A 57,671-nucleotide genomic window follows, 5' to 3' on the forward strand; every position below is an offset into this window, starting at 1 on the left:
AAAACCATGCTGCTGAATGGCATTACTGCCATTGTAGTTAATGGCGACCGGTAAAAAGTGATACTGGATATTCGGCCAGGCAAACTCATCGGAAGTGCGGATAAAGCCACCGGCTTCAAACTGGTTACTGGCACCCACACCCTGACCTAAAAACAGCCATTCTGCGCCAATTTTTGGCTGGTTATACCATTTTAAGGCTGGATATAAGCTGACCGGTTTTTTGCACTGATACTGTAAATACATTTCCAGATGATCTTGCAGGTTTTCGCCCACGCCCGGTAAATCATGAACCACCGGAATCTCCAGGCTTTTTAGATGCTGGGCATTACCGACACCGGAACGCTGCAGAATTTGCGGGGAAGCAATGGCACCTCCACAGAGCAACACTTCTTTTTCAGCAAAGACTTGGAGTGGCTGCGCGGTACTTTGTCCCTGAAAATATTCGACGCCTATAGCCTGCTTGCCATTAAATAGAATTTTATGGGTCATGGCATGGGTGCGAATGGTTAAATTCGGGCGCTGTCTGGCCATATCCAGATAACCACGCGCCGTGCTGGAACGGCGTCCCTGTGGGGTTACGGTACGGTCCATCGGGCCAAATCCTTCCTGCTGATAGCCATTTAAATCATCGGTACGTGGATAGCCAGCCTGTACCGCAGCATCGACCATGGCATGAAACAGCTCGTTATTTCCGGCTTTCGGGGTGGCGACCTGTACCGGACCACTGTCGCCATGATAGTCATTGCCGCCAATATCACGGGTTTCGGCCTTTTTATAATAAGGCAGGCAGTCGGCATAGCTCCAATGTTCCAGTCCTTTCAAACTGGCCCATTGTTCCAGATCCATCGCATTGCCGCGGATATAACACATGCCGTTAATCAGGGAGGATCCGCCCAAGCCTTTACCGCGACCACATTCCATGCGGCGATTATTCATATACGGTTCCGGATCGGTCAGATAGGCCCAGTTATAACGCCGGCCCTGTAAGGGATAAGCCAGCGCGGCAGGCATCTGGGTACGAAAATCCAGCCGGTAGTCCGGCCCACCTGCTTCCAGGAGCAACACCGTCGTTTCTGGATCTTCGGTTAATCGAGCCGCCAGCACATTCCCGGCAGAACCTGCGCCAATAATAATATAGTCATAATTCATGCAGCATGATCCTCCCTTAAGCTGAAAATACAGATTGGAAAGGACTCAGTTCCACCTGAACCGATTTGGTCTGGGTATAGTGCTGTAAGGTCACCAGACCATTTTCACGGCCAACGCCTGACTGTTTATAGCCACCAACCGGCATTTCTGCTGGAGATTCACCCCAGGTATTCAGCCAGCAAATCCCAGCTTCAATCTGATGAATAATGCGATGGGCACGGCTTAAATCCGGACTGACCACACCAGCAGCCAGACCATAGGTGGTGGCATTGGCTCTGCGGATTACTTCATCTTCACTGTCATAGCTTAAGATGCTCATAACCGGGCCAAAAATTTCTTCCTGGACAATGCGCATTTCATCATGACAGTCGGTAAATACCGTGGGTTCAACAAAAGCCCCGTGCGCAAATTCAGCTGCCGCTGCGCGCTGTCCACCTGTTAACAGACGGGCGCCCTGTTGCTTGCCCAGCTCAATGTAATGCAATACTTTTTCCATATGGGCAAAGCTGGACAGTGGTCCGAAATTGGTGTTCGGGTCTAAAGGCTGCCCCATCCGCACATAAGGAATGCGCTGCAGAATCTTTTCTTCAAAAGCAGTTTTTAAAGCAGCAGGAATAAACACCCGGGTTCCATTGGTACACACCTGTCCAGAGCTGTAGAAATTGGCCATCATGGCGATATCGGCAGCCAGATCCAGATTGGCATCTTCACAGATAATTAACGGTGATTTTCCACCAAGTTCCATGGTGACTTCTTTTAAGCTGGACGCCGCCGCCTGTGCCATTACTTTTTTACCGGTACTCACACCGCCGGTAAAGGATACTTTGGCAATCTCCGGATGCTCAGTGAGGTAGCTACCCACATCGCCACCACCGGTCACCACATTAAAGACGCCGTCCGGTACTCCGGCTTCACTATAAATTTCGGCCAGTTTTAACGCGGTCAGTGGGGTAATTTCACTGGCTTTAAACACCATGGCGTTGCCTGCGGCCAAGGCCGGTGCAGATTTCCATAACGCAATCTGGATTGGATAATTCCAAGCGCCAATACCGGCCACCACACCCAGCGGTTCACGGCGGGTATAAATAAAAGAACTTTCTCTTAATGGAATTTGCTGGCCTTCGAGCGCTGGTAAAATGCTGGCATAATATTCCAGCACATCTGCCCCGGTCACAATATCGACGCTCCGGGTTTCACTTAAAGGCTTGCCACTGTCCAGGCTTTCAATTTCTGCCAGCTCATCATTGCGTGCCCGTAAAATGGCTACGGCCTGATTTAAAATGCGTGAACGCTGCATGGTGGTCATGGCTGCCCAGACTTTTTGTCCCTGTTTGGCAGACTGTACTGCCCGATCAACATCGGCCTGGTTACATGCCTGAATGGTGGCCAACACCTCAGCATTGGCCGGATTAATACTTTGGAATGTTTCAGAGGATGAAGCATCGACAAACTGACCGTGAATATAAGGTCGTTGTGTATTGAATTGCATCAATCGGTTCTCCTCGTAATTTAGTGAATATTGAGTTGCTGACGGATATAGTCGGCACAAATCTGAATAGGTAAATCGGCATCCAGTTCAGTGGTCATTAAGGAACCGCGTAACCAGAAACCGTCAATCAGTGCGGCCAGACCCTGCGCGGCGCGTTCAGCCTGCTCGCGGTCCAGCTGTTTGGCAAACTCATGCTTGATATTGGAATGCAGGCGATAATGGTTGACCTGCTGCAAACGGTGCAAGTCAGGTTGATGCATACTGTTGGCCCAGAATGCCAGCCAGGTTTTCATGGCGGCTTTATCGGTCTGTTCGGCCGAGAAATTGGCACGCACAATCGCAATCAGGCGCTGCTCCGGGGTGTTTTCTGCGGCGTTTAAACTGGCAGAAATGGCATCGCCCAGCTGTTGCAGCAAATAACGCATGGTCGCTTCAATCAGGCCATGCTTGCCCTGAAAATAATGACTGATGATGCCTGTAGACACACCTGCCCGCTGGGCAATCTGGCTGATAGATGCTTCAGCAAAACCCAGTTCATTAATGGCAGATAAGGTGGCATCAATTAGCTGTTGACGACGAATCGGTTGCATACCAACTTTAGGCATAAGATCGACCTGACTAATAAAAATCATGCACAAGGCAAGGTAACATATAAAAACGTTATTTTAATTGAACGTTCAATTAAAATAAATTATAGTCCCGTCTGCTTCCTGATGTACAGCTCAGTTTGTTTTTCATTTGCAAATGTTTGTAATGAGAGCCATGCCTATAGTCTGGTTATGCCAAAACACACTGCGCTGTAGATCCGAATTAAAAAAATATGGTCACAGATTTATGCAAAAGAAAACTGAACAGACGACCGATAGTCTGAACAAAGTTGTCTTTTTTCTTTCGGCAACACTCATCCTGCTGTTTTCGCTGGTTACGATTTTATTTAATGACCAGGCGAATCAGCTCATTACCCAAATCTTGAACTGGGTCAGCCGGACCTTTAGCTGGTATTACCTGCTGGCGGCCACCTTATATCTGGTCTTTGTACTGTTTATTGCCCTGTCGCGTTATGGCGATATCAAATTAGGTCCCAAACATTCCAAGCCGGAATTTAGCCTGCTGAGCTGGTCGGCAATGCTGTTCTCGGCCGGAATCGGGATTGACCTGATGTTCTTCTCGGTGGCCGAACCGCTGTCTCACTATATGAATCCGCCTGTCGGCGAAGGCCAGACTTTTGAGGCTGCGCGCCAGTCAATGGTCTGGACCCTGTTCCACTATGGATTAACTGGCTGGAGCATGTATGCCTTGGTTGGCGTGGCTTTGGGTTATTTTAGTTATCGTTATAACCTGCCGCTAACCATCCGCTCGGCGCTTTATCCGATTTTTGGCAAGCGTGTTAATGGCTGGATTGGACATAGTGTTGATACCGCGGCCGTTTTGGGCACTATTTTCGGTATTGCCACCACCTGCGGGATTGGTGTGGTTCAGCTCAACTACGGCCTGCATGTACTGTTTGATGTGCCAGAAAACCTGCTGATCCAGTCGGCGCTGATTGCCGTTGCAGTCATTATTACTGCAATTTCAGTGGCTTCTGGGGTAAATAAAGGCCTCCGGATTCTGTCTGAAGTCAATATTTATGTGTCAATTGGTCTGTTGCTGTTTATTCTGGTGATGGGCAATACCGAGTTTTTACTGGCAGCGTTAATCCAGAACTTTGGCGACTATATTAGCCAGTTCCCGCAACTGTCCTTAACCAGTTTTCCGTTTCAGCAACCGAAAGAATGGATGAACAGCTGGACCCTGTTTTTCTGGGCCTGGTGGATTGCCTGGTCGCCATTTGTCGGCCTGTTTCTGGCGCGAATTTCCCGTGGCCGGACCATCCGCGAATTTGTGGCCGGTACCTTAATTATTCCCCTGCTGTTTACCCTGACCTGGCTGTCGATTTTTGGAAATAGCGCCTTGCACAGCGTGATTTTTGATGGCAATACCCAGCTGGCCACCACCGTATTGGCCAATCCGGCACATGGTTTCTATGACCTGCTTGCCCAATATCCGTGGTTCCCATTTCTGGCCGGCGTCGCTACCATTACCGGTTTGCTGTTTTATGTGACTTCTGCCGATTCAGGCGCACTGGTACTGGGGAATTTCACCACCAAATTTAGCAATATTGAACATGATTCGCCGCGCTGGTTAAGTGTCTTCTGGGCACTGGCGATTGGTTTACTGACTTTGGCCATGCTGATGGCCAATGGCGTGACTGCACTGCAAAACACCACCATTATTATGGGGCTGCCTTTTAGCTTTGTGATTTTCTTTGTGATGGCGGGTCTGTACAAGTCATTAAGACTGGAAGATTTCCGTCAGGCCAGTACCAGCATGAATGCGGCACCCGTGGTCGGCAATGTCGACATCTTTAACTGGAAAAAACGCCTCAGCCGGGTAATGCTGCATGCCAATTTATCGCAAACCCAGCAAATGCTGGAAGAGGTCTGTAAACCGGCAATGCAGGCGGTGGCCACAGAATTCATCAACAAAGGCATTCAGGTCGATCTGGCGGAAAAAGCCCTGGATGATGAACCGGAACTGTCACATCTGGATTTAACCATTCAGCTGGATGAAGAAGAAAACTTCGTTTACCAGATCTGGCCAATCCGTTATGACACACCCAACTTCAGTTCACGCGGCAAACGCACCAAGAAATACTATTACCGTCTGGAAACCTATCTGTTTGAAGGCTCGCAAGGCAATGATCTGGTGGGTTATAGCAAGGAACAGGTCATTAACGACATTCTGGATAAATACGAGCGCCATTTGATGTTCTTGCACATCAACCGGATTAGTCCAGGCAAGCGCCCGCTCTTTCCAGACCCGGATCAATAAGGAATCTGTAGGATGTCTGAGTCGCTTCACGCCTTTGCACTGTTTTTCTCATTATTAAACCCGTTTTTAATGAGTATTTATATGCTCGGGATTATCCGTAATTCCGAGGCCCGAGTGTTTAATCGCGCCCTGATTCAGGGCAGTTTAATCAGCTTTGTGGTGTTTATTATTTTCGCCAAAACCGGTGAAGCCTTTTTTCATGATGTCCTGCATGTCCGTTTTGAATCTTTCCAGATTTTTGGCGGGATTATTTTTCTGGTGATTGGTTATCGCTATGTGTTTGAAGGCGCCGATACCATTGGGGTGATGCGCGGTGCGCCACATCATTTGGCCGGCACCATTGCCATGCCGTTTATGATTGGCCCGGGAACCATCAGCGCCGCGGTCATTACCGGAATTCAGCTAAGCCTGTGGCAACTGGTGCTGGTGATTTTTGTGACGCTATTTCTGACCTGTAGCCTGCTTATTTTAATGAAATATGCGCATGATCATTTGCAGCATAAACATTCCAATTATATTGATTTGTATGTCGATATTGTCGGGCGTCTGGCTGCCTTGCTGATTGGGACCATTGCCATTGATATGATTGTGACCGGTGTCAGCGGAATTATGCAGAGCTAAAATAACCTGAGTTCGATGAAATCCACTTAGCCTTTTAGCATATTTTGGAAAGTTGGCTTATTGGGGTTCAAACAATAAAGCAGATTTCCAGAATGGAACGATCATTTGGCAATAAAAATATTTGAAGAATCTAAAACCGGATTGATGAAATAAAATGACAATGGTCATTTCTTCAGACAAGCTTAAAGCTGACTTTTTCAACCTGGTTTTTTGGTGGTGTTTCAAAAAGTATGCTGAAAAAAACAGGTTGGCTTTTGATAAGATAGTGAGATGCAAATAACACTAAAAATCAAATGTCCAACCTGTCTAAGTGACAGTATAAAGAAAAATGGCCTCAAACTATATGGCAAGCAAAACTATCAATGTGAATAGCCACCAAAATTCTAGACACACATAATCATCTTTTGATGGGCCTTTTCATAATCTAATGGAGAACGCTGATCATTGGAACCATGCCTGCGTTTTGTATTGTAGAACATCTCAATATATTCAAAGATATCAGACCTAGCCTCAGTTCTTGATGCATATATTTTCTTTTTGATCCTCTCTCGTTTTAACAGTTGAAAAAAGCTCTCGGCAACAGCATTGTCATGGCATGAGCAGTGTACTGCGCAAGTCGACGACTCATACTACTTTCAAGATTATGATGCTTGAGAAATGTCTGCCATTCATGACTGGTGTATTGGCTGCCTTGGTCAGAATGGATTAGGACTTTGTTCTTTGGGTTTCTTCGCCACAAAGCCATCAATAACGCATCTAAAACCAGATCTGCCGTGATTCTGAATTTCATAGACCAGCCAACAACAAGACGTGAAAACAGGTCAATCACAACTACGAGATATAGCCACCCTTCATAAGTGCGGATATAAGGGTGAGATTCCTTTGGTCTACTCACCCCTATATTCAAACAAATTCAGGCTGGGTCTATACCGCCTTTATTATTGATGTGTTCTCACGAGCAATTGTTGGATGGAAAGTATCTACACGGATGAATACAGATATGGTACTCGATGCACTTGAGCAAGCATTGCACGATCGAGGCATGCCAAAGAATGTGATTCATCATTCCGATAGAGGTGTTCAATATCTTTCTATTCGCTATACCAATCGTTTAGAAGCTGCAAATTTACGAGCATCAGTCGGTACAACTGGTGATTCATACGATAATGCTCTGGCTGAAACGGTGAATGGCTTATACAAAACAGAGGTGATTGAATATTTAAAAGCAGATTGGCAAGGTTTAGCAGATGTACAACTTGCGACACTCAACTGGGTAGATTGGTTCAATAAAAAGCGTGTACACAGTGCACTGGGTTATGTATCGCCTTTTGAGTTTGAAGCAATGTACTATGATAAGATTAACCCGTTAGGTCAGGTGGCCTAACTTAAATAAAAAAGTCTCCGACAAACCCGGTACGGTTCAGATAGGCTTGTGCAACAAAGCCATACAGATGTAAAAGAAACAATACTATAACTTTACACTAGTTCTATCTGCGAACCTTTGATTTATACTAGCCGGATAACATCACCGGCTTTAAATCAGTTTAGCGACTTTATGAACTTAAAGAAAAATAAAAGACAGCTTGTCTGGGGTTTAAATCTGCTTGCATCGATGATGTATGGCAGCTTTGCTCATGCGCAGAGCATCAGCTTTCAGGACGCTGAACGTCAGTTGTTGCAAAATTCTTATAGCAGCCAAGCCTATCAAAGTCTGGAACAGGCTTCAAAACTTGAAGCTGAAGCAGTGAAAGGTATAGGTCTGCCACGAGTCGACCTGAATGTTCGTGCGTATGCCTTTCATAATGAACTCGATCTGCCTTTGGGTGCATTAAAAAATAATTTAGAGCAATCCTTAACGGATGGTGTAAATAATAGAATTGATGAACTGAACTTAGGGGGGCTGGCTGACCCGCTAAAAAATAGTCTAAGACAACCTATTCAAAATGGGGTGGGCTTAATTCCTGATAGTTCGCATGTCGTGCTGGATGATCAGGTGATTCGCCCGACGATTTCAGTCATGATGCCGCTTTATACCGGTGGGCTGACAAGCAGCGCTAAAGAAATCGCCAATATTCAGGTCGGTCGTAGTCAGCTCAGCAACAAACAGCAGCAAGACACGCAGCGTTTTGAACTGATTCAAAGTTATTTTAATGTACAGCTCCAAAAGCAACTGCATGCAGCTGCGCTGTTTAATCTGAATGCCATGCAGCAGCATTATCGCAATGCCTTAAAGATGGAACAGCAAGGTTTTATCAGTAAAGGGCACCGCATGCAGTTTGAAGTGGCACGCAATAATGCCGAGCGCAGCCAGCAAAATACACAGGCCAATTTGAATGCTGCCCTGTTCCAGCTGAATAATCTGCTTCAGGAAAGTAGCATCACCGAACTTTCGACGCCTTTATTTGTCAATAAAACCGAGCCACAGGCCTTAAATCATCTGCTGAAAACCTTTAGTCAGAACTCTGCGCTGATTCAAAAAATGCAGCTGGATACTCAATTAGCTCAAGCCAATGTCAAAGCCCAGCAAGCAGCTAAAAAACCGAATGTTTTTGCTTTTGGCGAATATAGTCTGGATCAAAATGAAAACTGGATTGTCGGAGTTGCCGCACGCTATAACCTGTTTTCCGGGATCGATAAAAACAAAAATATTCAGGCTGCCGAACTCAAACGCTCTGCCACAGAATTGCTCACTGCACGCACCCAGCAGGAAATTGAAAATCTGATTTATAAATCTTATAGCGAAGCACTCAGTGCACAGCAAAGTGATGCGCTTCTGGCACAAAACTTGAAAGCCGCACAGGAAAATTTACGCATCCAAGAATTGTCTTTTAAAGAAGATATGGGCACCGCCACACAGGTCATCGATGCACAAAACATGCTGAGCGGACTACGAGCTGAAACTGCCTTGAATGCCTACAAATATGTGATGTCACTGGCCACCCTATTACAAAGCCATGGTTCGATTGCAGAATTTCCGAACTACATCCAACATACCAACACTCACTATATTCGCTAATGGAGCCGAACATGAACGAAGATCAAAAACCCAATGATCCTGTGAATGAAGCGGCTTCATCCAGCGATACAGAAAAATCGCCTGCGCAACAGGTAGAAACAAAAACTGAAATAGAAAACAACGCGACGACTTCGACCGAGCAACAACAAGCTCCTGAAATCGCTAAAAAGAAAAAATATTTATTGCTCGCCCTGATTCCAGTTCTGCTGGCAGTCATCGCATTTGGATTATGGAAAAGCTACCAACCGGCTCCGCTTGAATTGCAGGGTCGTGTAGAAGCTGAAACAGTTCAGGTGGCGACCAAAGTGCCAAGCCGTATTGAAGAAATTTATGTAGAAGAAGGTCAGCGAGTCAAAAAAGGCGATGTGCTGGTGCGCTTAAACAGCCCGGAAATTCAGGCCAAAAAACAGCAAGCCGCAGCGGCTTTACAATCTGCGCTGGCCTTACAATCGACTGCTGAACGTGGCTCGCAAGAAGAAAATATCGCCAGCCTGTATGCCAACTGGCAATCGCTGAAAGCACAGCAAAATTTAGCCAAAGTTTCTTATGAGCGTGGTGCAAATTTATTTAAGGAAGGTGTGATTTCACGCCAGCGCCGTGATGAATTGTATGCAGCCAGTCAATCAGCGGCACAAATGACAGAAGCAGCGTATCAGCAATACGCACGTGCCAAACGTGGCAGCACCTCGCAGCAAAAGAGTTCTGCCGATGCACAAGTAGATATTGCCCAGGCTGCGCTGGATGAAGCCAATGCATTAGAGGCAGAAACCCAATTAGTAGCACCTGTTAACGGAACGGTGTCTAAAACCTATGGCAAAGTCTCGGAGCTGGTAGCCACCGCAGTCCCTGTGGTCAGCCTGATTGAAGATCAAATGTGGGTGAGCCTGAATATTCGTGAAGACCAATATGCCCCGTTTCAGAAAATGAGCAGTATTGAAGGTTATATTCCCGCCCTAGATAAAACCGCCACTTTTAAAATCAAGCAGATCAGTGCTGAAGGTGAATTTGCCACCATTAAGACCACACGCCAAACCGGCGGTTATGATGTGCGAAGTTTTAAGCTGCATCTTGTGCCCACACCAGCGATTCCTGAACTGAAAGTTGGGATGAGCGTGTTATTTAAACTGAAAGAGACCCGATAATGTGGACGGGTATATGGCGCGAACTGCGCTATCTGCTCCGCGAAAAATGGGATCTGTGTCTGGTCACGCTGGCACCTGCACTGGTGATTATTTTATTCAGCAGCATGTTTGCTCAAGGGAAACCGGATCATTTACCGATTGCGATTATTGATCAAGACCAGAGTGCGCTGAGTCAAAGCATTTATCAGCATGTGGCCCTGAATCATACTCTTAAAATTGCTACAGTGTCGGAGCAAACAGCTGAGATTGAGCGCCTGCTAAATCAAAATAAAATTTGGGGTTATATCCATATTCCAAGCGGTGCTGAGCAACGTCTGGTTCGTGCCCAGGATGCTGACATCAGTATTGCTTTTAACCAGAGTTATTTCAGTATCGGAAATACCATTTCCTCTGCCATGCTGGTCAGTACCCTGCAAGCACTCGCTGAATTTAGCGGAGAGCAATATCTGGGGAATCGACTACCCTCTCTCGAAGCACCGTCACCGCATATCAAAATATCACCGCTGTATAATCCGCAACTGAATTATGAACTCTATCTGGAACCCTATGTCATTCCGGCAATTCTGCATTTACTGCTGTGTTGTTGTGTGGCATTTTCCGTCGGTCAGGAACTGAAGCGACAGACCTTAACAAGCTGGATTAGCAACTCGTCCATCTGGATGGCATTACTGTCTAAGAACCTGGTCTATGTGGCTATTTTTAGTCTATGGACCTGGATCTGGATGTTCTGGCTGATTGAAATTCGCGGCTGGTTTGTTGCTGGCTCGCTCGCTCTGATTCTATCGGCACAATTTCTGCTATATAGCGCTTATGCATTTTTAAGCAGTGCAGTGGTTCTGGCGACCAAAGATTTAAGTAAATCTTTTGGCATCATTGCGGTCTATGGTGGTTCATCTTTGAGTTTTGCAGGTGTGACCCTCCCTTTAAATAATGCGCCCCTGTTCACCCAGTTTTGGTCCAATATTATTCCGTTTACGCCCTATGCCAAATTACAAACTGAACAATGGGTGATTGGTAGTCCATTGCATATTTCACTGCAAGCTGGATTAATGCTGCTGATCTATGCCCTAGTCTACGCTCTGCTGGCTTATCTGTTTCTTAAAAAAATAGCTAAAGGAGCAGTCCAATGAAATCCCTCTGGTTTTACTATCTGCAAGGCTTCAAGGATATTGTCAGTCACGGCGCGATCTTTACCACGCTGATTCTATCCGTCTTATTTTACAGCTTTTTTTATCCAACCGCTTATCAGGCACAGCAGGCTGAAGCCTTACCGATTATTATTGTCGATGAAGAACAAAGTAACTTAAGCACCCGTATTATTGGTCAGGTGGCACAAAGCCCCAATGTGGAAATTGAGGCGATTACCGGCAATTTTGCCGAAGCTAAACAATGGGTTGAATCTCAAAAAGCCGATGGCATTTTACTGCTACCGGACAATTTATCGCAAAGCTTAAGGCATGGTGAAACAGGCGGCATTGGCCTGTATTTAAGCACAGCCAACTTTTTAGTGACCAAACAAATTGGTCTGGGCTTAGCCACATCGGTTGAGCAAACTTTGGCAGACTATACTGAACGCTTTGGCGAGGTCTCGGACTTTTCACCTGCCCTTTCTGTGCATCAAATTCCTTTATTTAATCCGCTATCCGGCTATGGCAGTTATGTCTTTCCTGCGGTTGCACCTTTAATTATCCACCAAACTATTCTTCTGGGTTTGAGTATGCTGATTTTGGTATATCGGGAAAGAAAAATAGAATTAAACACAAATGCATTGATTGGGATGTGTTTAGCGGTCTTTACTATTGGCTGTCTGGGATGTTTCTATTTATTCGGTTTCAGCTTCTGGCTGTTTGATTATCCAAGTGGTGGCAACCTGTTCGGGATGCTACTGGCTGTTCCGGTTTTTATCTACACGATAATTGGCATGACCTGCCTATTCGCCAGTTTTCTAGATCTGCCGGAACGTGCGGGGCATGTCATTGTATTCACTTCTATTCCACTGTTCTTTTTATCTGGTGCGGCCTGGCCACATGCTGCCATGCCTCTCTGGATGCAAGTCGTTGGCGAAATCCTGCCTTCCACCCAAATTGTGCAGATGTTTATTCAACTCAATCAAATGGGTGTGCCTACAACACTGATCTTGCCTAAATTGCTCTATCTTGGAATGATCGGTAGCTTGTGCTTTTTTTTGGCTTATCGACGTTTAATTTCAAACTGTGGAACTTTCTAGCTTGTATATTATTGAACCTGTAAATAATTTTATGTAATTGCTTTTGATAAATTTAAAGGTGATTGCTTCACTGCTCACCGAATTCAATAATAAATCGGCTCATGGCTAAACGCCAGTCACGAATATAGGAATAGAATCTGGCTATCTATTTGCGTGATACTGGTCTGATTCTTTTTAGTAAGATGTGGCTCAAATGTACCGTCACGATCTCATGGTGTGGTGGTTCTTAATCTCCCCCATGACCGCTATATTAACCAAGGGGGTCAGTTTTACACTGCCGCTAACACGAATTACCCAAATATGTAAGGTAATTCCGGTGAATCAGAACGAAGCTTCTGGCACATTTACCCAATCCTGAAGACGTTATGAATAACTCTTCACTTTAATTTTGTAGGTAATCCCAGTTCCTTCGGGAGCTGGGATTAATACATATAAAGCAAAAGCTTAATCATCAAAATGAGGCTGTATTGAAACAATGATCACTGAGCCAAGTGACTCTGATTTTATAATCAGTCCAGCGTTTAAAAATCACTGATTTAATTTAAACACTAAACATCAACGCCAAAGACAGGGCCATACAACGCTGACCAGCTGCGCCAAAGGCTGCACCAACCAAGGCATTTAAGGTCTGTTCCTTATTGGCATCCGGCATCACCACCACATGGTTTTTGGCGCCCATCATTGACTGCACCCGTTTGCCATGCTGGCCTGCCAGGTTATAGACATGGGTACCGACCGCGGTTGAACCGACAAAGGAAATGGCCTTGATGTCAGAATGCGTACACAGCAGATCGACCACTTCTTTACCGCCATGCACCACATTCAGTACCCCGGCAGGAACACCGGCCTGCATCGCCAGCTCGACCAGCATCATGGTCGATAGCGGATCCTGCTCCGACGGCTTTAAAACAAAAGTATTGCCACAGACAATGACCATTGGGAACATCCACAATGGAATCATCGCCGGGAAATTAAATGGAGTAATTCCGGCACAGACACCTAAGGGTTGCTGCATGGTATAGGTATCGACCCCGCGCGCCACGCCTTCAATATATTCACCCATTTGCAGCGAACCGACCGAGCAGGCATGTTCTACCACTTCCAAGCCACGCTGAATATCACCTTCGGCATCTGCTAATGTTTTGCCCTGTTCAGCGGTCAGGACTTGTGCAATACTTTTTAAGTTTTGACGGATCAGCTCCTGCAGTTTCAGCATAATCCGCATACGGGCCTGAATAGGTGTTTCACGCCAGCTGGCAAAAGCCTGTTGGGCTGCGGCAATGGCGGTATTGACTTCTTCTGCAGTGGCAAATGGTACCTGACCCAGAACTTCCTGAGTGGCAGGATTGACAATATCCTGCCAATGGCTGGTGGTGGAGTCGATAAATTCACCATTAATCAGCAGTTTTGCCGTGGTGATGCCGGTATTCGAATGGGGATGATGAATCGCGTTCATGGTCGCTCCGTGCTGGTTTGTTATTGTCGTTTTATCTGCCTTTACTGGCTGTTTTTAACGTATTATTTTTTACGCTGTTTCAGCAGACTAACAAAGAACACTTTTGGCACCAATAGAGATTGGCGCACGACGGTTGTGCAAATTTGCACAGAGATTTAACAGGATGTTAAACATAAAATGAAAGTTGATTGGGATCACTTACGCTTTTTTCTGGTCTTGGCGCGGGCCAAAACCCTCACCAATGCTGCGCGCCTGATGGAAGTGGAACACAGCACCGTGGCACGGCGCATTCAGGCGCTGGAAAATACCTTGGGTACCCAGCTGTTTAAACGTGAAGCCAAAGGCTATGAACTGACCGCGGAAGGTCTGGCGCTGGTGCCCCGTGTCGAACAGATGGAACAGTCGTTTATCCAGATTGATAAACGCCATGACCCTTTACAGGGCCGGGTACGCATTGGTGCGCCGGAAGGTTTCGGGACGGCGTTTCTGGCCCGGCTGCTGGCGGAGTTTTCACAGCATTATCCCTCGCTGACTATTGACCTGATTCCGGTGCCCAAAACCATCAAACTTTCACATCGTGAAGCCGATATTGTCATTTCAATTGACCGGCCTAAATCTGGGCCTTACATCATTACCCGCCTCTCAAATTACTGTCTAAAACTGTACGGCAGTCAAAGCTATTTACAGCAAAATCCACCAATTCGGCAGCTAGAAGATCTGAAACAGCACCGATTTGTCGATTATATTGATGATCTGGTGTATAGCTCGGCGCTGTTTTCGCAGTAACAGTATTCTGGCCCAGCAGATTGCGGTCAGTACCGGCGCCGGACTGGCAATTTTGCCGCGATTTCTGGTGCATGATAAACCCGATCTGCAAGAAGTTCTGGGCGATCAGGTCAGTTTTACCCATACCTTCTGGATGTTGACCCTAGTTGATTTACAGCATGAGCCGAAAATCAAACTGGTCTGGGATTTCCTGCGCAAACAGGCCGATGTGCAGCAGGCCCTGTTAATGGGTACTTAAAATCCTTTGCAGTATCTGGAGATTGACACATGCCGATACAGCAACTGAACGTATCACAACACTTAGCGCCCATTACGCTTGCTAAATTAACAGCCGATGAACCGAATAATATGAACCATTCAGGAAAATGATATGAAGATTCTCATCGTGCTGACCTCTCATGACCGTCTGGGTGATACAGGCAAACAGACCGGTTTCTGGCTGGAAGAACTGGCCGCCCCTTATTATGCTTTTGTTGATGCTGGCGCCGAGGTGACCTTGGCCTCTCCTAAAGGTGGTCAACCGCCTCTTGATCCGAAAAGTAATGAACCCGATGCTCAGACCAAAGCCACTGAACGTTTTAAGGCAGATACCGCCGCCATGCAAGATCTGGCGCAGACACGCAAACTCAGTGAGGTGTCGATTGCCGATTTTGATGCCGTGTTTTATCCGGGCGGTCATGGACCCTTATGGGATTTGGCCGAAGACCCGGATTCTATCTCTTTAATTGAACAAACATTACAAGCCAATAAGCCAGTGGCGTTGGTCTGTCATGCGCCTGGAGTATTACGTCATGTCAAAGCACAGGATGGCCAACCATTGGTCAAAGGCAAGACTGTAACCGGTTTTAGTAATACAGAAGAAGATGCGGTTGGGCTGACCAATGTTGTGCCCTTTTTAGTTGAAGATATGCTGAAAGAACACGGCGGGCAATATTCAAAAGCCGAGGACTGGCAGGTGCATGTACAGCAAGATGGTTTGCTGATTACCGGACAGAATCCGGCCTCCTCAGAGGCGACCGCAGAAGCGTTATTGAAATTCTCGAAATAAGCATAGCCATCGTTTTTGTGCTTAATAGAAAACTCCTGAATGGATTATTCAGGAGTTTTGCTTTTAATGAAAGGAATTAACTGGCAGATGCAATATGCTGGGCCAGCATTTCCCGAAGTTTAAATTTCTGGATTTTCCCTGATGGGGTCATTGGAATTTCATCCCAGATTTCTAAACGCTCTGGAATATACTGAATTGCCAGATTGTGTGCTTTCAGGAACTCGACCAAATCCTTTAACTGCATGGTTTGCGTGCCTTCTTTGAGCTTCACGATGGCGCAGGCTTTCTCGCCCAGTCGCTCATCTGCATACGGAATTAACGCCACCGTTGCCACATCTGGATGTAAATAAATTAAAGATTCAACTTCGGCCACAGGAATATTTTCGCCACCGCGAATAATCACATCTTTTTTACGTCCAGCAATCCGGATATAACCTTGCTCGTCCAGATAGGCAATATCACCAGTATCGAACCAGTCATCTGCACTGGTTTCGTTTAAATGTGGGCGCTTCATATAGCCACCAAAATTGGAACAACTGCGAATCATCAGGGTGCCCGATTGATGTGGTGCTAATTCTTCACCATCATCGCCAACCACTTTCACTTCAACGCCAGGAAGTGGCAAGCCGTCGGTATTAAAGGAACGCTCATCCTCATCTTCAGGGCGGGTGGTGGTTACTGCGCCGCATTCGGTCATACCCCAAGCTGAAATGACTTTAACGCCTATATTCTGACGTGCTTTTTGTACCAAGGTGCTTGGAATCGGTGCGCCCGCACACAGGAATATTTTTAAACTGTCTAAAGTCTGATGGTTGTGTAAGACGGCTTCAGATAAATCATTTAAAAATGGGGTCGACGCCATGGTAAAAGTCACCTGATGCTGATGCATCAGCTCAATGGCGAGATTGACATCCCAGACATCCTGCAAGACGGCTTTGGCTTTTAATAAAACCGGCATGATCAGCCCATACATAAAACCGGTTTGATGTGCCATCGGTGATCCCATGAAAATCACATCATTCTGGTTTAAATGCAAACGCTTGGCATAAGGTACGATATTGGAAAATAAAGTGTTCGCAGTATGCATCACACCTTTGGGTTCACCTGTGGTACCTGAGGTAAACACCAGTTGTGCAATATCATCTGCTGTGATGGTGACATCATTCAGGGTATTCAGGATTTGTGGATCTTGATCCAGTCCATGGTTAAGCAATAAATTTTCAAAACTGTTCTCGCCTTCACCACCGACGACAATAATCTGTTCCAGGCTCTCAATATTTTTCTGTAATTGATCGGCCAGTTTTTCATGGTCAAACTTACGGAACACTTTCGGTACGATAAAGACCTTACTTTCCGTATGTTTCAGCATAAATGAAAGCTCACGCTCTCGGAAAATCGGCATCAGCGGATTCAGGATGGCACCAATCCGACGACACGCAATATACAATAAAGTGAACTCCCACCAGTTGGGGAGTTGGCAAGACACAATATCCTGTTTCTGTACACCTAACTGTTTTAATCCCAACGAAATTTTATTGGCTGTCTCCAGCATTTCCCGGTAAGTAAAACTTTGCTCTGACTGACTTTCAGTTTTATAGCTGACCAAGGCAATTTTATCTGGATCTTGCTGTACCGCTTCATTCAATGATTGAAGAATGGTCTTATTTAACCAATAACCTTGTTGCAACATTTTTTCCCGGCGTGGGGGTAAAAGAACCGCATCGAAATCCATTCTATAACTCCAATTTTATAATTATCTACCTGTTCTCTTGGTCAGACCGCACAATCGTCGTCAGCCCGAAAATTGCAGATACAAACTCTGCTATGCAGATGACTCAAACTTCTATTTGTGTCATCTGCAGGATTGATCACGCATCCACGTCATCGGTTTACATCAAGCTGGAACAGCTTTGCGTCCGGCTTTTTTACGCGCAATAATGGTTTTCATAATTTGCGCAGTGCCATCACCTATCTGGAAGCCCAGTACATCGCGCATACGCTGCTCCATCACTCCGCGGTCATAGCCTGCATGACCAAAGGTCAGTAAGCATTGATGAATCACATCATAGGCCAGTTTCGGTCCCCACCATTTACACATCCCGGCTTCAGAGGTATGCGGTAAATGGTTGTCTTTTAGCCATAACGTTTGCAGACACAATAATCGTGCAGCTTCGACCTGGGTTTCATATTCAGCCAGAGGATGCGAAATACCTTGAAATGCCGTGAGTGGCTGGCCAAAAGCTTCGCGCTGCGCTGCATATTCCCAGGCTTCATCCAGGCTCACCCGTGCTACAGCCAGTACCTGTAAACCAATTAAGGCACGGGAAAAGTCAAATCCTTGCATAACCTGGACAAACCCTTTGTTTTCATCTCCCAGGCGATGATTGACCGGAACCCGAACGTTATCAAAGAAAATGGAACCGCGACCAATGGCACGCTGGCCATGACAATCAAAACGTGTGGTGCTAATACCCGGCAAGTCCATCGGCACCAGCAATGCCGTTACGCCATGTGCACCATCTTCAACCGAACCGGTACGTCCAAACACCACCGATGCATCAGCCTGATCAGCTGCAGAAATCGAGGTTTTTTCACCATTAATGACATATTCATCTCCCTCACGTTCAATTTTTAAACGCAAGTTGGCGGCATCTGAACCCCCACGTGGCTCGGTGAGTGCAATTGAGAAAATGGCTTCACCTGCGGTCAGCTTTCTCAGCCACGGTTCCACCACCTCAGGTTGACCATGTTCCGCCAGAATCTGTCCATTTAAGGAAGCCAGCAAGTTAATATAGGAGAAACTTAAATCGGCCTTGGCCACCGCTTCATGAATAATACCCGCAGCCAGCCGGCCCATGCCCTGGCCGCCGTATTGTTCTGGAAGTTCTGGTGCAATAAAACCCATCTCGCCCATTTTTTTCACCAGGTCACGATCAAAGACACGACTTTGATCACGCGCTAAAAAACCGGGTGCAATATATTTTTGTGCAAATTTTTCAACCGTTTCTGCTAAAAATGCCAGTTCTTCCGTGATATAAGGATTTTGAGTCATACGTATTTTCCTTATTATTTATAAAATTTACGAAATTCAGGCTGGCGTTTTTCTTTAAGTGCATTAACGCCTTCGCGCGATTCTTCTGTGTCGTAATACAGTTTCAGGGCATACATGCCCATCCCGGCAATTCCGGCCTGATGTGCGGTATCCATATTGAAACTGCGTTTGGCAATGGCAATTGCTGTCGGACTACGCTGACAGATTTCTTCTGCCCATGCCTGTACTTCGGCATCCAGCTGATCAGCCGGTACGCACTTATTGGCCAGCCCGATTTCAACCGCTTCCTGACCGCTATAACGGCGGCACAAGTACCAGATTTCACGGGCTTTTTTCTCGCCGACGACACGCGCCAGATATGCTGTGCCATAGCCCGGATCGACAGAGCCCATTTTGGGACCGACCTGGCCAAAAATCGCTTTTTCAGAACAGATGGTCAGGTCACAAATGGTCGCCAGCACATTCCCGCCACCAATTGCATAACCTTGTACACGGGCAATCACCGGTTTGGGCACATCACGGATGGCGGTATGTAATTCTTCCATCGGTAGGCCAATGGTGCCGCGTCCATCATAATTACCATCATGTGCAGACTGGTCACCGCCAGTACAGAAAGCTTTTTCACCTGCTCCTGCCAGGACAATGGCACCCACATCCCGGTCATAGCCTGCCTTATTTAAAGCCTTGATTAGCTCATCACACGTGGTCCCGCGAAAGGCATTCATTTTTTCGGGGCGGTTAATGGTGATCCAGGCCACGCCGTTTTTCACTTCATATAAAATATCTTCAAAATTCATGGTTATACTTCCTGTATTAATCCTATCTGTACTCATCTGATTTTATTTTTGACCTTTAATGCGGGTTTCGACTTAGCCACTCATGGTTAAACCACCTGAAACACTCAGCACCTGTCCGGTAATAAAGCTGGCATCTTCACTTAAAAAGAAGGCAATTGCAGAGGCCAAATCTTCAGGTTGCCCCAAACGGCCCAGTGGAATTGAGCGGATAAAGGCTTCCCGTAATTTTTCCGGATTCGATGCACCTTCGGTCACGCCAGCCAAGAGTGCTGTATCGGTTGGACCCGGGCAAATCACATTAATCTTGATGTTATGACGCGAATGCTCACGTGCCAGCGTTTTCGAAAATGACAGCAGTCCACCTTTACAGGCCGCATAAACCGCTTCACCTGAAGAACCGACGCGCGCAGCATCTGATGCAATATTGACGATACTGCCCGTATTACGCTCAACCATGCCCTTCAGGACAGCAAAATGCATATTCAGCATACCAACCAGATTAATCTGGATCAGCTTGTCCCATTCCTGTGGATTGGTTTTAACAAAAGGCTTAAAAATATCCCAACCGGCATTATTGACTAGGCCATCTACCGGCCCCAGCTGGCTTTCGACCTGCTGTACAGCCTGCTCAACTGTATTGTGATTGGTAATATCACACTGTACTGCCAATGCCTGACCGTTCTGCTGGTTAATCTCCTGCGCCAACTGCTCTGCTGCGGTCATATTCATATCAAAGATTGCGACTTTAGCGCCCTCTTCTGCCAGCCGGCGACAGGTTGCTGAACCAATTCCACCTGCACCGCCTGTCACAATAACCACTTTATCCTTTAAGCCTTTCATTTATGTCTCCCTGCGCTGTTCTTATGCCAATTTGCCTGGCCGTTTTTTATTCAATACCCATGTTCTTTACAATAGGAGTAGAATAATTTTATGTCAATACATTTACATAAAATAAAATTTAAAATTAATTTAAATTAAATATATCAATTATTTATGATTTATTAAAAATAAATACATTGACATAAATTGGCTTTAATCTTAAGTTTTATGCGTAAAGCAAGCAGATGTGACAGAACCAAGAAAGAGGAAGGATCATCTATACAGTACTGAACGGAGGCGCAAAAATGTGGGCACGACCAGCAAAGGAAAATTGCTGATCCCCTCTGAATTACAGCCAGATAGAAAACAGAGTCTGATTTATACAAGATACCTTTTGGGTATAATGCAGCTTATTGAATGAATTTGATCAGGGTGGTCTTTTAGAATGACTGATGCTCTAACAAAAAAATATGATCAATCCTTATATTCCGCCCACAATAGACTTTTTTTTAGACTGTTTCAGGTGGGAAATACACTGGACCGCAAATGCTCCAACGAATTGGGGATTTCTCCGGTGCACTGGGCAGTTTTAGGGGCTTTGTCTCGCCCACGGGTTCTATCCGGAATGTCATTTTCCGATTTAACCGACTATCTGGGTGTGAGCCGTCAAAACCTGGATGCCGTATTAAAACGGCTGGAACGCGAAGGTCTGGTACAGCGCGTGATTAATGAGCAGGACCGCCGTGCAAAAAATGTTGCGCTGACCGATGCAGGTCTTAAAACCTGGGACAGCCTGCAAGATGACTTCTTTAATTTTTATGGCCAAGCCTTAAACACATTGGCCTTTGATGATGTGGTAACTCTGATTCACCTGTTAAATAAAGTGAATGATGGGCTAAAGAGCATTCAAATTGCCCAGAAGAATACCGCTTCGGACGTTTGATTAAACATTGAAGATAAGACTTCTGGAATCAAAAAAAATGAGCCTTGCAAGGCTCATTTTTTATTACTTGATCAGCTGATTTACAACTATAAGCCTTTTGCGGATCGTATTGACGATCTTTAATAAAGATTCCTGATACTGCACCACATAAGAAATAGGCGCCGCCCATAATCAGGAAGCCTAAACCAATTGATCCACCGCTCGCCGCTGCACCAATAATTGCAGGTGCAAACATGGCGCCAATACGCCCGGCATTATAGGCACCGCCAACCGCGGTACCACGAATGGAAGTTGCAAAACTTTCAGTCATATACGTCGCATTAATGGCATACGGAATACCGTACAGGAAACCAAAGAAAATGAGCAGATAGGCAATATTGTCCGGGCTATTAAACAGCACAATCACTGGCAGGAAGATCGCGGTCCCAATTGCACCAAAGGAAAATACCAAACGACCGCCTAAACGGTCTGCAGCAAAACCGGCCAGAACTTTACCGAAAATCATGGCGACATAGGTCCCAATCATATAGCCCGCCATTGATTTAAAATCCATATGTAACTCGGATTCTAAATAAGCTGGCATCCAGTTGTTTACTCCGTAATAGCCAAACTGTAAAAAGCCGGCAGTGAGAATCCATAAAATAAACATTCTACGGTTACGCGGGTCTGCAAAAATCTCTTTAACTGTACTCTTTTTCTCAGGCTGTTTGACTTGAGTTTCAGCAGGCCCATACAAGCGCTGTAATCTTGCACGTTGCCAAGATTCTGGTTCTGGCACCAGTTTCTGAATAAAAATCGCCAGCACCGATGGAATAATGGCAATAAAGAACAGCATACGCCAGCCATATTCCGGAATAATCCAGCCGGCCAGTACGGTTGCCACAATATAACCCATTGTCCAGCCGGCTTGCAGGGTTCCCAATACTGTGGTGCGATATTCGGTCGGTACATACTCTGCCATGAGTGTATTCGCTGCAATATACAGTGAACCAATACCAAAGGCAGACAAAAAGCGCAGAATGGCGAACTGTTCAAAATTTTGGGTAAAGCCCAGTGCGGCTGTTAAAATTGAAAAGATTAAGATTGAAATCACTACCGTCCGAACCCGACCCAACCGGTCGCAGGCCAGCCACCAAGAAAACCACCTACGGCCATGCCGGCCAGCGTCGCGCTTCCCAGGGCACCAGCCTGTAAATTGCTTAAGCCAAATTCTGCTTTCAGACTGTTTAAGCTAAAGGAGAGCAAGAGCATGTCTGCCCCATCGACCAGCAGCGCCAGAAAGGCAAATACAAATGTAATTTGCTGGGTTCTTTTGGTGGTGGGTTGAATCTTTTTTAGCTCAGTTACCAAATCCGTCATGAATTAAATATCCTTGTTCTTTCTATTCCTTGTTTATTTTTCAGTTGCTTATCGCTCACGAAGTTCCTGATGTGAGCCTATTGTTGTGCTGCGTTTTTCAATCCATAGCTGTGCTGCTCCTGATCTTTTTGTTGCTGTCATGAAGACTTCTCAGCCTCTGTTTGTTTTTTGGTCGTTCTTTTTAGCTCACTCAGGGTAGACAAGATAAAAGTAATTTTAAACAAATTTTGATATATTATTTTGTTATACGAAATTAACGGTCGAATAGTTGAGTTTTGGATCGTTTTAATATAGGTTTACTGTGATTATTAAAATATGTAGACATGAAATAAAAACGGAACAAGGAGTGTGAGAATAGATGGGTGCTTTAACAGGCTTTCGGGTATTGGATCTCAGCCGTATTTTGGCTGGACCTTGGTGTAGTCAAATTCTGGCCGATCTGGGTGCAGAAGTAATTAAAATTGAAAAGCCTGATCATGGCGATGATACGCGCATCTGGGGACCGCCCTGGCTTAAAAACAACCAGCAACAAGATACCCATGAATCTGCCTATTATCTTTCGGCCAATCGTGGCAAACATTCCGTAGCTGTTGATCTATCAACCCCGGAAGGCCAGCAGATTATTAAAAAAATTGCTGAAACCAGTGATGTGGTCATTGAAAACTATAAAGCCGGTTCTTTGAAAAAATATGGTCTGGACTATGAAAGCCTGAGCCATATAAACCCGCGTCTGGTGTATTGTTCGATTACCGGTTTTGGCCAGCATGGTCCACGTGCTCATGAACCGGGTTATGACTTTATTATTCAAGGCATGGGCGGCATGATGAGCGTTACCGGTGAACGCGATGATTTACCCGGTGGCGGCCCGCAAAAAGCTGGATTGGCTTTTGCCGATCTGACCACCGGTTTATATTCTGCAATTGCCATTCAGGCCGCCTTACTGTCGCGTGAAAAAACCGGTGAAGGCCAACATATTGATATGGCCCTGTTAGATACTCAGGTGGCCTCTTTATCGGTGCTGGCCATGAATTATTTGACCTCAGGCAAAGTGCCGGGCCGTTTTGGTAATGCACATGCCAATATTGTGCCTTATCAGGTGTTTAAGGCACAGGAAGGCGAATTTATTATTGCCTGCGGCAATGACCAGCAGTTCTTGGCGCTGTGTGATGCCATAGGCCTACCTGAAGTACCGAAAGATCCGCGTTTTAGTCGCAACTCTGGCCGAGTGATGCATCGTGAAGAAGTCACCCAAATTTTACAGCAACATTTTTATACCCAACCGGCCAAAACTTGGGTCGATTTAATTCACGCCGTCAAGGTCCCTGTGGGCATGATCAATAACCTGCAACAGACTCTGGAAGAAGAACAGGTGCTGGCACGTGAAATGGTAATTCAGATGCCGCATACCCTGCGCGAAGATTACACCTCAATTGGCTCGCCAATTAAACTGTCCAAAACCCCGGTTGAATATAAAAAAGCCCCACCGTGCTTAGGTGAAGATACCGACAATATCTTAAGCCAGTTTTTAAGCGCAGAAGAAATGCAGGCATATAAAGCCAAAAAGATTATCCAGCAGCGCTAAGGCGGCATCCCACCGACAATAAAAAAGGAATCCTCAGATCACTGCTGTCCCATAGTTTGCTTTAAATAAAAAAACCTGAGTCCTAACAGTTAAAATATGAGTGCAAACAAACACTTTAACGACCAGGATTCAGGTTTTGTCACATCAGAATACCGTATTTCATGAGCTAATTAAACCTGTTGTGCGACAGGATTTTGAACAACTTGCTAAAGTACACCATGTTGGACAGAAATTTAGAGCGGCTTCCCGGTGGGATCAGTTTATTGCCATATTGATGTCTCAATTCTCTTGTAGGCAAAGTCTGAGAGATATTCAATCCAATTTGGAGTGCCAACAGGAAAAGCTAAGTCATCTCGGAGCAAAGTCTATTCCCCGAAGCACGCTGGCACGAATCAATGAGCAGCAGCCTGCTGCCTTGTATCAACAGCTATTTTACAAGTTGCTTAAATACTATGAACACTCAAAAGTAGCTCATAAATTTCGCTTTAAGAATCCCTTGTATTCCTTGGATGCCAGTCATATTGACCTGTCGCTTTCCTTATGTGAATGGGCCAAAGTTCACGACTCAAAAGCCAGCATGAAACTCAGTATAGGATTGAATCACAGCAATGATATTCCTGAGTTTGTTGCAGTTGAAAATGGCAAAGAAAATGACATGGTACAAGGCCGCAAATTCCAGTTTCCTGCTGGCAGCATTGTAGTTTTTGATAAAGGCTATGTCGATTACCAATGGTATGCAAATCTGACTGCTCAAAACATTGGATTTGTCACACGTTTTAGGCCTAAATCTGTGTATCAGGTGATCCAGCAACATCCAGTGCTTGAATCCAAAGGTATTCTAAAAGATGAAACCATTCAGCTGAATAGCGCACATGCCCTAAAAAGAAAAGCCCCAGTGTTAAGAAGAATTGAATATAGAGATCAGCAAAGTGGCAAGCACTTTAGCTTTCTCAGCAATAACTTTCATTTAGCCGCCTCCACCATTGCGGCGATTTATAAAGATCGTTGGAAAGTTGAGCTGTTCTTTAAGGCGATTAAGCAGAATCTCAAATTAAAAGCGTTTCTAGGCCGCAGCAGGAACGCAATTCAGACACAAATCTGGATTGCGATGATCGCCTATTTATTGGTGAGTTTCGCTCGACATTTAGGAAAAACAGGTTGGACAGTTCAACGTTTACTCAGAATAATTCAAGTGAATTTGTTTGAAAGAAGAACTTTAAAAGCTTTATTTTCACCCGATAAAATACCCATAAAACAAGAGGAAGCTCAAATGAGCTTCCTCTTGTGAAAAATTGTGGGACAGCAATGATCCTCAGATTCCTTTTTTATTGGAGAGTTTCCTCTCCTACGTCTCTCTTAAATCTGAACTAGCAGGCTGTAGCATCCGCCTGATGGGTTTTCGGCAATTCCCGACGCAAGATTTTTCCGACTGCAGATTTTGGCAGCTCCGCCACAAACTCAATATATTTAGGCAGTTTATAACTGGTTAAATGCTGTCTTAAATAAGCCATGACTTCATCTTCGCTCAGGCTAGCATCCTGTTTAACAATAAATGCTTTCGGGACCTGACCAGACTTTTCATCATCAATTCCAATCACGGCACTTTCTAACACTTTGACATGTTGAGACAGCACATATTCCAGTTCATTCGGATACACATTAAAGCCAGACACCAGAATCATGTCTTTTTTACGGTCAAGGATACTGATATAGCCCTGTTCATTCATACAGCCAATATCGCCAGTCAGGAAAAAGCCATCTTTGGTAAATACCTGCGCCGTGGCTTCCGGTTGCTGCCAATAGCCTTTCATCACCTGTGGACCGCGAATGGCAATTTCTCCAGCTTGGTTAATCGCTACCGGTTGGCCTGCATCATCCAGAATCAGAATATCGGTACCTGCCAAAGGTAAACCGATGGTGCCACTAAAACGCTGGCTTAAAGGCGGGTTAAAAGTTGCAGTCGGTGAAGTTTCGGATAAACCATAGCCTTCATAAATATAACGGCCTGTGACTTCATACCACAGGTCAGCTGTGGCTTTCAGTACCGGCGCACCCCCACCGGTGGTGGTCTTCAGCTGACGATGATCCAGACTTCTAAAACGTGGATGATGTGCCAAGGCATTAAACATGGTGTTTACCCCCGGAAAAACTGTCGGAGGATGCTTGGCATACTGGTCAATTAAAGCGTCTAAATCTCTCGGATTCGGAATCAGCACATTGGCAAAACCACGGCTCAGACCATAACTGAACAGACAGATGGTAAACCCATAAATATGGTAGAGCGGCAAGGCACAAAATACATATTCATGTTCTTCTGCCATCCGGTCGCCAAAATGGCTAATAAACACGGTACTGTTCTGGGCAATATTAAATAAAATATTGCGGTGACTCAGTTCAGCGCCTTTAGATAAACCCGTTGTGCCACCGGTATATTGCAGAATGACTGTGTCATTTTGCTGTTGGGGTGGTGTTTTAAAATCAATCGTGTCGACCTGATCAAGTGCCTGCTTAAAATCAAAGAATGTCTTGGCCGGATATTGCGCTGCCTGTGGATGCACTGCGGTATCTTGCGCTTTCACCAGATCCAGTGGATGGGTCGAAATCACATATTTAAGCGTCTGGCATTCATCCCGATCCTTGAGCTGATCTAAAGTCTGATTCAGGATAAATAAAGCTTCTGCACCAGAATCCTGCAACTGATGATACAGCTCGCGCTGGGTATACATCGGATTGACATTCACCAGAATATAACCGGCACGAATAATGGCAAAGGTTGCAATTGGATACTGAATAATATTTGGCAGCATCACCGCAATACGGCTACCCGCCTCTAGCCCCAAATTCTGTAAAAAGGTCGCCATTTTCTGGCTATACACATCAATATCATGATAACTGAACTTTTTATCTAAATAGATAAAGGCTGTTTTATCCTGAAATTTCTCTAGATTTTCAGCGATGGTCTGACTCAAGGTCTGGGTGGGATCTGGCTGAGTAAATTCAGGATTTACATTCCATTTTTGATATTCAGCAATCCATGGCTGTGTGCTCATTGAAGCTCTCTCCTATCGCTTTCGTTCTTTTATTTTGTATAGTGAAACTATATTTTGTATTATTTGATAATAGCTTTAAATTCGACCTTCGATCAATGCTTGATCGGCTTTTTAGCAATTTTTTACAAATTAAAATCAATCATTAGTGGTGATATTTTAGTCTTTGGTCTAAAAATAAAGAAAAACAAGATTTCTCTATACGAAATATAAGGTTTTTTGCTGAAAACTAAACTCATGAATAATGAGTAATAACCATGAAAAATTATTCATAAAACAAGAACGAATGATGAAAGGATATCAGTGATGACGCAAAAAGCTTCAGTGATGGTGGCTGAGCAGGTACAAGCTCAGCCAGAGAAAATATGGAAAACCGCTTTTATTTTATGTTTTTTTATTCTGCTTGCCGACGGGATTGATCTGGCTTTTCTCGCCTACAGCCTGACCAGTATTAAAGCAGAATTTAACCTTACTACTTCAGGCCGGTGCGCTGGGCAGCTGGAGTCTGGTGGGTGGTGTAATTGGCGGTCTGATTGGCGGATGAGCCTGTGACCGATTTGGCCGGGTTAAAGTTATTGTATTTTATATGATTCTGGCCTCAAGTTTGTCCTGTACCTTGGGTTTTGTCGATTCCTAGTATCAGTTTCTGATTGTGCGGAGTATTGCAGCCATTGGCCTTGGCTCACTTTATATTGCCTGTAATACTTTAATGTCCGAGTATGTGCCGACCAAATATCGAACTACGGTACTTGCGGCTTTAATGACCGGTTTTACCCTGGGTTCATTATGTGCCACTTTGCTGGCCGGCTGGATTATTCCTGAGTATGGCTGGCGTATGCTGTACTGGATTACGATTTTCCCTATTTTTCTTGCCTTTTTAATGTACTTTCTGGTGCCGGAGCCTGAATCCTGGTTACGTTCTCGTGAGCTCAAGCGTCAGGAAGCTTTACATAGCAAAGTGAAAATCAAAAAATAGAATCCTTATCTGGTCATCTTAAAAGACAAAAAACATCGCTGGATGTTTATGCTGTGGATTTTAAGTGCCGGTGCCCTTCAGTTCGGTTACGCAGGTTTAAGTAACTGGCTTCCTGCATATCTGGAGTCTGACTTGGCATCAGTTTTAAAGAAATGACCGGTTATATGGTCGGCACATTTCTAATCATGATTTTTGCCAAAGTGGTGGCCGGCATTCTGGCAGACCGTTTTGGCCGCCGTGCGTTATTTGCCTTTGGCACCATGGGAACGGCATTATTTTTGCCGGTCATTATCTACTTTAATACCCCCACCAATATTTTATATTTGATGCTGATGTTTGGCTTTCTCTATGGCATGCCTTTTGCCATTAATGCCACCTATATGACTGAAAGTTTTCCGACCTCCATTCGCGGTACGGCAGTCGGTGGTGCATTTAATATTGGCCGAATTGGTGCGGTATTTGCGCCCTTAACCATTGGTTATTTTGCCCAAGGCGGTTCTATTGGAACGGGCTTACTGATTATGGCTGCGGCCTATTTTATCTGCGGTCTGATACCTGCGCTATTTATTAAAGATCGTTTATACGATCCGCAAAAGGCCAATTAAACATATTAAAAAACCAGTCTGATGACTGGTTTTTTTATAGCTCACATACGCCATTTAAACAGCATTCTGCTGAGGATTCTCAATATAGTGAAAGTGATAGCCACTGCGCATAAACTGCCGGTTCTTGTCTCTAAAAGAATGAGCAAAGTCTGGCCAGATTAAGGTCAGTTTGCGGCTGACCGGATCAAGATACCAGCTTTTACAGCCTTCCGACAGCCAGACACTGCCCTGAGACAGCTGCTGTAATTGCTCCATATAGGCATCTTCTGCGGCCTGATCTGCTTCAAACACCTGAATCTGTTCCTGTTCAAAAAATTGCAGTGCATCCAGCACCAGATCAAACTGCACTTCCAGAAAATACAAGGCAGAATTATGCCCACTGCCGGTATTCGGTCCATTTAAAATAAACAGATTGGGGAAGTTATGTACTGTGGTCGACTGATAACCCTGCATGCCACTTGACCACTGCTGTTCCAGACTTAAGCCATGTTTACCCAGCACTTTTGCTGCATACGGTGGCCGTGCCGCTTCAAAACCGGTGGCGAAAATAATTACATCGGCTGGGAAATATTGTCCTGACTGGCTGATCACGCCTTCTGGTGTGACTTCTGCCAGCGCGGAATCTTCCAGCGTGACATGCGGCTGTAAAAAAGTTGGATAATAGGTATTTGATAATAAAACCCGCTTACAGCCCGGCTCATAATGTGGTGTCAGTTTACGCTGTAATTCAGCATCATCAATCTGCTGTTTTAGAAACTGTAAGCAGGATTTTTTGACCCGCTGAATATGACTTTTTAAATTACGGCGCTGGGCAAAATTAAACTCATTATCCCAGAACAAGGAATGGCGTAAAGCCGCCATACTTTCCGGATCTTTACGAAACAGCTGTTTTTCCGTTTCGCTATAAGGCCGGTCCGGTCGCGGTAAAATATAGGGTGCACTGCGCTGCAACACGGTTAGGTTTTTGGCAAGTTTCGCCACTTCCGGCACCAGCTGAATTGCTGATGCGCCGGAACCGACCACCACCACGTGTTGATCAGCCAAATCAACCTGATGATTCCAGCGTGCAGAATGCATCACCTGCCCCTGAAATTGAGCCAAACCGGGAATATCCGGGAGATACTCATCGGCCAGATGCCCTGTGGCGGTAATTAAAAACTCGGCCTGATACGCTCCTTGTGAAGTCTGAATTTCCCAGATTCTTTGTGCTGTATTCCAGTGGGCTTTTTCCAGTGCTGTATTAAAATCAATATACGGGCGGATTTGCTCCTGATCACAACATTGAACCAGATAACGCTGGATTTCTGCTCCTTGCGGAAAAATACGCGACCAGTACGGATTTTTAATAAAAGAAAAAGAATACAGATGCGACGGCACATCACAAGCCACACCCGGATAGGTATTATCCCGCCAGGTTCCACCGACTTCTGTTGCCCGTTCAATGATTTTAAAATCATCGATGCCCTGTTGTTTGAGCCGAATGGCCATGCCCAAGCCACCAAAACCGCTACCGACAATTAAAATTTTGCTACGCTGTACATGAGCTTGCATGCTGCTTCTCCTTTAAGGTGCAAATCGCTGGATTTTCTGGTTAATCGGATATTGCTCGGGATGCTGATTAAACTGGTTAATCAGCTGCACAATCTCCGCCGGTGCTTCTATATGCAAGGCATGTCCGGAATGAATTTCGACATAACGGCTGCGTTCAATCGAGGCAAACAGTAACTTGGCTTGAGCCAAAGGAATCATGCGGTCTTCATGACAGGCCACAATTAAGGTATCTGCGGTAATATCAGCCAGAATATTGCTGATATCGAGGTGATAGTTCATTTCACGCTGTCTGGCTGCATCAGCAGAGGGCGTAACAAAGCGTGCCAGCTCCAGAACCTGCTGTTCAGTGCGTAAAGACAGGTAGTGATCACTGTATAAACAGTAATTTACAAAATGTGGCAATGCCTTGGATTGTTCATTAAATAACTGCTGCCAGATGGTATTGCGCAGTTGCTGCACCGAACTGGTTTTGACCCATCCTGCCAATAAAATCAACTGTGAAATTCGTTGTTGTAACTTGGCCGCGACCTGGGCGGCAATCACAGCACCTAAAGAATAACCGACCACGGTAATCGGTTCATTCTCCGCCACTGCATGCTGAATTAAAGCTTCTACCTGCTCGCTAAAATCTGTCAGCTTTAAATCCGCTTTCTCTGGTGTATAAAGGTCAATCGAGAGCACGCGCTGATGAATGCCCAGCATCGGGAAAATATAATTAAAATGTTTTTGGGTATTACCACCCGTACCATGAATTAAAATGATGGTTGGATGTACGGAGGACTGGCCGACTTCATGATAGGTCAGCTGGGTACTCGCATAGGGAAACTGTTGTGAACGTGCGTCTAATTCCATATAGACTCCTGATCTTGTTATTTTATCTGCAATTGATCTGGTAAAATTCTACTTGTGATGCTCTTCAAGCAATGAAACCTGAACTATTTTTGCTATAGAGAACAGGCTTAAAAAAATACACCCACAGTAGGCTCTCTCTGTGGGTGCAAAAGCGGATTAATCAAATTTAAATTCTTCTGGCGTCAGCAGGAACAGGCTTGCTCCACCGGCCTGAATATTGGCGCGATGCGTACAGGTTCTTGGCAAAATACGTTCAAAGTAGAATTGAGCCGTTTTTACTTTAGCTGCATAGTACGGATCGCTTTGTCCTTCATCGACGCGTTGTTGTGCCACAACCGCCATCTTGAGCCAGAGATACGCAAACACCACATAGCCTGAGAAATATAAATAATCAACAGAGGCTGCACCAATTTCATTGGCAGATTGTTGTGCCTGCGTCTGGATCAGTTGAGTCAGCTCCAGCCATTGCTGGGTCAGCTCACCTACCTGCTGTGCATAGCCTGCAAATTGAGGATGGGCCTGTTGCTCTTTAATATAGGCCTGAATTTCATCAGTTAATGCTGTTAATAAGCTGAGTTTTGAACCTAGAACCTTACGCGCCAACAGGTCAATCGACTGGATTTCCGTGGTGCCTTCATATAAACAGGCAATACGCGCATCACGAGCAATTTGCTCCATGCCATGCTCGGCAATATAACCATGACCACCAAAGACCTGCATACCATGTTTGGCGGCTTCCAGTCCGGTTTCTGTCATTAAAGCCTTGGCAATTGGAGTTAATAAAGCCAGACGGTCATCTGCGGCTTTTTTCTCGGCTGCATCTTCAGTCGCTTCAGCAATATCTGCATAAGTGGCTAAGTAGTAAGCCAATGCACGCGAACCTTCAGCAAAGACTTTCTGCGTCAGCAGCATATTACGTACTGCCGGATGCACGATAATTGGATCTGCTGGCAGGTTTGGCGCTTTTGCACCTTCCAGTGAACGCATGGCCAGACGGTCTTTGGCATAGGCCAAGGCACCCTGATAAGAAGATTCAGCTGCCGCCAGACCTTGAATGGCGGTACCAATACGTGCAGAGTTCATAAAGGTGAACATGCAGTTTAGGCCACGGTTTTCAGGACCAATCAGGAAACCTTTGGCATTTTCAAAGTTAAGGACACAGGTGGCATTGCCATGAATACCCATTTTATGTTCGATAGAACTACACACTACGCCATTACGTTCTGCGACATTGCCGTCTTCATCTAAATTAAATTTAGGTACGATAAAGAGTGAAATGCCTTTGGTGCCCGCCGGTGCATCCGGTAAGCGTGCCAAAACGATATGCACAATATTTTCAGCCAGGTCATGTTCACCTGCCGAAATAAAGATTTTTTCACCACTGATGCTATAGCTGCCATCGGCATTTGGAACCGCTTTGGTACGAATCAGGCCCAAATCTGAACCAGCATGTGATTCGGTCAGACACATGGTACCGGTCCAGCGCCCTGCAATCAGTGGCACCAGGAATTTCTGTTTTTGTTCGTCATTGCCATGATGTTCCAAGGTACGCATTGCACCATGTGACAGGCCCGGATACATGCCCCATGACCAGTTGGTGGCCGTAATAATTTCAGAAATAGCAATCCGGTACAGTGTCGGGAAACCTTGACCACCGTAGTTTTCATCACCGGTTAATGAGGTAAAGCCCAGTTCAACATATTTATTATAGGCTTCTTTAAAGCCATCTGGTGTGGTCACGACACCATTTTCTAAACGACAGCCTTGCTGGTCGCCTGTGGTATTAATAGGTAAAAGCTCGTTCTGGCAGAAATCAGCAGCAACTTCTAAATATTGCTCCATAATGTCCATAGAGACTTTGTCTTCAAATTTTGCATACCCCTGATATTTTTGTTCAACATCCAGCAAATCTTTCAGCACAAACTTCATATCTTTTAATGGTGCAATATAATTTCTCATCGTAATTCCCTTGTATGAGTCCTGTTTACGGTATTTATGAGTTAATATTTCATAATACGAAACTATGTTTTAAATCCACTATAATATAATTTGAAAGCTAAAATCTAGTCATGACACAAAAATTCGATTTTTAATTTAATTTTGCCCATAAAAAAATGCCATTCACTGCTGAATGGCATCTTCATTTCTAGCGTACCCTATTGCAGATTTAAACCTGAATCAGCCCTGCCAGACGCTGCTGAATAATCTGTTCAGCATCCTGAATCATCCGCTGAATCAAGTCATCGCAACTTGGAATATCATGAATCAGTCCTAAAACCTGCCCGGCGGTAATCAGGCCGGCATCCACATCACCTGTTTCCAAGGCCAGCTTGCCTTTTAAACCACTGACATAAGGGCGGATGTGTTCAAACTCCAGATTCGGGTCCTGACTCATCTGTACCACCAGGTCAGAAACCGAGTTTTTCGCGACCCGTGCGGTATTTCTAAATTGCCGATAGAGTAAATTCGTTGCCCGTTCATCATTGTTTAAATAAAACTGTTTGATGTTGTCATGAATCGGCGCTTCCTGCGTGGCACAAAAACGGGTGCCCATATTAATGCCTTCTGCTCCAAGCGCCAGTGCGGCTACCAATCCTCGACCATCGCCAAAGCCACCACTGGCAATAATCGGCACTGTGAGCTGATCAGCCGCGGCCGGAATCAGGATTAATCCTGGAATATCGTCTTCACCCGGATGTCCGGCACATTCAAAGCCATCAATGGAAATAATATCAGCACCAATTTTCTGTGCTGATAAGGCATGGCGTACCGAGGTACATTTATGAATGACGGTAATGCCGTGTTGCTTGAACACTTCAATATGCTCATGCGGCTTATTGCCTGCGGTTTCAACAATCTTGATACCACTGTCAATAATTGCCTGCCGATATTCCGCATACGGCGGCGGATTGACTGCGGGCAGCAAGGTTAGGTTGACGGCAAAAGGCTGATCGGTCATTTCCCGACACCGGGCAATTTCTTGGGCCAATGCTTCAGGGCTTGGCTGGGTCAAGGCAGTCAGGGTGCCCAATCCGCCGGCATTGGAAACGGCACTGGCCATTTCTGCGGTACCGACCCACATCATACCGCCCTGAATAATCGGGTGGCGGATGCCCAGCATCTGGGTTACACGGGTTTGAATGCTCATGAATACTCTCCTTAGCGGCCAATAAATTGTGCCGGGCGTTTTTCCATAAAGGCCCGTACGCCTTCTTTATAGTCCTGACTGTTTAAGGCCAGATATTGCAGGTTTTGCTCCAGCTCCAGCTGCTGGCTCAGGCTATGCTCAGCACTGCGTTGCAAGGACTGTTTAATTAATGCCAGTGCATAAGTCGGCTGCTTGGCCAGTTGCTGGGCGACTTCAACAATATAGTCGTCAAACTCCTGATCGGGTACGGCTTTCCAGATCATGCCCATAGTAGCCGCTTCAACAGCAGATACCGGCTCACCCAAGAGCATTAATGCTGCCGCGCGTGCATGACCAATCAGGCGTGGCAACATCCAGGTCCCACCGGCATCTGGAATTAAGCCAATTTTGCAAAAAGCCTGAATAAATTGGGCACTTTCTTTGGCAATCACCAGATCACAGGCCAAAGCGATATTAGCGCCTGCACCAGCAGCCACCCCATTCACTGCTGCAATCACCGGTTTTGGACTATGCCGGATCAGCTCAACCAAAGGATTATAATATTTGGCCAGTGAGCCTTCTGAGGGTAAAGGAATGTGTGCCAGTTGTCCGGAGCGTTCTTTTAAATCCTGCCCGGCAGAGAAGGCTCGGCCATTGCCACGAATGACAATGACCCGGACTGCTGCATCTTGGCTCCAGTCTTTGAGCGCATGTTGAACTTCCTGATGCATTGTCACATTAAAACTGTTTAAACAGTCTGGACGATTGAACCTCAGTATCGCCACGCCCTGGCTCACTTCGGTTTGAATGATTGTGAACATCTTTAATATCCTTTTTTATTCTTCTGGTTTTATCCTAATAACCTTTGGTCAGATCGACCTGATTACATAACGGCAAATTGGCCTGTATGCGGCGGTCATTTTCCAGAATCTGCTCGACTACCACCGACATCGGAGCATGCGAGGCAATGTGTGGTGTGACCACAATCTTGTCATGCTGCCAGAATGGATGATCTGCGGCCAACGGTTCTTCATCAAATACATCGACAATTGCACCGCGTAAATGCCCAGAATCCAGCGCTTTGAGCAGGTCCTGCTCGACCAGATGCTGACCACGGCCGACCTGAATCAAGACGGCCTGCTCTGGTAACTGCTGAAACAAGGCTTCCGATAAAATAGCGGTATTGTCTGCGGTTAAGGGCATTAAATTAATCAGAATCTGACTCTGAGCTAAAAACTCTGCCAGTTGCTCGGTCCCGACATAGCTTTTTACCTGGGCTAAATCTTTGACCGAATTGGACCAGCCAGAAACCTGATAACCCATGGCAGCAAAGCGCTCTGCCACATAGCCGCCCATGTGTCCCAGCCCCATAATCCCAATCTGGATATGATGGCTATAACTCTGACGATGCTGTTTCCAGATCTGCTGCTGTTGCTGCTGCAACATCCGGTCGAAATAACGCTGATAATACAGCACACCCCAAAGCAAATAATCGAACATACCTTTTTGATGATGCTCATCTAAGACCCGGCATACAAACTGCTCTGCACTCACTTCATTCAAGTTCAGATGTTCAACCCCGGCCGCAATCGAATGAATCACTTGCAATTTGGGCAGAGTTTGCAAGTATGGCATATCGGGAAACCAGCATGCGGCTGTGGTGGCCTCTTTGGCTTCAGGACTTTGTGCAACACAAAAACTGTTTGGAGGAGCGTATTTTTCAAATACTTTAACCAGAATCTTCTGGATATCGGGAAGCGTACTGGAAATGACAATCATGCGCTGTACTCCGCCTGTTGATGCTCAATCAGCGACAAGGCCGCCAGCCAGGCGCGCTGTAAAATCGGCTCAACCAGTGGACTGGCAAACTGTTTGGCGGTTTTAACACAAACCTCTTCACTTGGATAATGCAATTCTGCACCGCCACTCAGCGCCTTGATTTGCGCCTGACAAGCCCGCTCCAGAAAATAAATTTCATGAAAAGCGCGTGCAATCGATTCGCCAGCCACCAGCAGACCATGGTTGCGTAAAATCATGGCACGATGACCGGACAAATCTGCAATCAAGCGTTCCTGCTCATCGGTAGACAGTGCCACGCCCTCATACTCGTGATAAGCCAGATGCTGATAGAACTTCAAGGCATGCTGCGAAATAGGCAATAAACCGTGTTTCTGGGCTGACACGGCAATTCCATCTGCGGTATGGGTATGAATGACACAATTCAGATGCGGATGCGCTGCATGAATTGCAGAATGAATTACAAAACCCGCCATATTGACCGGTTTTTCCTGTTCATAGCTTTCTACCACTGCTCCGGCATGATTAATCTTGACCAGGGTGGAGGCCTGCATTTTTTCAAAGGCCACACCATACTGGTTAATCAAAAAACAGTCGGGCTGATCGGGCAGCCGTAAACTGATATGGGTGTCAATTAAATCGGTCATTTTGTAATGCGCAATGATGCGATACAGTGCCGCCAGCTCACATCGGGCTTGCCATTCGGCAGCTGTGACAAGGTTTTTTATTGTCATCGTTCCATCCTGGAATATATAGCATTATGTTCACTTTCATGTTATATCATACTTTTAATAAAACAGAATATTATTTCATAGAGCGAAATAATAAATAAGAAGGAGCCTGTATGTCGACATCACAAATGAATGGACTCGCGTATTTAACCGCTATCAAGAATGGTGAAATTGCCAGCTCACCCATGAGTGAAATTATTCCCATGCGTCTGACCGTCGTACGTGAAAATTATGTGGAATATGAGGTACGACCAGATCATCGCCATTTCAATTTACAAGGCGGTATTCATGGCGGTTTTTGTGCCACCGTGCTGGACAGTACTACGGGTGCTGCTGTACACACCACTGTCGATGCCGGGGTCAGTTTTTCAACGATTGATTTAAACGTAAAAATGCTCAAAGCCATGCAAAGTGGCGAAACCTATACCGCCATTGGTGAAGTGATTCGCGTCGGCCGTAACGTACTGACTTCAGAAGGTCGTATTGTCGATCAAGATGGTAAAGTCTATGCCTTTGGTGCGGCCACTTTACTGGTGACCAAGCGTGCTTGATTCCGACCAGAACTAGCCTATCCCTGCATCTGCGGGGATTTTTTATGGCTAAATATTTAACAAAAAAATGCCATGCATATTAGATATGCATGGCATTTAATTTCGACTTAAACCAGTTTAGGCTGCTTCAGGGTTTTCAATGACCATTGCAAGACCTTGACCCAAGCCAATACACAGGCTGATCACGGCATATTTTTTACCTGTGCGCTGTAATTGACGTGCAACGGTCAAGGCTAAACGTGCACCAGAACAACCCAGTGGATGGCCAATCGCAATCGCACCACCATTTGGATTGACCCGCGGATCATCAAAGGCCACATCCAGACCTTTTAAGCAGGACAATACCTGGCTGGCAAACGCTTCGTTAATCTCGATAATATCCATATCATCTAGGGTTAAACCCGCGCGTTGTACTGCTTTTTTGATCGCTTCAATTGGCCCCGCACCCATGATGCGTGGCTCAATGCCGGCTGCTGCAGAAGACAGGATACGCGCCAAAGGTTTTAACCCATACTGTTCCTGAACTTTTTCACTGCCGATAATCAGTGCTGCAGCGCCGTCATTGATACCTGATGCATTCCCTGCTGTGACCACACCACCTTCAAATAGGGGTTTCAGCTTGGTTAATGCTTCAAATGTTGAAGATGCACGCGGATGTTCATCTTCAGTCACCTGTTTAGGCGGTAATTTACGCCCTTGTGAAACTTCAATTGGAGTAATTTCACCTTCAAAGAATCCTGCTTCTTTGGCTGCCTGATATTTTGCCTGTGATGCAGCGGCAAAGGTATCGGCCTGTTCACGGCTAATGCCAAATTCTTCCGCTACATTGTCACCGGTTTCTGGCATGCTGTGTGCGCCAAATTGAGCGGTAAATTTACGGTTCGGGAAACGGGTTCCGATGGTGGTGTCATACATTTTTGCATCACGCGAAAAGGCTGTTTCTGCTTTCGCCAATACAAAAGGTGCACGTGACATGCTTTCTACGCCACCAGCAATATAGACATCGCCTTCACCTGCGGTGATGGCACGTGCCGAATCAATCACGGCACCTAAACCAGATGCACATAAACGGTTTACGGTCTGGCCCGGTACAGTCACTGGCATACCGGCTAAAAGTGCGGCAAAACGTGCTACGTTACGGCTGTCTTCACCGGCCTGGTTGGTGCTACCGAAAATCACATCTTCGACATCGGCAGCTGGAATACCGGTTTTTTCCAGCAGGTTTTTAATCACGGTTGCAGCCAGATCATCTGGACGCACACTTGACAAACTGCCGGCATGACGACCGATTGGTGAACGTAAACCATCATAAATATATGCATTTAACATGAGTGTTATTCCCTTAACTTTAGATTAATTAGAACTATGAACAAGTGGCAGACCCAACTGGACGCGACGGCGTAACCATGGGCTTGGACGATAACGCTGATCGCGGGTAATATCGGTCATGCGATCCAGAATTTTCAGAATTTTTTCCGCGCCTAAAACATCGCCCCATTCAATTGGACCATGCGGATAACCCAGACCCAGTTTCACGGCGATATTAATATCTTCAACTGTGGCAACACCTTGCTGGGCAATATCACAGCCCAGGTTTACAATCATGGCCAACGCACGCTGCGCCACAAAACCGACACTTTCCTGAATAACGCTGGCTGTCACACCATCCAGATTAAAAATAGATTGCGCCGCCTGGGTCAGTTCAGCTTTGGTCACAAAAGTCGGCATTAAAGTGCGGTGTTTATTCAGGCCATAGAGCAGATCAATACACACCACCTGCTGTGGGGCAACGCCATAACGTACAGCCGCCGAAGTGGCATCTTCACCATAGGTGGCAATGAGCACCAGTGCATCTTGAGATGGCTGTTCAGACTGCTCCACCAGAATATTGAACTGTTGCAGATATTGCTCCAGCGCCTGACGGTCGTCGCTATATTCGGTGCTTAACCAGACCGATGGATATTGCGCCAGTTTTTCAGCCAGTACTGGTGCAACATCACCCTGTTTGCTGCCAGAAGTGTAGTCATAAAAACCTTTACCGGTTTTACGGCCCAGTTGCTTGGCAATAAAACGCTGACGGGTAATTACGCTTGGACGGTAACGTGCTTCTTCATAATACTGATGATAAATCGACTCACTGACCGGATGCGATACATCCATGCCGGTTAGATCGCCCAGCTCGAATGGTCCCATCTTAAAACCGATCCCATCACGGTAAATCCGGTCAATGTCATAAAATGGCGTGACATTTTCATTCAGGATGGCATAGGCTTCACTGCCAAAGGCACGGCCGGCATGGTTAATAATAAATCCTGGAGTATCTTTGGCTTTCACTGGACGATGGCCCATCTTGATCGAGAGTTGAGTCAAGGCATCCAGAATATCGGCACGGGTATTAAAGCCTTCAATCACTTCCACCACTTTCATTAGCGGTACCGGATTAAAGAAATGATAGCCTGCAATACGTTCTGGTTGACTGCAGTTGGCTGCAATGGCACTGATCGACAATGAAGACGTATTCGACGCCAGAATTGCTTCCGGTTTGACAATCGCTTCCAGTTGTTGCATCAGCTTCTGTTTGATTTCCAGATTTTCAATAATGGCCTCTACCACCAGATCACAATCTTTTAAATCTTCCAGTTGCTCGGCAATTGAAAGACGGGCAAGATCTTCAGCGGCTTTTTCATGACTGAATTTGCCTTTATCTGCCAGGGTATTCAGGGTTTTGGCCAGTTTTTCCTGAGCCTGCTCTGCAGCGCCAGCTTTGGCATCAAACAGGACCACATCATGGCCAGACTGAATGGCAATTTGGGCAATTCCGGCACCCATGGTACCGACACCAATAATCCCGATTTTCTGAATATGTACAGTCATGCTTATCGTCCCTGATAATTTGGTTTACGTTTTTCAATAAAGGCCTGCATGCCTTCTTTCTGGTCTTCAGAAGCAAACAGCATCTGGAATGATTTACGTTCCAGGCTTAGCCCCGCATTCAACGGTACATCTTCTGCCAGTAAGGCCACTTCTTTAATCTGTTCCAGGGCAATTGGTGGCAGTTTTGCCAGACCTTCAGCCATCTTGATGGCCGTGGCAATGGTTTCGCTGTCTTCAGTTACTTGAGAGACCAGACCAATTTGATAGGCTTCTGGTGCCGGCACCAGACAGCCGGTCATGATGATGCGCATGGCATGGAATTTCCCCACGGCACGGAACAGGCGCTGTGTACCACCGGCGCCTGGCATGACCCCAACTTTGACTTCAGGCTGACCAAAGGTCGCGCTCTTGCCGGCAATAATAATATCGGCGTGCATGGCCAGTTCACAGCCACCACCTAAGGCATAACCATTAACCGCGGCAATGACCGGTTTGGCGCATTGTGCAATCGCCTGCCAGTAACGCTCAGTACGACGCTGCATCATTTGAATGGTTTCTGCATTGGCCAGCTCTTTCAGGTCGGCACCTGCAGCAAAATCCTGCTCTCCGCCGGTCAGTACAATGGCGCGAATATTGGCATCATCATTCAGTTGACGAAAAGCTTCAGCCAGTTTCTGGCGTACTTCAGTATTTAAGGCGTTTTTTGCTTCAGGTCGATGGATTTTCACCAGTGCGACATGAGCATTGATTTGTTCTACTTGAACGACCTGTTCCATGTAAATCTCCATTTATTTTGTATAGCGAAAATTTATTTTGTATAAAAATTAAGGTTTATTCCCCCGGAATGCAAGTTTTTTTGCGGATAAAGCGTAAAAAAGATATTTTTATTAAAAAATAGACAAAATATCTTGTTATAAACTGTGTTTTATGATTAATTGGTTTCGTATAACGAAATTACACGAGATTATTTAATTTTTCTTGAAAATTTCAGCTTGTAGCTGGCTTAGCTTTCAATTGGCTTATTTATAAATAAGACATTGTTTTATATTGATTTAGTTTTTATATCCTGAAACCAGATCAAGATAAACAGAGCATTGAGGTTATAAGCTGGATGGAGTTTTACAAGTGAATTGAACCATTCATGTAGAAGTAAGTGTTGATAAACGAAATATTAGTTCATTTGAATAATAAGTATGTATCACAAATGACATAGTTGTTATCTAAATGACGCGATAGCAGACACAACAGGTTCAACCAGGATGTTTGAGCGGTGCTGTTAAAAGAGCGTGTTCTCAAGCCCGAATAAATCAGAAGTCATGCATACATGACTTTGTTAGGCGGTAGCACAGGAGTGCTACTTTATAAAGTAGAGGATATAACAATGACAACCGAAACAATCGAAACCAGAGAGAATAGGCAACCCATCTCTGCTGAGGAACCAATCAAGCAGGCACCCAAACGTCTGTGGGTTACTGCCTTTATCTTTGCGTTCCTGATCTTGCTTTGTGACGGTGCCGATATTGGTATTTTGGCCTTCAGTCTCACCAGTCTGAAAGCAGAATGGGGATTAACCTCAATGCAGGCCGGTGCTTTGGGGAGCTGGTCGTTATTTGGTATGGGAATTGGCGGATTTATTGGCGGCTGGGCCTGTGACCGCTTTGGCCGTGTCCGGGTAATTGTTGTGGCAACAATTTCCTTCTCCATCCTTTCAGCTTATTCAGGTTTTGCACAGTCTTATACTGAATTTGCAATTTTACGTACCCTCTCATGTTTAGGTTTGGGCTGTTTATATATTGCCTGTAATACCTTGATGTCAGAGTATGTCCCAACCAAATATCGTACTACGGTACTGGCTACCCTGATGACTGGTTTTACCCTGGGTTCACTGGTTATCACCATGCTGTCTGGCTGGATTATTCCTGAATACGGCTGGCGTATGCTGTACTGGATCACCATTGCGCCATTGGCTTTAGGTATTCTAATGCACTTCCTGGTTCCTGAGCCTGAGTCTTGGAAGCGCGTGCGTGAAATGAAACGTACTGGCCAGCTTGTGGACACTACCGCGAAAAAAGGTAATCCGTACATCACCATTCTGAAAGACAAGACCCACGGCAAGATGTTTATCTTATGGTCATTTAGTTCTGGTTTCCTGCTGTTCGGTTACTTCGGTGTGAGTAACTGGTTGCCAACCTACCTGGAAGCAGAATTAGGCATTAAATTCAAGGAAATGGCGCTGTACATGATTGGTACCTTCCTGACCATGATTTTCGCCAAAGTCATTGCCGGATATGTGGCAGATAAAATTGGTCGCCGTATTGTGTTCGCTTTCGGCACCATGGGAACTGCGCTGTTTATTCCAGTGGTGGTGTATATGCATACCCCTGAAAATATCGGTGTTTTAATGCTGATCTTTGGTTTCCTGTACGGTATTCCATACGCAATTAATGCAACTTATCTGACCGAGAGTTTCCCAACAACGGTGCGTGGTACAGCGGTTGGTGGTGCATTCAACATTGGCCGTGTAGGTGCTGTCTTTGCTCCAATTACCATCGGTTATTTGGCCATGAATGGTTCTATTGGTACCGGCCTGATGGTTATGGGTGCAGCGTACTTCCTGTGCGGTTTAATTCCTGCCCTGTTTATTAAAGACCGCTTATACGATCCTCAAAAGGCAGAATAAGTCCCGGTCTGGAGGGTGAGCATTTATGGTCGCCCTCCCCATTCCATCTTCACGTTCAACAATCATCTTGATTTAAAAATTGCTGCAACCGAAAGGCACATCACCTTTCATTATTTGAAAAAATTTCTTTAGGGATTAAGAAATGAAAAAATTAGTTTTAGCCACTTTATGCGGTATCGCTTCAGGTCAGGTGTTTTCAGCAGAGGTGTCTGAAGATCGTATCCAGTTTTTAGAATCTCAGTTAAAGCAGATTCAGGCCGAACTGGAACAGCAAAAAGCCACTCAATTAGATTTAAAGGCCAAGCAGGAAGAAACCAAAGCCAAGGATGCTAAAACCCTCAGCGCGATGCTGGATAATGTGGATGTCTATGGCCTGATTCGCCTGGATGGTGCAGTTGATTTTGAAAGCACCACAAAATCACGCGGTCGTACCATTAACCAGATTAATCAGGAACTGCATGAGCCAGATTCAGTACGCTCAGCCTTTACACTGGCCGCTAGCCGGGTCGGTTTTCTAGCCAAAGATATTGGCGGTAATCCGAATATTTCTGCACGTGTAGAAGCCGATTTCTGGACCAATGGGGGTAAAGGTGATGGTGGTTTCCGCATCCGTCATGCACATTTTAAATACTATAACTGGACCTTTGGTCAGGCATGGTCATTAATGTCTACCCCTGAAATCAGCACCGATGCAGTCGACTATAGCTTGTTGCTGGGTGGTTCGGTCTTGCGTACCCCACAAATCAGTTATGCCTGGAAACTGGATCCGGAAAATACCTGGAATATCGGTCTGGAATATATGGCAAGTGGAGATCGCTCTTCGGCTTTACCAGCTCTTACCACCAAATATGTGCATCAATCTGGACCATTGCATCTGCTGGCACAGGGCTTCGTCAATGAAAAACAAGCCCAGACCGAAACCGGTGATATTAATAAAGTCGGTTGGGGTGTAGGTGTCGGCGGGCGCTATCATCTTGATGATAAAAACTCGATTCAGGGCAACTATTTTCATATGGTCGGTGACCAGCGCATTGCTTCGTTTTTAGTTCAAGGTTCGACTGTCGATGGTGCTGCTTTGGGGGGTGACTATTCTGTCGATACGGAAAATGATGAATTATTGCTGAACTCCTTCGACAGCTTGAATATTGGTTATACCCACAAGTTCACACCAAAATGGCGCAGCAGTATTGCTGCCAGTCTGGTCGAGTTTGATGACTCCAGTGACTATGCCAAAGCCAACCCAACCACCAATAAGCGCTTAACCGATTATGTGGCCAATGTGATTTATTCTCCAGTACCACATATTAATTTAGGTGCAGAATACCATCATGGTAAACAGGAAAAATTTAATGGCCAAGAAGCCGATATTTCCCGTGTGAATTTATCTGCCACCTATCGCTTCTAATACTTGAGGAGACACGGATGTCAGCTCAAGGGCAACAACCCTCGCGCCGTTTTATGTTTATGATGGCCATGACCTGCGCACTTTGCGCAGGTTGTAATTATTTTAACCAGCCTTTAATTTATTCAATTGCCCAGGACTTGAATATTAGTCTAGAGCAATCGGGCTGGACAGTGGTATTGACACAGATCGGTTATGCAGCCGGTCTGTTTTTATTTGTGCCGTTGGGCGATTTATTTGAAAAGCGTCTGTATATCTGTAGCCTGATGCTATGTACCGGTCTGGCCCTGATTGGACTGTCTGTCAGCGATAATCTCCAGATGCTGTATGGCTTTACCCTATTGGCCTCGTTCTGTTCCATTACCACCCAGATTCTGATTCCTTTTGCTGCAAACCTGAGCCAACGGGAAAAAAGTGCCGAAGTGGTTGGCCTGCTAATGAGTGGCGTACTAGTCGGTATTTTATTTGCACGTACCGTGGCTGGATTAATTTCAACTTTATGGTCCTGGCATGCGGTGTATCTGTTCAGTGGCTGTTCAATTTTACTGCTCAGCATTGCCATGTGGTATCAATTGCCCACGGCCAGAAGTCAGCTAAAAATGAGTATTCTGCAGATTTACCGCTCTTTATTTACCTTCGCCAAAACAGAACCGATGTTGATGCGCCGCAGCTTAATTGGTGGTTTGGCTTTTGGGATGCTCAGTATTATTTTTACCACCATGACCTTTATTCTGGCGGAAGCCCCCTACCATTTTAATGATTTTGAGATTGGGTTGATGGGGATTGTGGGCGTGGTCGGAATCTGGTCATCGCAATGGACCGGGAAGATGATTGGCCGCCACCGGGAAAAATGGCTGGCGCAGCTGGCAACCAGCGGGCTAATTTTAGCCTGGATTCCCCTGTTTTTTGCCCAAGACCGTTTAGAGCTGTATATTTTAGGCTTGATTATTGCCTATTTTGGTATTTCATCTTTACACGTATTAAACCAGAATCTGGTGTATCGCCTTTCAGTTCAAGCGCGTTCGTGTATTAATGCCATTTATATGACCTGCTATTTTTCCGGTGCTGGCCTGGGCGCATTTTTATCTTTAAATTTATGGAAGATGTATGGCTGGTCGGCTTGTGTGCTGTTGGGATGTGCCTTCGCCCTCCTGATTTTTGCGGTAAACCGCTATGATTTAAGCCGGGAAAAGAATTTAATTAATATTCAGCCACAACCCTAATCCAGACCGCCTAGTCATTCTGTCCTTTATACATCGGCTTTAGGACTGATCTTTTCAGACTGCTGTTTTGCGCTTAGCAAGACCGAAGTCTGAACTACTTTAAAGTCGATTCCTAAATAAAAGCTTCACCTCTTAGCGCTTTCACCGCCTCATTTCACCCGCGGAAACGAGATGATCTGGAATCATATCTTTAGGTTTTAAAACTCATGGCACTGGTTTTAGGGTTTTTATTATTGATCTTTTAAAACTGGAGCCCAGTAAGAGTCTTTTTGTCTTAGCCTTGCTTTCTGCTCGCAATACTAAAATGAGAAATGTGCAGAATAAAGCAAGAAAAGCTCCTTCCTCTACCAAGAAATCACCTGCATCGCCCCTAAGAAAAAGGTTGTGATCCATCTTCATCCTGAGCCATATCTGATACAAGAGATGGCGTTTTTAATCTTCTTTTAAATATGAATAAAACGAATATTTTGTGATTGATCAAAGAGATTTAATAATTTCAATATAAAAAATCGCAGCCGAAGCTGCGATTTTTTAATTACCTAAAGAAGAAATGAGATGATTTTAAGCCACCTGACGCGCATCAATCAGTTTACAACCAGTTTGCTGCTGCAGTTCGTCAAAGCTCAGCCCATCTACCATTTCAAGTACGAAAGCCTGATTGTCTTTCAGCTCAATTACGCATAAATCGGTATAAATACGGTTAACACAGTGTTTACCGGTAATTGGATAAGTCAGTTCATCCACAATTTTAGCTTCGCCATTTTTGGTGACATGCTCCATACAAACATAGACACAGCGCGCACCGACCGCCAGATCCATGGCACCGCCGACGGCTGGCACCGCATCGGAAGCACCAGTATGCCAGTTGGCCAGATCTCCATTAATTGCCACCTGAAATGCACCCATAATACAGATGTCTAAATGTCCGCCGCGCATAATATCGAAGGAATCAGCAGAATTCATAAAGCTGCCGCCTTCAAGCATACTGACCAGCTCTTTTCCTGCATTAATCAGGTCATTGTCTGGCTGTTCATCTGCACCCAAGGCGGTAAAACCCAAGACACCATTTTCAGAATGTAAAATGACTTCCTGCTCCGGTTTTAAATAGCCTGCCACGCGTGTTGGCAAACCAATTCCTAAATTGACAAAAGAGCCGGTTGGAATGTCTTGTGCGACGCGTTGTACAATCTGTTCACGTGTACGTTTTTGAATATTCATTATTTAATATCTCCAACCTGAACCACATGCTGTACAAAAATGCCCGGCGTTACAATAATTTCAGGGTCCAGCTCACCCAGCTCGACAATTTCATGCACCTGGGCAATGGTCGTTTTGGCCGCCTTGGCCATAATCGGACCAAAGTTACGTGCGGCCTTGCGGTAGGTTAAATTACCCCAGCGATCAGCCTGATTGGCATAGATCAAGGCATAATCGGCATGAATCGGATATTCCAGGACATAGTCTTTACCGTTAATGTGGCGGGTTTCTTTGCCTTCTGCGATTTTGGTCCCAAAGCCGGTTGGTGTGAAAATGGCGCCTAGTCCTGCACCGGCGGCCTGAATACGACAAGCCAGATTTCCTTGTGGTACCAGTTCCAGTTCAACTTTTCCGGCTTTATACAAATCTTCAAATACAGTGGAATTATTGGCGCGCGGGAAAGAACAGATCATTTTCTTGACCAGTCCAGACAACAGCAAATTGGTCAGTCCACGATCGCCAGACGCTGCATTATTATTGATAATGGTTAATTCTTTCGGACCAAGATCAATTAATGCTTCAATCAGCTCAATCGGTTGCCCTGCCAGACCAAAACCACTGGTCATAATGTGCGCACCATCAGGAATCTGTTTCAGTATTGCTTCGATATCCTGTGTGATTTTATTCATCATCTTGCTTCCTAGCATCTTTTCTATGTTGCGATATACAGATTAATCTGCTTTTTGTGGGTCAAATAAACGATCTTTAATAAAGAGCGCGGGAATCAGACCACAAAGAAAATAGGCAACGCCCATAATCAGTAAACCGGTACCAATTGATCCACCTTGAGCAAAGTAACCAATGGTTAATGGCGCGAAAACTGCACCTAAACGGCCCACGTTGTAGGCACCACCCACCGCGGTCCCACGAACTTTGGTCGAGAAACTTTCCGTCATATAGGTCGCGTTAATACCGTATGGGATGCCATACAGGAAACCGAAGAACAGCATCAACCAAAGGATATTGTCTGGGGTATTGCCAAATACAATAACCGGAATAAAGATCGCGGTGCCCATGGTCCCGAAGGCAAATACAGCACGACGGCCAATACGGTCAGCAATATAACCGGCAATGACTTTGGTACACATCATGATCAGGAACGTACCAATCATGTACATGGTCATTTCTTTAAACTTGATGCCCAGATCAGATTCTAAATAAGCCGGCAGCCAGTTACTTACACCGTAATAACCAAACTGTAAAAATGCGGTACTGAATGACCAGAGAATGAACATGCGACGGCTTAAGGCATCTTCAAACACCATTTTGAAGGTATTTTTTGGTTTTTCCTGAACAATACCGCTGGCTTTTGCTTCTTGGCGTGCTTTACGCGCATCGAGCCAAGCCTGTGGTTCTGGCACCAAAAAGTGCATCACTACAGCCAGTACAATTGGAATAATGGCGATGTAATACAGATAACGCCAGCCATATTCTGGCAATAACCAGCCTGCTAGCGCCGTGGCCACCACCGAACCTAAGGTCCAGCCGGTCATTAAAGCCGCCAGTACCGTCGAGCGATGCTTGGTTGGCACGTATTCTGCCATGAGCGTGTTACAGGCAATATATAAAGCCCCTAAGCCAATTGCAGAGATAAAACGTAACCACTTGAATTGATCATAGCTTTCTGCGAATCCTAACCAGCAGGTTAAGGTTGAAAAGAGCGCAATAGCAATCACAATCACGCGAACTCGCCCAAAGCGGTCACAAGCCCAACCACCAAAAAAGCCACCAATGGCCATTCCAGCAAGTGTCCAGCTACCTAAGGCACCCGCCTGCATATTCGTTAATGAGAATTCCTGTTTAAGACTGGTCAGACTATAGGCCAATAAGGCAATATCTGCCCCATCCACCAATAATGCTAAAAACGAGAAAATAAAGGCTAAAATCCAGACTTTTTTCTTTGGTCTGTTTTCACCTTCCAGCTGGTGTTGTTGGGAACTGATTGTGTTCATAGCGTCCTTAATATTTCTTTAGCATTCCTGTGCCTGCAGAACTTTTGAGATAACTTATCGTCCTGTGATGAGATGATGACTGTTATTCAAACCCTGATTCTGGCTTGGAAAATAATTAAAAACATCCAGTTTTTATTTCCATTTTCCGACTTCATTTTTTGGTATTTACTCTTGCCAGATGAAGTTAAATCATGGTCAAAGTCCATAAAACAGCAGGAGTTCTAGCCAGCAAATGCCGGCTAGAGAGGATCAATTTTTTAGTTAACAAACGCAGCAATTCCGGTCTGTGCACGGCCCAGAATTAAGGCATGTACGTCATGCGTCCCTTCATAGGTATTCACCACTTCCAGATTCACCAGATGACGCGCTACACCAAACTCATCCGAAATGCCGTTACCACCCATCATGTCACGGGCCAAACGGGCAATATCCAGCGCCTTGCCACAGTTATTACGCTTGATTAAAGATGTACCTTCAATCGAGGCAATACCATCATCTTTCATGCGGCCAAAACGTAATGCGGCCTGTAAACCTAAAGCGATTTCAGTTTGCATATCAGCCAGTTTTTTCTGGATTAACTGATTGGCAGCCAAAGGACGACCAAACTGTTTACGGTCCATGGTGTACTGATGTGCGGTATGCCAGCAGAACTCTGCCGCACCCATCGCACCCCAGGCAATGCCGTAACGGGCACTGTTCAGGCAGGTAAACGGACCTTTTAAGCCACGAACTTCCGGGAAAGCATTTTCTTCTGGGACAAATACGTTATCCATCACAATTTCACCGGTGATGGAAGCACGTAAACCGACCTTGCCGTGAATCGCAGGCGCAGACAGCCCTTCCCAGCCTTTTTCCAGAATAAAGCCGCGAATGTCACCGACATTGCCTTCAGGTGAAACCTCTTTGGCCCAAACCACAAATACATCGGCAATTGGACTGTTGGTAATCCACATTTTTGCGCCCGTTAAGCGATAACCGCCATCGACTTTTTTGGCACGGGTAATCATGCTGCCCGGGTCAGAACCATGATCCGGTTCGGTCAGACCAAAGCAGCCAATATATTCACCCGTAGCTAATTTTGGTAAATACTTCTGTTTTTGTTCTTCCGAGCCAAATTCATTAATCGGTACCATCACCAGCGAACTTTGTACACTGGCCATAGAGCGGTAACCTGAATCGACGCGTTCGACTTCACGGGCAATCAGACCATAGCTGACATAATTTAAACCGGCACCGCCGTACTGTTCAGGAATGGTTGGGCCTAGTAAGCCTAGCTCGCCCATTTCACGGAAAATGGTCGGATCGGTTTTTTCATGACGAAACTGTTCCAGTACACGTGGCATCAGCTTGTCCTGACAATAGGCCGCAGCAGTATCACGGATCATGCGTTCTTCTGCAGTCAGCTGCTGCTCCAGCAGGAATGGGTCTTGCCAGTCAAATCTAATTTTTGTCATGTCTATCATCCCTTCTTATTTCGATTAAGCAGTCGCTTGTTTAATCATTTCACGTGCAATGATAATTTGCTGAATCTGGGTCGTTCCTTCATATAAACGGAATAAACGCACATCACGATAGAAACGTTCAATTGAATATTCGCTGATATAGCCGGCACCACCATGAATCTGCAAGCAGCGGTCAGCAACGCGGCCACACATTTCAGTGGCAAACATTTTGGCACATGAGGCTTCAACCGTGACATTCTGACCGGCATCACGCTTACGTGCTGCATCTAGCACCATACATTTGGCTGCATAAATTTCAGCTTTTGAGTCGGCTAACATACCCTGAATCAGCTGGAAATTTGCAATTGGCTGACCAAACTGTTTACGTTCCACCGCATAATTTAAGGCATCTTCCAGCATACGTTCTGCCATACCGACGCTATAGCCGGCAATATGCAAACGACCTTTGTCGAGTACACGCATGGCTGTCTTAAAGCCAACGCCTTCAACTCCACCAATCAGCTGATCTTTATGAACGCGGCAATTATCAAAAATTACGTCACAGGTATATGAACCATGCTGACCCATTTTTTTATCAATTTTGCCCAGACTTAAACCTGGCGTACCCGCTTCAACCAAGAAAGCTGAAATACCGCTGGCGCCTTTAATTTCCGGATTGGTACGCGCCATGACCGTGAAAGTGGTGGCACGTGGTGCATTGGTAATAAAACGTTTGGTTCCATTTAAAACGTAGTAATCACCATCTTTTACCGCACTGGTTTTTAAAGATGCTGCATCTGAACCAGAATCTGGCTCAGTCAAACAGAACGAGCCAATGATTTCACCCGTTGCATAACGTGGTAAATACTTTTGCTTTTGCTCTTCTGTACCATCAATTACGATACCGCTTGAACCAATACCATTGTTGGTACCAATTAAAGAGCGGAAAGCAGCAGAAGTCCGGCCCAGCTCCATCGCCACCAGAATTTCTTCTTCCATGGTGATGCCTAAACCGCCATATTCTTCAGGAATGGTCAGACCGAACAGCCCCAGTTCTTTCATCTGATCAACAATGTGTTCAGGAATGGCATTATTTTCTTCTACTTCATGCTCGAGTGGAACGAGCTCGTTTTTCACAAAATCGCGAATCGTTGATAGAAGTTGATCAAGCATTTCTGGATCACGAATCATAGGAATCTCCGTTTTATCTGGTTTGGGTAAATTCCTTCACCCTTATTTTCATTTCGCAATACGAAATAAATAATCACAAAATTAAGATTTCAGCAAGAAATTTTATGAAAAAATTTATTTTTTCTATAAATAAGCAAATTTTTACTGAATTTCTGTTTTAATTAATATAGAATAAAATTTCATAATACGAAATTATTTCTTTAAAAATTTAAATTTAAGGATGAATATTAATCAGAAATGATTAAGGGACCATAAAATTAGGCACTAAACAATAAAATTCATTGCTTTATTGGAGGTTTTACTCTAAAAGTACAAACGTTACTTTTATCGTATTATAAAAACTTATCGCAACCTGTTTGGCCGCGATACAGAATAAAAATCATTTATTTTTTGTACAATTTATCAATAATTTATGTGTTTTATTTTGTATCGTGAAACTAAGTTGCTATCATATTCATTAATTTACTCTATTTATGCTGAACATGACAAAAAATAAAACAGGTGAAATCCCTAACTTTGATGAAATTCGCTTGGATCCGATTTCGCATATTCACCGCGAAAATAATCCGCAGTTCATTGCCTCTATTGCACGTGGACTTGAGATTTTAAGATGCTTCTCGGCGACCAATCAGTTGTTAGGTAATCAGGAAATTGCGCAAATGACCAATTTGCCCAAACCGACCGTGGCGCGTATTACCAGCACCCTGGTTTCTCTGGGCTATTTAAAACAGTTGCCAAATACGACCAAATATCTACTTGATGTAGGCGTACTGGCATTGGGTTATTCGGCATTAAGCAATATTTCTGCGCGAACGCAGGCTCATCCGTTCATGGAAGAAATGTCACGCTATGCCCAGGCGCCGGTCGCCATGGCCACCCGTGACCGTCTGAATATGATTTATCTGGAAGTAGTCCATACTGACACGACCCTGACCATGCGCCGTTCGGTCGGTTCAACATTACCGATTCATTCCAGTGCCATGGGACGTGCCTGCCTAGCCGCTATGGACGTGAAAGAACGTGAATATCTGTTTGACGCGATCAAGAAAAGACACGAAGAGCAATGGACGACCATTAAACGTAATCTGGAACGTGCGATCCGCGACTATCAGGATTATGGCTACTGTCTGTCTTTAGGTGACTGGGCCAAAGATGTCAACTCTGTGGCGGTGCCATTGATTCATCCTAAACATGGTATTTTGACCTTTAACTGCGGCGCGCCTAGTTATCTGTTAAATCAGGAAAAACTGGAAAACGAGATTGGCCCGCGTCTGATTCATATGGTCAACAATATTGCGATGAATCTCAATAATATCTAAGCACATCATAATCAGGGCGACACAGGTCGCTCTTTTTATTTCGTTCGATATAACCTAATTCCAACACCGCCCTTCCCATGCAAAGCAGCTTTTCTCCTGCGCAACAAAGCTCACAAATCTAAACGTTGAATACAGTCCTATTTCAAATAAAAAGTTAAAAAATAAACTTCAAAACCGATTTATATAATGATATAAATATCGTATAGCGAAACAGGATTTCTTATTATGGAAGATATTAACCGAGAAGCCATGGAGTTTGATGTCGTTATCGTAGGTGCTGGCCCTGCGGGTCTGTCTGCGGCGATTAAAATCCGTCAACTTGCAATTGAAAATAACCTGAATGATCTGTCCGTTTGTGTCGTAGAAAAAGGCTCCGAAGTCGGTGCGCACATCTTGTCAGGTGCGGTGCTGGAACCACGTGCCATCAATGAGCTGTTCCCAAACTGGAAAGAAGAAGGTGCACCTTTAAATGTACCGGTGACAGAAGACAAAACTTTCTTCCTGCTGTCTGAAACCACATCGAAAGAAGCGCCACACTGGATGGTGCCAAAAACCATGCACAACAATGGCAACTATGTCATTTCACTCGGCAACGTGGTGCGCTGGTTAGGCCAGAAAGCCGAAGAACTGGAAGTGTCTATTTTCCCGGGCTTTGCGGCGTCTGAAATTCTGTACCATGAAGATGGCACAGTAAAAGGCATTCAAACTGGTGATATGGGCATTGGTAAAGATGGTGAACCGACCCACAACTTTGCCCCAGGTTATGAACTGCATGCCAAATACACCCTGTTTGCTGAAGGCTGTCGTGGTCACTTAGGCAAACGCCTGATCCAAAAATTTAATCTGGACAAAGATGCCGACCCTCAACACTACGGTATCGGCATTAAAGAGCTGTGGGAAATTGATCCGGCCAAACATAAACCAGGTCTGGTGATGCACGGTGCCGGCTGGCCATTGTCTGAAACCGGTTCTTCCGGCGGCTGGTGGCTCTACCACGCGGAAAACAACCAGGTCACGCTGGGGATGATCGTCGATCTGTCTTACGAAAACCCGCACATGTATCCATTTATGGAAATGCAGCGCTGGAAGACTCATCCTCTGATTAAACAGTATCTGGAAGGTGGTAAGCGTATTTCTTATGGCGCACGTGCCGTGACCAAAGGTGGCTTTAACTCGCTGCCGAAATTCACTTTCCCGGGTGGTTCTTTAATTGGTGATGATGCAGGCTTCCTGAACTTTGCCAAAATCAAAGGCTCTCATACCGCAATGAAATCCGGCATGCTTTGTGGTGAGGCAGTCTTTGAAGCGATTGCTGCTGGTGTCGAAAAAGGTGGTGACTTGGCGATTGCCCGCGTGACTGAGGGTGAAGATTTCTTTACAAAAGAATTAACGTCTTATACCGAGAAGTTCAACAACAGCTGGCTAAAAGAAGAGCTTTACAACGCGCGTAACTTTGGCCCGGCAATGCACAAGTTTGGTCAATGGTTTGGTGGTGCGTTTAACTTCATCGACCAGAACATCTTTAAAGTGCCATTTACCCTGCATGATTTAGTGCCTGACTTCAGCGCACTGAAAACCGTAGATGCGGTAAGCTTTAAGCCGAACTATCCAAAACCGGATGGCAAGCTGACCTTTGACCGTTTGTCTTCGGTGTTTGTATCCAATACCGTACATGAAGAAAACCAGCCAGCGCACCTGAAACTAACCAATGCCTCGATTCCGGTCGATGTGAACTTGCCTAAATGGGATGAGCCGGCACAGCGTTACTGCCCTGCGGGTGTGTATGAAATTATGGAAAATGATGATGGTTCCAAGCGCTTCCAGATTAACGCAGCCAACTGCGTACACTGCAAGACCTGTGACATTAAAGATCCATCACAGAACATCACCTGGGTAACACCGGAAGGTGGTGGTGGTCCGAATTACCCGAATATGTAAGGTAATTCCGATGAGTCAGAACGAAGCTTCTGGCTCACTTACCCAATCCTGAAGACGTTATGAATAACTCTTCACTTTAATTTTGTAGGTAATCCCAGTTCCTTCGGGAGCTGGGATTAATACATTTTAAGCGCGGATTTCATCATCAAAATGGGGCTGTATTGAAACGACAATCGCTGAGCCAAGTGGCTCTGATTTTATAATCAGTCCAGCATTTAAAAATCACTGATTTAATTTAAACACTAAACATCAACGCCAAAGACAACAGCAAGCATAAAAATAACATAGCTGAAACCGCCTGCCAGAATCTAACAGGATTTTTATCCAGCAAGGAAGACTGAACCGGCTTTAAAAAATACCGGTTAGGATGCTTAAGATCATACAGAAATTCCGACAATACCTCATAGCGTTCATTTGGCATCAGGGCCAAGGCCTTATGCAAGGCTCCATCAATCCACACCGGAATATCTGGCCGATATTCTAAAATTGAATGATAACGCACCGTTTTTAGCTGTTTAAGCGTCTGACAACGCGCCAGTTCGGTGCCATAGGGTAACTGTTTGCTAAGTACATAATACAGTACCACGGCCAGTGAAAACTGGTCTGAACGGGTGGAAACCGGCCGCGAGCAAAAATATTCCGGCGCCATAAAGGCCAAGGTGCCCAAAGCCGCGGCATGTTGCGGCTGTGATTCGGAAATCCCCTTGACCAGGGTTGCACCAAAATCAATCAGTTTTAGCTCTAACTGTGCATTCAGCATGATATTTTCAGGGCGAATATCCTGATGCAGCATGTCCAGCCGGTGAAAAGCCTGCAAGCCTTTAATGATCTGTTCCGTAATCTGGATGGCGGTTTCAAGCGCAATCGGCTGGCGTTGCTGATGCAACCATGTATTTAAGGTCTGGCCAGATAAATATTCATAGGTTTGAAAATAATAAGATTTACTGCGCTGATGCGGATAGGCCGCTAAAACTTGTGGATGCTGAATCCGTTTCGCCACCCACTCTTCCAGCAAAAAACGCTCCAGTGCCTGCGCATCCTGGGTTAAATCCAGTGCTGGAATTTTAATGACCAGTTGCTGCTGCCGCGTCTCATCCCAAGCCAGATATAAACGGCTACGATGGTTCTGGTGCAGCACATTTTGAATCCGATAGCCTTCAAACTGCTGACCTATGCTTAAATCCGGGGCCAGACTCAGCTGGTTACGACTCGGCTGAAATGGTGACTGAGCCTGCTGTGGCAGCTGCTGTACCTGCACAATTTGCAGGGTTAAATTATCAGGACTGCCCTGTGCATCAGCCAGATGGACCAGCGTTTCTGCTACCTGGTCAAGATCTAAAGTTTCGGGACTGTGAAGTGCCTCGATAATTTGGCTGTCCGACAGATATTCATATACACCATCGGTCATCAACAGGAAAATATCATCCTGTGCCAACGGCAGACTTAAATAATCCATCTCTACTTTCTGGGCCACGCCCAAAGCCCGGCTTAAATAGCTTTCCCGGGAAGATAACCAGACCCGATGGTCAACACTGAGCTGTTCCAGCTGCTGCTCACGCAAGCGGTAAATACGGGCATCACCAATATGAAACAGATGTGCGGTCTCATGTTTGAATACCAGCGCGCTAAAAGTGCAGACATAGCCGCGGTCTTTATCGACACGGCCCTGACTTTGCTGGGTCTGGGCATAGAGCCAGGAATTGGTGGCACGAATCACCCGGTCGACCGAAGTTTTGACACTCCAGGAATCGGGCGTCGAAAAGTAATCGGCCAGAAAACTGGACACTGCGGTTTCACTGGCGATATGACTGACATTGCTACTGCTGATACCATCGGCAATGGCGCAGGCAATGCCCTTTTGCTGTGCCAGATAGCCCTCCGGAACGGCCGCGCCGTGAAAATCCTGATTGCTCTCTTTGCGGCCGGCAGCACTATATTGCCCAAGCCGAATTTGAAGTGAAGTCTGGTGTGAAGATGGCAAAGTGGACATGCGCTGTTCTCAACTGGCTGGAATCTTCCCTGATTCCTGAATTCATCCTGTGTGCTTAAAACTTAGAACTCGCGTTTTGGTGCAGTGCGGACATGCGTGGTATAAAGCGCAAGACCAGTTAAAGCCAAACCACCTACCAGGTTCCCCAGCGCTACCGGTAACTCATTCCAGATAAAGTAGTCCATCACCGAGAAATCGCCGCCCATCATCATCGCGAACGGGAACAGGAACATATTCACCACCGAATGTTCAAAGCCCATGGCAAAGAACAGCATGATCGGCATCCACATCGCAATAAACTTGCCACTAACGGTGGTCGACATCATCGCGCCAATCACGCCAAGCGACACCATCCAGTTACAGAGCATGCCGCGAATGAAAATTGTGATCCAGCCAGCTACGCCATATTCTTTGTAGCCCAGCGTCCGGTCTTCACCAATATGTGCAATCGCCAGACCGACCTTGTTTGGTTCGGTCGAAAAGCCGTAGGTATAGACCGCTGCCATCATCACTGCCACAATCAGCGCACCAGTGAAGTTGCCGACAAACACCACACCCCAGTTTTTCAGGATTCTGGCCCAAGTCACGCCCGGACGTTTATCCAGCCAGGCCAATGGTGTCAGGACAAATACCCCGGTCAGCAGGTCATAGCCCAGCAGATACAGCATACAAAAGCCCACCGGGAATAATAATGCACCAATTAAAGGCACGCCGGTTTGCACTGCAATGGTGACTGCAAAAACCGCTGCCAGCGCCAGAATAGCCCCGGCCATGGTGGCGCGGATCAGCACATCACGGTTTGCCATATG

41 protein-coding genes and 8 pseudogenes (2 of these 49 cut by a window edge) are annotated in these 57,671 nt (G+C 45.5%); 20 read left to right on the forward strand and 29 right to left on the reverse strand.

Annotation, left to right across the window (positions count from 1 at the left end; translation table 11 throughout):
- The 3 genes in view from betA to betI are tightly spaced (at most 17 nt apart) and all read right to left on the reverse strand, a layout consistent with a single transcriptional unit that may run on beyond the window.
- A protein-coding gene (gene betA, locus F905_RS04905; protein WP_005177901.1) for a choline dehydrogenase crosses the window boundary here: on the reverse strand, positions 1 to 1,149 show its 5' portion. The gene continues 519 nt to the left of window position 1, outside the view; 1,149 of the gene's 1,668 nt are visible here — the first part of the coding sequence; the start codon lies at positions 1,147 to 1,149; its stop codon lies beyond the left edge, outside the window.
- Positions 1,150 to 1,165: 16 nt separating this feature from the next.
- Entirely contained in the window at positions 1,166 to 2,641 is a 1,476-nt protein-coding gene (gene betB, locus F905_RS04910) for a betaine-aldehyde dehydrogenase (protein WP_171065061.1), read from the reverse strand.
- 17 nt (positions 2,642 to 2,658) lie between these two features.
- Entirely contained in the window at positions 2,659 to 3,243 is a 585-nt protein-coding gene (betI, locus tag F905_RS04915) for a transcriptional regulator BetI (protein ID WP_034597681.1), read from the reverse strand.
- Between the two features lie 229 nt (positions 3,244 to 3,472).
- Between betI and F905_RS04920 the strand changes: the two genes are divergently transcribed.
- Together F905_RS04920 and F905_RS04925 are read left to right on the forward strand one after the other, a co-directional pair.
- Positions 3,473 to 5,509, forward strand: coding sequence for a choline transporter (locus F905_RS04920; protein WP_005177908.1), 2,037 nt, complete (start codon positions 3,473 to 3,475; stop codon positions 5,507 to 5,509).
- Positions 5,510 to 5,521: 12 nt separating this feature from the next.
- Positions 5,522 to 6,130 (forward strand): MarC family protein, encoded by a 609-nt coding sequence (locus tag F905_RS04925; protein WP_005177911.1) that lies wholly within the window; start codon positions 5,522 to 5,524, stop codon positions 6,128 to 6,130.
- Positions 6,131 to 6,208: 78 nt separating this feature from the next.
- Here F905_RS04925 and F905_RS15770 read toward each other — a convergent pair.
- Positions 6,209 to 6,346, reverse strand: a pseudogene (locus F905_RS15770) (IS982 family transposase); the annotation flags it as partial.
- Positions 6,347 to 6,400: 54 nt separating this feature from the next.
- On the opposite strand from F905_RS15770, the pseudogene F905_RS15390 reads away from it, so the two are divergent.
- Positions 6,401 to 6,499, forward strand: a pseudogene (locus F905_RS15390) (transposase-like zinc-binding domain-containing protein); the annotation flags it as partial.
- A 14-nt stretch (positions 6,500 to 6,513) separates the two neighbouring features.
- On the opposite strand, the pseudogene F905_RS04930 reads toward F905_RS15390, so the two are convergent.
- Positions 6,514 to 6,998 (reverse strand): annotated as a pseudogene (locus F905_RS04930) (IS3 family transposase); the annotation flags it as partial.
- A gap of 27 nt (positions 6,999 to 7,025) precedes the next feature.
- On the opposite strand from F905_RS04930, the pseudogene F905_RS04935 reads away from it, so the two are divergent.
- The 5 genes and pseudogenes from F905_RS04935 to F905_RS04955 form a co-directional block, all read left to right on the forward strand.
- Positions 7,026 to 7,514, forward strand: a pseudogene (locus tag F905_RS04935) (IS3 family transposase); the annotation flags it as partial.
- A 171-nt stretch (positions 7,515 to 7,685) separates the two neighbouring features.
- Positions 7,686 to 9,146 carry a TolC family protein gene (locus F905_RS04940; protein WP_005177917.1) on the forward strand — a complete coding sequence of 487 codons (1,461 nt, stop codon included), beginning with the start codon at positions 7,686 to 7,688 and terminating at the stop codon, positions 9,144 to 9,146.
- A gap of 11 nt (positions 9,147 to 9,157) precedes the next feature.
- Positions 9,158 to 10,288 (forward strand): HlyD family secretion protein, encoded by a 1,131-nt coding sequence (locus F905_RS04945; protein ID WP_005177920.1) that lies wholly within the window; start codon positions 9,158 to 9,160, stop codon positions 10,286 to 10,288.
- Positions 10,288 to 11,418 carry an ABC transporter permease gene (locus tag F905_RS04950; RefSeq protein ID WP_005177922.1) on the forward strand — a complete coding sequence of 377 codons (1,131 nt, stop codon included), beginning with the start codon at positions 10,288 to 10,290 and terminating at the stop codon, positions 11,416 to 11,418. The genes F905_RS04945 and F905_RS04950 overlap by 1 nt, the downstream gene beginning before the upstream one ends.
- Complete coding sequence (locus tag F905_RS04955; RefSeq protein ID WP_005177925.1) at positions 11,415 to 12,515, forward strand: ABC transporter permease; 1,101 nt, start codon at positions 11,415 to 11,417, stop codon at positions 12,513 to 12,515. Before F905_RS04950 ends, F905_RS04955 begins: the two co-directional genes overlap by 4 nt.
- 553 nt (positions 12,516 to 13,068) lie before the next feature.
- On the opposite strand, the pseudogene F905_RS04960 reads toward F905_RS04955, so the two are convergent.
- A pseudogene (locus F905_RS04960) lies at positions 13,069 to 13,971 on the reverse strand (aldehyde dehydrogenase family protein); the annotation flags it as partial.
- Between the two features lie 177 nt (positions 13,972 to 14,148).
- Between F905_RS04960 and F905_RS04965 the strand changes: the two are divergent.
- Together F905_RS04965 and F905_RS04970 are read left to right on the forward strand one after the other, a co-directional pair.
- Positions 14,149 to 14,995, forward strand: a pseudogene (locus F905_RS04965) (LysR family transcriptional regulator).
- Positions 14,996 to 15,127: 132 nt separating this feature from the next.
- On the forward strand, positions 15,128 to 15,805 hold the full coding sequence (locus tag F905_RS04970) for a type 1 glutamine amidotransferase domain-containing protein (RefSeq protein ID WP_005177934.1): 678 nt from the start codon (positions 15,128 to 15,130) through the stop codon (positions 15,803 to 15,805).
- Positions 15,806 to 15,881: 76 nt separating this feature from the next.
- Here F905_RS04970 and aliA read toward each other — a convergent pair whose 3' ends face one another.
- From aliA to F905_RS04990, 4 genes are all read right to left on the reverse strand, one after another.
- Entirely contained in the window at positions 15,882 to 17,537 is a 1,656-nt protein-coding gene (aliA, locus tag F905_RS04975) for a cyclohexanecarboxylate-CoA ligase (RefSeq protein ID WP_005177937.1), read from the reverse strand.
- Between the two features lie 162 nt (positions 17,538 to 17,699).
- Entirely contained in the window at positions 17,700 to 18,857 is a 1,158-nt protein-coding gene (aliB, locus tag F905_RS04980) for a cyclohexanecarboxyl-CoA dehydrogenase (protein WP_005177939.1), read from the reverse strand.
- Between the two features lie 14 nt (positions 18,858 to 18,871).
- Entirely contained in the window at positions 18,872 to 19,654 is a 783-nt protein-coding gene (badI, locus tag F905_RS04985; protein ID WP_005177941.1) for a 2-ketocyclohexanecarboxyl-CoA hydrolase, read from the reverse strand.
- A gap of 72 nt (positions 19,655 to 19,726) precedes the next feature.
- Entirely contained in the window at positions 19,727 to 20,494 is a 768-nt protein-coding gene (locus tag F905_RS04990) for a glucose 1-dehydrogenase (RefSeq protein ID WP_005177943.1), read from the reverse strand.
- A gap of 424 nt (positions 20,495 to 20,918) precedes the next feature.
- Here F905_RS04990 and F905_RS04995 point away from each other — a divergent pair, with 424 nt between their 5' ends.
- Positions 20,919 to 21,416: a MarR family winged helix-turn-helix transcriptional regulator gene (locus F905_RS04995; protein WP_005177946.1), complete on the forward strand. Its 498-nt coding sequence runs from the start codon at positions 20,919 to 20,921 to the stop codon at positions 21,414 to 21,416.
- A 91-nt stretch (positions 21,417 to 21,507) separates the two neighbouring features.
- Here F905_RS04995 and F905_RS05000 read toward each other — a convergent pair.
- A pseudogene (locus F905_RS05000) lies at positions 21,508 to 22,775 on the reverse strand (MFS transporter); the annotation flags it as partial.
- Positions 22,776 to 23,133: 358 nt separating this feature from the next.
- Here F905_RS05000 and F905_RS05010 point away from each other — a divergent pair.
- Both F905_RS05010 and F905_RS05015 read left to right on the forward strand, forming a co-directional pair.
- Positions 23,134 to 24,357 (forward strand): CaiB/BaiF CoA transferase family protein, encoded by a 1,224-nt coding sequence (locus F905_RS05010; protein WP_005177978.1) that lies wholly within the window; start codon positions 23,134 to 23,136, stop codon positions 24,355 to 24,357.
- A 136-nt stretch (positions 24,358 to 24,493) separates the two neighbouring features.
- Positions 24,494 to 25,645, forward strand: a complete 1,152-nt coding sequence (locus F905_RS05015) for an IS4-like element ISAbe18 family transposase (protein ID WP_005176703.1) — start codon at positions 24,494 to 24,496, stop codon at positions 25,643 to 25,645.
- 79 nt (positions 25,646 to 25,724) lie between these two features.
- Here the strand turns inward: F905_RS05015 and F905_RS05020 are convergent, their stop codons facing one another.
- Positions 25,725 to 27,407, reverse strand: a complete 1,683-nt coding sequence (locus tag F905_RS05020) for an AMP-binding protein (protein WP_005177980.1) — start codon at positions 27,405 to 27,407, stop codon at positions 25,725 to 25,727.
- Between the two features lie 324 nt (positions 27,408 to 27,731).
- Between F905_RS05020 and F905_RS15590 the strand changes: the two are divergent.
- Positions 27,732 to 28,985: pseudogene (locus tag F905_RS15590) on the forward strand (MFS transporter).
- 54 nt (positions 28,986 to 29,039) lie between these two features.
- On the opposite strand, the gene F905_RS05030 reads toward F905_RS15590, so the two are convergent.
- The 7 genes from F905_RS05030 to F905_RS05060 all read right to left on the reverse strand — a co-directional run bounded on the left by F905_RS05030 (position 29,040) and on the right by F905_RS05060 (position 37,046).
- On the reverse strand, positions 29,040 to 30,536 hold the full coding sequence (locus F905_RS05030) for a flavin-containing monooxygenase (RefSeq protein WP_005177993.1): 1,497 nt from the start codon (positions 30,534 to 30,536) through the stop codon (positions 29,040 to 29,042).
- 12 nt (positions 30,537 to 30,548) lie between these two features.
- A complete protein-coding gene (locus tag F905_RS05035) occupies positions 30,549 to 31,388 on the reverse strand; it encodes an alpha/beta fold hydrolase (protein WP_005177994.1) in 840 nt (279 codons plus the stop codon).
- Between the two features lie 156 nt (positions 31,389 to 31,544).
- Positions 31,545 to 33,347 carry an acyl-CoA dehydrogenase C-terminal domain-containing protein gene (locus tag F905_RS05040; protein WP_005177996.1) on the reverse strand — a complete coding sequence of 601 codons (1,803 nt, stop codon included), beginning with the start codon at positions 33,345 to 33,347 and terminating at the stop codon, positions 31,545 to 31,547.
- Between the two features lie 208 nt (positions 33,348 to 33,555).
- Complete coding sequence (locus F905_RS05045; protein WP_005177998.1) at positions 33,556 to 34,536, reverse strand: NAD(P)H-dependent flavin oxidoreductase; 981 nt, start codon at positions 34,534 to 34,536, stop codon at positions 33,556 to 33,558.
- 11 nt (positions 34,537 to 34,547) lie between these two features.
- Entirely contained in the window at positions 34,548 to 35,336 is a 789-nt protein-coding gene (locus tag F905_RS05050; RefSeq protein ID WP_005178001.1) for an enoyl-CoA hydratase-related protein, read from the reverse strand.
- A 34-nt stretch (positions 35,337 to 35,370) separates the two neighbouring features.
- Positions 35,371 to 36,294, reverse strand: a complete 924-nt coding sequence (locus tag F905_RS05055) for a 2-hydroxyacid dehydrogenase (RefSeq protein ID WP_005178003.1) — start codon at positions 36,292 to 36,294, stop codon at positions 35,371 to 35,373.
- A complete protein-coding gene (locus F905_RS05060) occupies positions 36,291 to 37,046 on the reverse strand; it encodes a class II aldolase/adducin family protein (protein ID WP_005178005.1) in 756 nt (251 codons plus the stop codon). The genes F905_RS05055 and F905_RS05060 overlap by 4 nt, the downstream gene beginning before the upstream one ends.
- Before the next feature lie 110 nt (positions 37,047 to 37,156).
- Here F905_RS05060 and F905_RS05065 point away from each other — a divergent pair, with 110 nt between their 5' ends.
- Positions 37,157 to 37,594, forward strand: a complete 438-nt coding sequence (locus tag F905_RS05065; protein WP_005178008.1) for a PaaI family thioesterase — start codon at positions 37,157 to 37,159, stop codon at positions 37,592 to 37,594.
- Positions 37,595 to 37,711: 117 nt separating this feature from the next.
- On the opposite strand, the gene F905_RS05070 is transcribed toward F905_RS05065, so the two are convergent.
- From F905_RS05070 to F905_RS05080, 3 genes are read right to left on the reverse strand one after another with little or no spacing between them, the layout of a single operon-like run.
- On the reverse strand, positions 37,712 to 38,923 hold the full coding sequence (locus F905_RS05070; RefSeq protein ID WP_005178011.1) for a 3-oxoadipyl-CoA thiolase: 1,212 nt from the start codon (positions 38,921 to 38,923) through the stop codon (positions 37,712 to 37,714).
- Positions 38,924 to 38,947: 24 nt separating this feature from the next.
- Complete coding sequence (locus F905_RS05075) at positions 38,948 to 40,468, reverse strand: 3-hydroxyacyl-CoA dehydrogenase (RefSeq protein WP_005178013.1); 1,521 nt, start codon at positions 40,466 to 40,468, stop codon at positions 38,948 to 38,950.
- 2 nt (positions 40,469 to 40,470) lie between these two features.
- Positions 40,471 to 41,244, reverse strand: a complete 774-nt coding sequence (locus tag F905_RS05080; RefSeq protein WP_005178015.1) for an enoyl-CoA hydratase — start codon at positions 41,242 to 41,244, stop codon at positions 40,471 to 40,473.
- A gap of 605 nt (positions 41,245 to 41,849) precedes the next feature.
- Here F905_RS05080 and F905_RS05085 point away from each other — a divergent pair.
- From F905_RS05085 to F905_RS05095, 3 genes are all read left to right on the forward strand, one after another.
- On the forward strand, positions 41,850 to 43,148 hold the full coding sequence (locus F905_RS05085) for an MFS transporter (protein ID WP_005178018.1): 1,299 nt from the start codon (positions 41,850 to 41,852) through the stop codon (positions 43,146 to 43,148).
- Between the two features lie 142 nt (positions 43,149 to 43,290).
- A complete protein-coding gene (locus tag F905_RS05090) occupies positions 43,291 to 44,553 on the forward strand; it encodes a DcaP family trimeric outer membrane transporter (RefSeq protein ID WP_005178021.1) in 1,263 nt (420 codons plus the stop codon).
- 17 nt (positions 44,554 to 44,570) lie between these two features.
- A complete protein-coding gene (locus F905_RS05095; RefSeq protein WP_005178028.1) occupies positions 44,571 to 45,773 on the forward strand; it encodes an MFS transporter in 1,203 nt (400 codons plus the stop codon).
- 561 nt (positions 45,774 to 46,334) lie between these two features.
- Here F905_RS05095 and F905_RS05105 read toward each other — a convergent pair.
- The 5 genes from F905_RS05105 to F905_RS05125 form a co-directional block, all read right to left on the reverse strand.
- On the reverse strand, positions 46,335 to 46,991 hold the full coding sequence (locus F905_RS05105; RefSeq protein ID WP_005178031.1) for a 3-oxoacid CoA-transferase subunit B: 657 nt from the start codon (positions 46,989 to 46,991) through the stop codon (positions 46,335 to 46,337).
- Positions 46,991 to 47,662 (reverse strand): 3-oxoacid CoA-transferase subunit A, encoded by a 672-nt coding sequence (locus F905_RS05110; protein WP_005178033.1) that lies wholly within the window; start codon positions 47,660 to 47,662, stop codon positions 46,991 to 46,993. The genes F905_RS05105 and F905_RS05110 overlap by 1 nt, the downstream gene beginning before the upstream one ends.
- A gap of 39 nt (positions 47,663 to 47,701) precedes the next feature.
- A complete protein-coding gene (locus F905_RS05115) occupies positions 47,702 to 48,982 on the reverse strand; it encodes an MFS transporter (protein WP_005178035.1) in 1,281 nt (426 codons plus the stop codon).
- Positions 48,983 to 49,239: 257 nt separating this feature from the next.
- The gene (locus tag F905_RS05120; protein ID WP_005178037.1) at positions 49,240 to 50,436 is read right to left on the reverse strand and encodes an acyl-CoA dehydrogenase; all 1,197 of its coding nucleotides are present in this window, start codon (positions 50,434 to 50,436) and stop codon (positions 49,240 to 49,242) included.
- 24 nt (positions 50,437 to 50,460) lie between these two features.
- Entirely contained in the window at positions 50,461 to 51,615 is a 1,155-nt protein-coding gene (locus F905_RS05125; RefSeq protein WP_005178038.1) for an acyl-CoA dehydrogenase family protein, read from the reverse strand.
- A gap of 482 nt (positions 51,616 to 52,097) precedes the next feature.
- Between F905_RS05125 and F905_RS05130 the strand changes: the two genes are divergently transcribed.
- Positions 52,098 to 52,934 (forward strand): IclR family transcriptional regulator, encoded by an 837-nt coding sequence (locus F905_RS05130; protein ID WP_034597686.1) that lies wholly within the window; start codon positions 52,098 to 52,100, stop codon positions 52,932 to 52,934.
- 225 nt (positions 52,935 to 53,159) lie between these two features.
- Positions 53,160 to 54,872, forward strand: a complete 1,713-nt coding sequence (locus tag F905_RS05135) for an electron transfer flavoprotein-ubiquinone oxidoreductase (RefSeq protein WP_005178042.1) — start codon at positions 53,160 to 53,162, stop codon at positions 54,870 to 54,872.
- 235 nt (positions 54,873 to 55,107) lie between these two features.
- Here the strand turns inward: F905_RS05135 and F905_RS05140 are convergent, their stop codons facing one another.
- Both F905_RS05140 and F905_RS05145 read right to left on the reverse strand, forming a co-directional pair.
- The gene (locus F905_RS05140; RefSeq protein WP_005178044.1) at positions 55,108 to 56,862 is read right to left on the reverse strand and encodes a bifunctional protein-serine/threonine kinase/phosphatase; all 1,755 of its coding nucleotides are present in this window, start codon (positions 56,860 to 56,862) and stop codon (positions 55,108 to 55,110) included.
- Positions 56,863 to 56,924: 62 nt separating this feature from the next.
- Positions 56,925 to 57,671, reverse strand: partial view of a formate/nitrite transporter family protein gene (locus tag F905_RS05145; protein WP_005178046.1) — the 3' portion only. 63 nt of this gene lie beyond the right edge of the window; 747 of the gene's 810 nt are visible here — the last part of the coding sequence; its start codon lies off the right edge, out of view; its stop codon occupies positions 56,925 to 56,927.

Source organism: Acinetobacter sp. CIP 53.82, assembly GCF_000369465.1.
Classification (GTDB): Bacteria; Pseudomonadota; Gammaproteobacteria; order Pseudomonadales; family Moraxellaceae; genus Acinetobacter; species Acinetobacter indicus.

Coding starts and splice junctions, on each gene's coding strand:
- betI (WP_034597681.1), bottom strand. CDS start 3,243: ATGCCTAAAGTTGGTATGCAACCGATTCGTCGTCAACAGCTAATTGAT.
- F905_RS04920 (WP_005177908.1), top strand. CDS start 3,473: ATGCAAAAGAAAACTGAACAGACGACCGATAGTCTGAACAAAGTTGTC.
- F905_RS04925 (WP_005177911.1), top strand. CDS start 5,522: ATGTCTGAGTCGCTTCACGCCTTTGCACTGTTTTTCTCATTATTAAAC.
- F905_RS04940 (WP_005177917.1), top strand. CDS start 7,686: ATGAACTTAAAGAAAAATAAAAGACAGCTTGTCTGGGGTTTAAATCTG.
- F905_RS04945 (WP_005177920.1), top strand. CDS start 9,158: ATGAACGAAGATCAAAAACCCAATGATCCTGTGAATGAAGCGGCTTCA.
- F905_RS04950 (WP_005177922.1), top strand. CDS start 10,288: ATGTGGACGGGTATATGGCGCGAACTGCGCTATCTGCTCCGCGAAAAA.
- F905_RS04955 (WP_005177925.1), top strand. CDS start 11,415: ATGAAATCCCTCTGGTTTTACTATCTGCAAGGCTTCAAGGATATTGTC.
- F905_RS04970 (WP_005177934.1), top strand. CDS start 15,128: ATGAAGATTCTCATCGTGCTGACCTCTCATGACCGTCTGGGTGATACA.
- aliA (WP_005177937.1), bottom strand. CDS start 17,537: ATGGATTTCGATGCGGTTCTTTTACCCCCACGCCGGGAAAAAATGTTG.
- aliB (WP_005177939.1), bottom strand. CDS start 18,857: ATGACTCAAAATCCTTATATCACGGAAGAACTGGCATTTTTAGCAGAA.
- badI (WP_005177941.1), bottom strand. CDS start 19,654: ATGAATTTTGAAGATATTTTATATGAAGTGAAAAACGGCGTGGCCTGG.
- F905_RS04990 (WP_005177943.1), bottom strand. CDS start 20,494: ATGAAAGGCTTAAAGGATAAAGTGGTTATTGTGACAGGCGGTGCAGGT.
- F905_RS04995 (WP_005177946.1), top strand. CDS start 20,919: ATGACTGATGCTCTAACAAAAAAATATGATCAATCCTTATATTCCGCC.
- F905_RS05010 (WP_005177978.1), top strand. CDS start 23,134: ATGGGTGCTTTAACAGGCTTTCGGGTATTGGATCTCAGCCGTATTTTG.
- F905_RS05020 (WP_005177980.1), bottom strand. CDS start 27,407: ATGAGCACACAGCCATGGATTGCTGAATATCAAAAATGGAATGTAAAT.
- F905_RS05030 (WP_005177993.1), bottom strand. CDS start 30,536: ATGCAAGCTCATGTACAGCGTAGCAAAATTTTAATTGTCGGTAGCGGT.
- F905_RS05035 (WP_005177994.1), bottom strand. CDS start 31,388: ATGGAATTAGACGCACGTTCACAACAGTTTCCCTATGCGAGTACCCAG.
- F905_RS05040 (WP_005177996.1), bottom strand. CDS start 33,347: ATGAGAAATTATATTGCACCATTAAAAGATATGAAGTTTGTGCTGAAA.
- F905_RS05045 (WP_005177998.1), bottom strand. CDS start 34,536: ATGAGCATTCAAACCCGTGTAACCCAGATGCTGGGCATCCGCCACCCG.
- F905_RS05050 (WP_005178001.1), bottom strand. CDS start 35,336: ATGTTCACAATCATTCAAACCGAAGTGAGCCAGGGCGTGGCGATACTG.
- F905_RS05055 (WP_005178003.1), bottom strand. CDS start 36,294: ATGATTGTCATTTCCAGTACGCTTCCCGATATCCAGAAGATTCTGGTT.
- F905_RS05060 (WP_005178005.1), bottom strand. CDS start 37,046: ATGACAATAAAAAACCTTGTCACAGCTGCCGAATGGCAAGCCCGATGT.
- F905_RS05065 (WP_005178008.1), top strand. CDS start 37,157: ATGTCGACATCACAAATGAATGGACTCGCGTATTTAACCGCTATCAAG.
- F905_RS05070 (WP_005178011.1), bottom strand. CDS start 38,923: ATGTTAAATGCATATATTTATGATGGTTTACGTTCACCAATCGGTCGT.
- F905_RS05075 (WP_005178013.1), bottom strand. CDS start 40,468: ATGACTGTACATATTCAGAAAATCGGGATTATTGGTGTCGGTACCATG.
- F905_RS05080 (WP_005178015.1), bottom strand. CDS start 41,244: ATGGAACAGGTCGTTCAAGTAGAACAAATCAATGCTCATGTCGCACTG.
- F905_RS05085 (WP_005178018.1), top strand. CDS start 41,850: ATGACAACCGAAACAATCGAAACCAGAGAGAATAGGCAACCCATCTCT.
- F905_RS05090 (WP_005178021.1), top strand. CDS start 43,291: ATGAAAAAATTAGTTTTAGCCACTTTATGCGGTATCGCTTCAGGTCAG.
- F905_RS05095 (WP_005178028.1), top strand. CDS start 44,571: ATGTCAGCTCAAGGGCAACAACCCTCGCGCCGTTTTATGTTTATGATG.
- F905_RS05105 (WP_005178031.1), bottom strand. CDS start 46,991: ATGAATATTCAAAAACGTACACGTGAACAGATTGTACAACGCGTCGCA.
- F905_RS05110 (WP_005178033.1), bottom strand. CDS start 47,662: ATGATGAATAAAATCACACAGGATATCGAAGCAATACTGAAACAGATT.
- F905_RS05115 (WP_005178035.1), bottom strand. CDS start 48,982: ATGAACACAATCAGTTCCCAACAACACCAGCTGGAAGGTGAAAACAGA.
- F905_RS05120 (WP_005178037.1), bottom strand. CDS start 50,436: ATGACAAAAATTAGATTTGACTGGCAAGACCCATTCCTGCTGGAGCAG.
- F905_RS05125 (WP_005178038.1), bottom strand. CDS start 51,615: ATGATTCGTGATCCAGAAATGCTTGATCAACTTCTATCAACGATTCGC.
- F905_RS05130 (WP_034597686.1), top strand. CDS start 52,098: ATGACAAAAAATAAAACAGGTGAAATCCCTAACTTTGATGAAATTCGC.
- F905_RS05135 (WP_005178042.1), top strand. CDS start 53,160: ATGGAAGATATTAACCGAGAAGCCATGGAGTTTGATGTCGTTATCGTA.
- F905_RS05140 (WP_005178044.1), bottom strand. CDS start 56,862: ATGTCCACTTTGCCATCTTCACACCAGACTTCACTTCAAATTCGGCTT.